Below are 57671 nucleotides of genomic sequence, written 5' to 3'. Positions count from 1 at the left end.
ATATATGGCCAATCCGAACACTATCGAACGGAAATGGTATGTTGTTGACGCTGAAGGTAAAACTTTAGGACGCCTTGCTGCCGAAGTAGCTAAAGTTCTTCGGGGCAAAAATAAACCAACTTTCACACCACATGTTGATACCGGTGACCACGTTATCGTAATCAACGCTGAGAAAGTTCGTTTCACAGGTAAAAAATTAGAACAGAAAACGTATTTCCGTCATTCCGGTTATCCGGGTGGTTCCACATTCGTTACCCTTGGTAACATGTTGGCAAAACACCCTGAACGCATTGTGGAAATGGCAGTTCGCGGGATGCTTCCTAAGAACAAATTAGGCGCTCAAATTTATCGTAAATTGAACGTTTATGCAGGTCCTGAACATCCACATGCAGCTCAGAAACCTGAAGTTTTGGAATTTGATATTCGGTAATTTCCGGGAGGAGGAACATACACATGGCAGTAGCTCAGTACTACGGTACAGGCCGTAGAAAATCTTCCGTTGCCAGAGTTCGTCTGGTACCGGGCACAGGTAAAATCACGATTAATAAACGTGAATTAAACGAATACTTCGGTCGTAAGACTTTGGAATTGATTGTAAAACAACCGCTTAACCTTACCGGTACGGTTGAACAATATGATGTAATCGCCAGCGTTGAAGGCGGCGGTCCATCCGGTCAAGCAGGTGCAATCCGTCACGGTATTTCCCGTGCATTGTTGGGCGTTGACGAAGAACTTCGTCAGTCCCTTAAAAAAGCCGGCTTCTTGACTCGTGACCCACGTATGAAAGAACGTAAAAAATACGGTCTCAAAAAAGCCCGTAAGGCATCCCAGTTCTCGAAACGTTAATTTTCGATTACAAACAGAAAACCCTACAAACCTCGGTTTGTGGGGTTTCTTTTTTTATCCGCGGAAATTATTGTTTTATCGTAATACTTTAACTTTACTCTTTAATCCTTTATTCATTCAAATCCTATTGATTTTATATCGAAAAAAATCTATAATGAAGTTATAAATATGATATTTATAGAATATTACGATTGATTAAGAAAAGAGGAGATATTATGAAAAAACGTGCATTATTATTAGCTGTTGTAGCAGCAACTGTGACATCCGCAGCTTTTGCTACACCACAAACTCAATGGCAAGAAGGTCAATGGCAGGTTGATTTGGGGGCTTGGAATACTGAAGCCAGTGCTGATGCCAATAAACTTGTCGGCGAAGGTGGTGATTTTACTACCGATAATAAATGGAACTTTACCGGCGTCGTAACTTACGGCTTGAATGATCGCTGGGCTGTTCAATACAATTACTATGGTTTGAAAACCGATGCGAAAGATGGTATCGGTACCGATGGTAATGCTCAGGAAGTGAATGCACTTTATTCCATTAATAAAAACTTTGCCGCCTATGCAGGTTATAATCGTATTAAAAACAAAGTAACTGCTGATGGCGACAATTTATCTCAAACTAATAATGTAGCTCAAATCGGTATTATCGGTAAAGCACCTATTACCGACAAATTGGATGTATACGGTAAAGCCGCTATCGGTACTCAGAATACGACAATTTGGGAAGCCGGTCTCGGTTACGGTATTACGCCTGACTTAGATGTAAATGTAGGTTATCGTTATGTAAACACTAAATTGACTGATAAATGTGATTTCGGTGCTCTTGATGATGCCAACATCAGCTACAAAGGTATCATTGCCGGTCTTTCTTATCGTTTTGGCGGTAGCAGTGAAGAAGCTCCTGCTCCGGCACCGGCAGCACCTGTTTATCGTCCACAGCCACAGCCTCAAGCTGCGCCTGTAGTACAACAAGCTCCGGTACAACGCAATGATTACTATTTAGAAAGCGTTCACTTCGGTTTTGACGAAGATCAACCACTTGGCACTGAACAATCTAAATTAGATCATTTTGTACAGGTAGCTAAAGCTAACCCAACCCATACTTTCAAATTGGTAGGTAACACTGACTCCCGCGGTACTGACGGTTACAACAATGCTCTTTCTCAACGCCGTGTTGACAATGTAGCAGCTTATGCACAGAGCCAAGGCGTACCGGCTTCTCAGTTGGTACTTAACTACAAAGGCGAAAATGATCCGGTAGCTTCCAATGACTCTGATCAAGGTCGTGCCGACAACCGTCGTGTAGATATTTGGGAAAACAAATAATAATCAGCGTCATAATATTTCACAATGCAGTTTAGGTGATACATGACTCGATTTTGCAGTTAACATGCAGTGCTGAGACATATAATGAGGATTCCATTAATGGAATCCTCATTTTTTAATACTATAGCTAAGATAACAGGCTTCTTACATTTAACGGTAAAAAGCTTTTTAATATATATAAAATAATTTACATAAAATAAAAGCTGAGTGAGATTTATAGTATACGCTTGGCCGGCTATTTATTATATTGCGAGAGAGGTGTTGCGTATGAATACATTTGTTATCGTGTTAGTTGCCTTTATGGCGGCTATCGGGCCGTTAAGTACGGATATTTATTTACCGGGCTTACCGACTATTGCCCGAGATTTAGGTACAACCGCATCGGGTGGCCAACTTAGTTTGACCACTTGTTTAATCGGTCTGGCTTTGGGGCAGGTTTTAATCGGGCCTTGGAGCGATGGTGTAGGCCGTCGTAAGCCTGTTATGGTGTCTTTTATCGGTTTTGCTATAGCTTCATTTTTGTGTGGCACGGCTGCAACATTGACAGAATTTCTCGTGTGGCGCTTTGTGCAGGGGGTTGCCGGAGCTGGTTGTATTGTGTTGAGTCGTTCTATTGCCAGTGATACGCATAAGGGCAATGAATTGACGCGTTTTATTGCCTTGTTGGTTTTAATTACATCCGTTGTACCTATTGCGGGACCGGTTATTGGCGGTCTAATTCTGCAATATTGGAATTGGGAAGCTATTTTCTTATTATTAACGGCTTGCGGTATCATTGGTGCTGTATGGTCTATGGCTGTGTTACCGGAAACTTTGCCGGTAGAGAGACGCTTGCAAGGCGGGCTGAAAGAATCTGTTCGTAATATGTCGGCTTTGTGGAATAATAGAAATTATCGCGGTTATTTCTTGGTACAAGGTTTTGCTTCCATGGGGCTTTTCGGCTATATCGGTGCGTCTCCGTTTATTATGGAAGGACTGTACGGTTTTACGCCTACCGAGTTCAGTATTTTCTTTGGCGTCGGATCCGGTTGCTTGGCTTTGGGGGCACAGATATTCGGGCGTATCAGTAAGAGTCTCGGGGAGCGCACTGTATTGTGGTGGGGCAATGTTGGCGGTGCCATATTAGGATTAATTCTCTTGGTAATCGCAGCCATAGAACCACAGAGTCCTTGGTTTATTATGATTGCTTTGGCGTTCGTAATTTTCAGTTGCGGTTGTACTTTACCACTCAGCTTTTCCAGTGGTATGAATGCCCATAAAGGGATGGCCGGCAGTGCTTCCGGTTGGTTAGGGGTTATTTCTTTCTTGGCCGGTGCTGTTGCCTCACCGCTGGTAGGTATCGGCGGTGGTCATAGTATGTGGCCTATAGCTGTCTTGGTAGTGGGTGAACATGTGGCCTCTTTATTGAGTATGAAAGCGTTTACGACCGAATCGGATTAGTTAATATTAAAGACCGGCAATTATGGAATTGTCGGTCTTTTTTTATTCATACTTTATTGAAAGGAATTCTTTAACAGGGTAAAATGTAATAAAGACACATACATGTTTTGTGTGTTTAATTTTTTTGTAAGTTAATCCTATTTAAAAAGAAGGATTTAAAAAATTTATAATTAAATGAGGAGAGAGATTATGATTAAAGATAAATCCATTGAAGAAGCCAGAGCAGAGATACATTTTACCCGTAAAATGAATGCCTGCCCAATTGATTTTTCACCATTCCAGTCCAGCAATCCGCGTGAAGATCGTACCCGTCAATTCCTGAATCGCTTTTTAGGCCAGCGGGAGGACTATGTAATATGAGTCAACCGACTGATGCTAAAACGGCCAATACGGTAGTTAAAGCGACCGCCACAGTAACTAAAACGGTGCCGGTGGGGATTACCTATCGCCAACTGACCAAGGACGACGGGGCGGCCTATTACAACGTGCTCATCGATGGCTATGCCAGTAATTTGGCAGTGGGCGTAGATTTTTCAGCCAGTCACATGACGGAAACGGAAGCCATTGCTTGGGGTGAAACGCATCCTACCTACGGCCTTTTTGTCGACGGTGAATTGGCCAGTTCCATTACTTTGCGTATGCCGTGGGGACCCAATCCGGGACCTCGTGAATTCCCTCATATCGGTCATTTTGTCACATCGCCCCGTTTTAAAAAACAGGGCTATGCCAAGAAAATGCTGGCGTGGATAGAAACGGCTATATTGCGTGATCAACTGAAATCGCCGCTCGTGACCTTGGGCACGGCCGATACCCATCCGTGGCTCAAAGATATGTACTTGAGCATGGGCTTTAATATCACTAAAGTGACTCAATTGCCGGGCAAAAAGCATCATACGATTTACTTTGAGAAGAAAATTGTATAATAAACTGTATTTAAAAATTCTATCCTGCTATGGCACGATAGAATTTTTTTATGCGTAATATTCAAAGTGAAGACTAGGTGTCCGCCGGATTTTATGGTATACTGCAGTGGGAGATAGTATTCTGTGGAAACTATACTCTATCTGACACACAATGCTTCATGTATGAAAACAGCCGTTTACGTATGGGCAATCGCCGCTTGTGGCAATGTCTAATACAGGGAAGGGCTTAGTTTGTCTGTTTTCGGTGTTCGATGGATACGTCTCCTCGAACGCCGTTTTTTTATTGTCTTATTTTGAGACAACAGTAAAGGAGATATACATGATACGTGAAGTATTAGCGGGTAAAATTCACCGCGCAACGGTGACTCAAGCCGCTTTAGATTATGTGGGCAGTATTACGGTAGATACGGAACTGCTCGAAGCTGCCGGTATTTTGGAATACCAGAAGGTAGATATTGTAAATGTAAATAACGGTGAACGTTTTCAGACGTACACGATTAGCGGCGAAGCCGGTAGCGGTGTGATTTGTCTGAACGGTGCCGCCGCTCGCTGCGCTTGTCCGGGCGATACGGTTATTATTATGGCCTATGGACAGTTAAGCGATGAAGAAGTTAAAACTCATAAACCGTCCGTGGTGTTTGTGGATGAAAAGAATGCCATTGTAAGGGTAACAAATTACGAAAAACATGGTTTGTTGGCCGATATGAAGTAATTGTGCTGTCAGAGCAGAGCTATCTTCACAAACATACTTGTGAAAGGACGTAAAATATATGAAAACAGTAACAACGATTAAAGAAGTACGCGACGCGGTTAAAGCATGGCGTCGTGCCGGTGAAACCGTAGGTTTGGTACCCACTATGGGATTCTTACATGAAGGTCATGCATCGCTTATTAAAAAAGCGGTAGCGGATAATGACCATGTGGTGGTATCTACGTTTGTTAATCCGACCCAATTCGGTCCTAACGAAGATCTTGATTCCTATCCGCGCGATGAAGCTCGTGATGCGGCTTTATGTGAAGAAATGGGTGCCGATTTGATGTTCCGTCCGGATCCTAAGGAAATGTATACGGATGCGAAAGTATCCGTTGTAGTTAAGGATATGAATGAGCATTTATGCGGTGTATCGCGTCCGGTTCATTTTCACGGCGTTTGCACGGTAGTCACCAAATTATTTAACATTGTTACACCGGATAAAGCCTATTTCGGTCAAAAAGATGCCCAGCAATTGGCTATTATCCGTAAGATGGTAGAAGATTTGAACAGTCCGGTTGAAATCGTAGGTTGTCCGATTGTCCGCGAAGCAGACGGCCTCGCAAAATCTTCGCGCAATACCTATTTATTACCGGAAGAACGCGAAGCGGCTCTTTGTCTGTCTCGTGCGATTTTTTATGGCCAAGACCATATTAAAGCAGGGATGCCGGCAGAAAAATTATTGTCGGTTATGACGGATATTGTAGCCGATGAACCGCTTGCCAAAATCGAATATATTAAAGCGGTCGATGTGTTGACCATGGAAGATGTAGATGTTATCGATCGTCCTGTGTTGGTTGCTATGGCCGTTTATATCGGTAGAACACGCTTGATTGATAATTTCAGTTTTAATCCGGCTGACAAGGCTATTTAAATAAGGCGGGTGATTTTATGAAACCGTTGCTTTCGACATTAAAAAGCCTGACCGGCTTTGTGACTAAGTATATCGGTGTGATTATCATTGCGTTTACGATTTGGGCGTGTATAACGCCGTCTGTGTTCAGTTGGACCGTAAGCTATACATCGGTCTTTTTGGGCGTCGCCATGTTCGGCATGGGGCTCTCCATTCGTGCTAAGGATTTTAAAATGGTGCTCGCCAATCCGAAAGAAGTAATTTTGGGCGGTGTATTGTTACAATATACGATTATGCCACTCACGGCCTACGTGCTGTGTAAGGCACTTAATTTGCCGACGGATATTGCTATCGGCGTCATTTTGGTAGGCTGTTGCCCCGGCGGCACGGCCAGCAATGTAATTACTTATATTGCCAAAGGTGATGTGGCTTTGTCTGTAGGCATGACCATTGCATCGACTTTATTGGCTCCTTTATTGACACCGTTTTTGATTTATTCGTTGGGCGGTACTTGGGTAGAGGTATCTTTTTTAGCCATGGTATTGTCCGTCGTTAAAGTTGTTCTGATTCCTGTGTTGGTGGGGATTGCCATTCATCATTTCTTCGGTAAAAAATTGGAAGCATTATTGGCTACTATGCCGCTGGTATCATCCGTTGCCATTGTTATGATTATTGCCGGAATTATTTCGGTGAATGTGACGAAGATTTTTACGGCCGGCCTGGTGGTCTTGGCGGTTGTAATCTTGCACAATCTTATCGGCATGACTTTAGGACTTACGGCGGCTAAAGTATTGCGTGTTTCTTATGCTAAAGAAACCGCTATTACTATCGAGGTAGGTATGCAAAACAGCGGGCTCGCCGTATCGCTGGCAACCCTCCATTTTGCTATGAATCCGTTGGCTACTTTACCGGGGGCGACTTTCAGCGTATGGCATAATATTTCCGGTGCTGTTTTTGCATCTATTCGTCAGAAACATGACGGCACGGAATCAATGATTTCGTCGAAGATAGTGAAGAGTGCCGAATAAGTTGATTGCAGAATTATGTAAGTTATAAAGGAGTAGCGTATGGATGAACAAGCATGGGAACGGTTGCTTAATATTAAGACGGCCGGTCGTGACGACAGTCAGTTTGACGGCGAACATCATCCGTATGAGCCGACTGATTATGCGGTGCTTGAACGTTTGATAAGTACGGGCTATATCGGCAAACATAATGTTCTTATTGATTATGGCAGCGGTAAAGGTCGGGTCAGTTTTTTCTTGGCTCATGAAACTCGCTGCCGTTGTATCGGCGTGGAATTTGATGAGCGTTTATGGGAACGGTCTTTGGCCAATCAAAAGACAGCCGTGGTCGGTAAGCGTGTAGAATTTATTCATGATGATGCGGTTACTTTCAAAGTACCGAAAGAAGCTGATTGTTGCTTTTTCTTTAATCCTTTTGCCTTACATACTTTGAAGCGGGTATTGGCGAATATATTCGACTCTGTTTATCAAGAAACGCGGCGCATGCGACTCTTTTTCTACTATTCGTATGAAGAAACCGAAGCATTTTTGCTTAATCATGTAAATCTTCAAGTGGAAGATGTGTTGGATTGTCGTGATTTATTTGACGCTGAAGATATACGTGAAAAAATATTAGTCCTAACTGTGGACGATACGATTTTTAGATAAAAAACTGCGACCTGAAGTCTATTTATAAGGACTTCAGGTCATTTTATTATTGAATATTATATTAAAAATTAATAAAGTTTTCTATACATTTAAATCATAGAATCAGTAAACACTTGATTCCTACTGAAATCATCGGGATAATCGTTTAGGCAATTTTTTGATAATCACATACTATAATGTAATATTAGGATTGCATTATTCATATTTGATAATTGACACTCCAATCAGACGCGTTACAATAAGGTCGTAGATATTTCTACTAGGGTGACAACATTGTCTGTGACGGACGTATTTCTTATCAGCTATTATTATTTATGATACGAACCTTCGCCTGCAATGTTGTTAAGACATTGGAGGTGTTTTTTGTGGAAATGAATGGGTTGTACATTGTAATCGCCTCGGCGTGCATCCTCGTTTTAGCTTACCGCTATTATGGGGCTTTCTTAGCCGCCAAGGTACTCGTGTTGGACCAGTTCCGTCCGACACCGGCCGTTGTTCATAACGACGGTCATGACTATGTGCCTACCAATAAGTGGGTAACATTCGGTCACCATTTTGCGGCCATTGCCGGTGCAGGTCCTTTGGTAGGTCCTGTTATTGCCGCACAGTTCGGGTATTTACCGGGTTTATTATGGATCTTGATCGGGTCGGTTGTAGCCGGTGCCGTTCATGACATGGTTATTCTGTTTGCGTCGGTTCGTTACGACGGCAAATCCATTGCCGATATTGCGAAGGAAGAAATTTCCAATTTGGCCAGTGTCGGTGCCATGCTTGCCACCTTGTTCCTTTTGATTATCACGTTGGCTGGTATGGCCGTAGTAGTAGCCAATGCGCTTCATAACTCCGCATGGGGCTTCTTCTCCGTAAGCATGACGATTCCAATCGCAATTTTTGTAGGTATTTATTTACGCTGGCTTCGTCCCGGCAAAATTCAGGAAGCTACGGTTATCGGTGTAGTACTTATCTTTGCAGCTATTATTTACGGTCCTCAAGTAGCCGCTTCTTCCTATGCAAGCTGGTTCCTTTATGACTTACAGACCATCGAAATTATGTTGGCTGTATACGGGTTCTTTGCGGCCGCATTACCTGTTTGGTTATTGCTCGCACCACGTGATTATTTATCCACGTACTTAAAAATCGGTACTATCGGTGCGTTGGCTTTAGGGATTATCATCGTAATGCCTATTATCCAAATGCCGGCCGTTACCCAGTTCATTCACGGCGGCGGTCCTGTACTTAAAGGTTCTGTATTCCCATTCATTTTCATTACCATCGCCTGCGGTGCTTTGTCCGGTTTCCATACAGTAATTGCTACCGGTACAACACCTAAGATGATTACTAACGAAAAAGAAATCTTACCTATTGGTTACGGTGCTATGCTTACCGAAGCATTCATTGCCATGATGGCTTTGATTGCCGCTACCGCTTTACATCCTGATGACTATTTTGCCATTAACTCCACGGCTGAATCTTTCAAAGCATTAGGACTTCAAGTCCATGAATTACCGGCCTTATCTCAGATGGTCGGCGAAGATTTAATGCACCGTCCGGGCGGCGCTGTTTCCTTGGCTGTCGGCATGGCGCACATCTTCTCCCGCTTGCCTAATATGGATCATCTCATGGGTTACTGGTACCATTTCTGCATCATGTTCGAAGCTTTATTTATTATGACTTTGATCGATGCCGGTACTCGTGTAGGTCGTTATTTGTTACAAGAATTGTTGGGTCGTTTCTACAAACCGCTTGAAAACGTTAACTGGGCACCGGGGGTATATGGTTGTGCTGCGTTAATTTGCCTCATGTGGGGTTACCTCGTATTACAAGGTAACATCGGTATCATTTGGCCTCTATTCGGTGTATCCAACCAGTTGCTCGGTACTATGACCTTAGCCGTAGGTACTACGGTAATTATGCGTCTCGGCCACAAACGTTACGCTTGGGTAACCGGTGTACCATGTTTCTTTATGGCTATCATCGCTATTGCCGCCGATTATGAAAACGTATTCTACAGTTACATTCCGGCCGGCAAATGGACCTTGGTTGCCTTCAGTGTTGTCATGTTCCTCATGATTGTTATCGTATTGGTAGAAGCCATTCGCAGCTGGATTCGTTTGGCAAAAATTCCGCAAAACTATAAGACACAAGCCGAAGAAGAAGCTGAAAGTCTTAAGAAATACGGTGCCGTTAAGGTTGAAGTTAAATAAAATTCTTAAAGCTGAGATATATAGCTTTAAACAGGTTCATGTGAACCTGTGCAGGCTGAACTTGGTTTGAATGACATTTATATAATAGCCGCCCCGGACTTGTTCGAGTTTGGGGCGGTTATTTGTATATACATAATATATTCAATCTTAATCGCGGAAAAGCCGTAAAAATTTTGTCAAATAATGGCCTCCCGATACCCATATATTGAAGTTCTTGCAGTTTTGTGCTAGAGTAAGCTTATGAATGATATTCTATAGTAATAGGAGATTACAAACAATGAGTGCACAACCAATGACAGTTTCGTACAACTATCGAGAACAGCTCTGTGTTGACTCGGCTCCGGGCCCCGGCACCATCGTCATTTTTGGTGCTTCCGGTGACTTGACTAAACGAAAATTGTTACCAGCTATATATGCTTTGTTTGAGCGTAAACTATTGCCTGAAAAATTTGCCGTAATCGGCGTGGCTCGCACGGAAATGACCAATGAAGCATTTCAAGAAGAAGTGCGTGAAGCTATGGCCGCTAATGGCGATACCGTAACGGATGAGTTCTTGGCAAAGTTCTCTTACGTAGCCGGCCAGTATACGGAATCGGCTACCTTTGAACAGCTTGAAACTGAGCTTAAACGTGTCAGTGAAGAACACGGTACCGAAGGCAATGCATTATTTTATCTGGCTATGCCGCCGACAATGTTTGAACCGATTGTAAAAGGTTTGGCGGAACAGGGCTTGCTCGAAGAGGAAGATGCTTGGTCCCGTGTTATTATTGAAAAACCGTTCGGACATGATTTGGAAAGTGCTGTAGCACTTGATAAATCCTTGAAACGTTATATTAAAGAATCACAGACTTACCGAATTGACCATTATTTGGGCAAAGAAACGGTACAGAATATTTTGATGCTTCGTTTTGCCAATGCAATTTTTGAACCGCTTTGGAACCACACCTATATTGAAAAAGTGGAAATTACGGTAGCGGAAGAATTAGGCGTTGAAAAACGTGCCGGTTATTATGATAAAGCCGGTGCTTTGCGTGATATGTTCCAGAACCACATGGTGCAGATGTTGTCCCTGATTGCCATGGAACCGCCGGCTATTTTTGAAGCTGATGCATATCGTGATGAAATTGCCAAATTGATTTCGTCCATTCGTCCGTTGGAAGGACAAGATCTCGGCAAAATCTCTGTTCGCGGTCAATATGTCGAAGCTGTTGACTCGGAACGTCCGGCCGTAGGTTATCGTAAAGAAGAAGGGGTAGCACCGAATTCTCAAACAGAAACTTATGTGGCGCTAAAACTCTTCGTCGATAATTGGCGTTGGCGCGGCGTGCCGTTCTATATGCGTACAGGCAAACGCTTACCTAAAAAATCCAGTGAAATCGCTATTACGTTTAAGCCGATTCCGCATTCGATTTTTAAACCGATTCGTCCGAAGGACTTTAACCAAAATGTGTTGTTATTGCGCATGCAACCGCATGAAGGCATGGGTTTATCTTTGGAAGTTAAATCACCGGGTTCCAAACTTTGCGTAAATACTTTGGAAATGGATTTCTCCTACAGTGATTTTATGCAGGGAGAAGATATTCCGGATGCTTATGAACGCTTGATTTTGGATGCTTTGCTGGGCGATCAGACTTTGTTTGTTCGCAATGATACGGTAGAAGCTTCCTGGCGTTTATTTATGCCGTTATTGCGGGCGTGGGAAGCCGATTTGGATAATGTGCCGCTTTGTTTCTATCCGGCTTACAGTGAAGGACCGAAAGAAACCAATGAAATCTTAGAAGGAGGTTCCTTACAATGGCGCAAGATTTAATTCGTTCATTTGAAACGGCTCAAGAAGTAGCGGAAGCGGTGGCGAAAGATTTTATCGCTTACACCAATCAGTGTATTGCCGAAACGGGGACTTGCGTGGTGGCTATTTCCGGCGGTACAACGCCGAATACTTTATTTGAGTTGCTTAATACCGACGAATATCGTAAGCAATTGGATTGGGAAAATATATTCTTCCTCTGGGTGGATGAACGTTTTGTACCGCAATCTAATCCGGATAATAATTTTTATCGTGCGAAAGAACGCCTTTTTGCCTCTATCGGCGGTTGTAGTCATTTCTATCCGGTGCCTACTAACAGCGGTACGGTGGAAGAAGCGGCTGACGCTTATGAAAAAGAAGTGGCAACGGTGCTCAGCGCGAATGAAAAAGAAGGCGTAGACTTGGCTTTGTTGGGCCTTGGTGATGACGGTCATACAGCTTCTTTGTTTGCCCGTTCAGAGGCTCTCAACGAAAAGAAACGAAATGTAATTCCTGTAACGGATGGCAAGGTTTGGCAGCGCGTGAGCATGTCATTCCCGTTTTTGGCCAAAGCGAAAAACGTATGGTTTACCGTAGTCGGTGAATCTAAGGCGGCAGCACTCGGCCGCGTGCTTCGTCAGCGTAAAGAGTATATGGATGACTCATGGGAGGATCGTATCGGTCATGTACTTCCTGGCGCTGTACTCTCACAGGACACCGTAACATGGTATGTAGATAAAGCCGCTAAAAATTAATACTTAAATTGACAATTCGCTATGACATTTTCTATAGCATTTTAGTGGAGTTTCATGTTACACTGTAAATAGAAATGATTGTTATTGTAGCTAAACGAGGTGAAAATTATGTTTAATTTCGGAACACAAGAATTAATTTTGGTGCTTGTTATTGCGCTTGTTGTGTTCGGACCGGGAAAGCTACCGGAAGTGGGCAAAGCCATTGGCAAAGGTATCAATGAATTCAAAGATGCCGTAAGCTCTGATAAGAAAAAAGAAAAAGAAGAAAAAGTATCTGATGTGGCTAAAGTGGAAACGATTGACGTGGAAGCGGGCGCCGTTAATGATAAAAAACATAAAGAAATAGAATAAATTGATAATAAGGCCTCCCTATGCCGTCAGGCCCGGGGAGGCTTTTGCGACTAAATCGTTATAAATTCTTAATTGTATTTACAGATTCACTTTGTGAATCGGAAGATTGGAGGAACACACTATGTGTAAAGATTGTGGTTGCGGCAGTACAGGTCATGCTCATCAGCAGGTATTCACTGTACCGGGAATGATGTGCAGTAATTGTGAAAATACAGTAAAAACAGCAGTACTCGGTTTACCGGGCGTTATGTCTGCTGATGTGGATTTGAAATCCAAAGATGTAACTATTTCCTATGACAGCAGCAAAGTAAATGTTGCTGCCATTAAAGAAGCCATTGATGCAACGGGCTTTGAAGTAGCTTCCGTTTCCGAAGCAACTCATGCTCATGAAAGCGGCGGGCTCATGGGCTCTTTAAAACGTATGTTTAAGTAAAATAGCGATGCGTCCGTTGCGAGGGTAACGGACGTTTTTTGCGTTAAGCGTATTGGCAGTCCTTAGCGTTGAGGAGTTAATCATGATTAAAAAGTTTGACAATGAAACCTTTAATTGGGAGGGTGTAGACACGTTAGTCTATAAACAGGACGGCAGTCCCTTTAAGGATGTGACTCGTCAGGTGCTGTTTGACGGCGCTTTCGACATTCCCTGCCAATTTCGTTATTTTGAAGTAAAACCGGGTGGTTATTCGACCTTAGAACACCATGAACATACTCACATGGTTATGATTTTCAGAGGGCATGGGCAATGTTTATTGGGTGAAAATGTGGTGGATGTAAAAGTAGGCGACTTTATTGAAATCCCAAGTCATACGATTCATCAGTTCCGCGCCAATAAGGGCGATTATGTAGGATTTTTATGTCTCGTTAATGTAGATCGGGATAAGGTGAAAATTCCGTCCCCGGAAGAAATTGAAGCCTTAAAAGACAATCCGACCGTCAAAGAGTTTTTAGAAAGTTGTTAAAAGGTGTAAGCTGTGTTATAATTAACTGTTATTTAATAGATTGACACTTTAAGCTATACCTTTAGATATAGTTAATATGTTTATAGCGAAACAGGAGGCATACATACATGATTCGCGAAGATATTCGTAATGTTGCAATTATTGCACACGTTGACCATGGTAAAACAACCTTGGTGGACGCCCTTTTAAAACAAAGCCATATTTTTAGAGAGAATGAAAAAGTGGCAGAGCGTGTTATGGACTCTAACGATCTTGAAAGAGAACGTGGTATTACGATTTTGTCTAAAAATACGGCTGTTATGCACAACGGCGTAAAAATCAACATCGTTGACACCCCGGGCCATGCTGACTTCGGCGGCGAAGTAGAACGCGTACTCAACATGGTTGACGGCGTATTGTTGTTGGTTGACGCTTTTGAAGGTCCGATGCCACAGACTAAATACGTACTTCGTAAAGCTTTGGAACAGAAATTAAAACCAATCGTAGTTATCAATAAAATCGACCGTCCGGACCAACGCGTTCATGAAGTAGAAGACGAAGTATTGGAACTCTTCATGGAACTCGAAGCCGATGACGATCAATTGGACTTCCCGGTTGTTTATGCATCTGCTCGTGACGGTATTGCCAAATTGTCTATGGAAGACGAAGGCAAAGATATGCAGCCTTTATTTGAAATATTGCTCAAAGAAATTCCGGCTCCGCAGGGTGACATTGACGGTCCGTTGCAGTTCATGGTTACAACTCTTGACTATGATGATTATGTTGGCAAAATCGCCGTTGGTCGTATCGTACGCGGTCGTATGAAAACTAACCAACCGGTTGTTATCATGAACGGTGAAAGCACTCGTAAAGCAAAAATCGGTCGTGTTTACACTTACAACGGTTTGAACCGTGTAGAAACCGATGAAACTGCTATGGGTGATATTACCGCTTTTGTTGGTATCGAAGACATTAACATCGGTGAAACCGTAGCTGATGCGGAACATCCTGAAGCATTACCGGCTATTACTATTGATGAACCTACTTTGGCCATGGTATTCTCCGTTAACAACTCTCCATTCGCCGGTCGCGAAGGGGATTATGTAACAAGCCGTCATTTACGTGATCGTTTGTTCAAAGAAGTAGAAACCAACGTATCTATGAAAGTAGAAGAAACCGAATCTCCGGACGCATTCAAAGTATCCGGTCGCGGCGAACTTCATTTGGCTGTTTTAATCGAAACTATGCGTCGTGAAGGGTATGAATTACAGGTAGGTAAACCTCGCGTAATTTACAAACGCATTAACGATCAGCTTTGCGAACCATTGGAATACTTAACTATCGACGTACCTCAGGAATTCATGGGTACCGTTATGGAAAACTTGGGCGCTCGTAAAGCCGAATTAATTAACATGACCGAATTGGCCGGCTACCTTCGCTTGGAATTCATCATTCCGGCACGTGGTCTTATCGGTTTCCGAGCTCAATTCTTAACCAGCACTAAAGGTAACGGTATCATGAACCATGTGTACCATGGCTATGCACCGTTCAAAGGCGATATTCCGGGTCGTACCCGCGGCGCTTTGGTAGCCTTCGAAGACGGCGAAACAACTCCTTACGGCTTGAACTCCGTACAGGATCGCGGTACTTTATTCGTAAGGCCTAATGAAGCGGTATATACCGGTCGCATTATCGGTGAAAACTCTCGTGAAACCGACATGGACGTTAACCCTTGTAAGAAAAAACATGTTACCAACATGCGTTCCAGCGCTTCTGACGAAGCTGTTCGTTTGACACCGCCTCGTATTTTCAGCTTGGAACAGGCTTTGGAATGGATTAACGATGATGAATTGGTAGAAGTTACACCGCACAGCATTCGCATGCGTAAAACTATTTTGGATCGTGCCGCTCGCGCTAAAGCAGCTAAAAACGGTCGCTAAGAATTATTATGAGTTGGTGGCAGCGACGGTCGTCGCGTAAAACACAGTCTAAGACATATGAATTACGAATAGCCGGTGAGCTTATACCGTATACGGTGACGTGGAAGGCCGTTAAAAACATGAACCTTCGCGTCATGCCGGACGGTACGGTCAAGGTTTCGGCACCGTGGCGTATGCCCGCTCAATCCGTTACCCAATTCGTGTCGGAGCATGAAAGCTTTATTGACAAAGCACGGCAACGCTTTAAGGACCATCGGGCCAATCAGGCGAAAGTTGTATCTTATCGCTATGAGACGGGTGAGCTTTTTCCTATATTGGGATATGAGGCTCGCTTGGAAGTGGCCGAGATAGAGGCGAATCATGCACCGTATGTTTCGTGGAGCGAATCGGAGCCGGCCGTCCTTTACATGTTTGTTAAACCGCATAGTACGGTAGCTGAACGGGCAGCCTTACTGGAGAAGTTCTGGGAGGGTTTGGTCGAGGATGTCGTAAAGAGTATGCGTGATCGTATTTATCATCGCTATATTGAAGCCGGTTATGATGTACCGTATCCGAAACTTCGAATTCGTGAAGTGAAAACACGTTGGGGGTCCTGTTCGCTAAGAACAGAACGAATTATGATTAATCAAAAATTATTAATCGGGCCCCATTTATTTCTGGAATATGTAATGATTCATGAGTTTGCCCATTTTATTCAACCTAATCACTCGTCACGATTTTGGCAAGTGGTGGCTGAATTTATGCCACAATGGCAGACGGTGCGACGTGAACTGACTTATTACTTCAGAGGTCGTTAACGAATATTCGTATCAATGTGCGATGAATTGAACAGAAAATTTCCAACTTATGCTATAATTAAATAAGGTACAGATACAGTAAAAGGACTGACCTCGGGGTCGGTCCTTTTTATATAATTCTTGATTGAGGAGGGAACCATGAAACCATTTGTTCATTTGCATAGCCACACTGAGTACAGTTTGCAGGATGGTATCAGCCGCCTGCCGCAAATGGTAGCCCGTGCCAAAGAACTCAATATGCCCGCTTTGGCAATTACGGACCATGGTAATATGTGTGGGGCCATCTATTTTTATAAAGAAGCTAAAAATGTGGGTATAAAACCTATTATCGGCTGTGAAGTATATGTGACGACGGGCAGTCGTTTTGATAAAGACAGCAATAAGCAGGAACGTTTAAAGCATCTTATTTTGTTGGCAGAAACCATGGAAGGGTATCAAAACCTGACTAAAATCGTATCACGCGGCTTTACGGAAGGTTTTTATCGCAAACCGCGCGTGGATCATGAATTACTAAAGGAACACAGTAAAGGTATTATAGCCCTTAGCGCTTGTATTCAAGGGGAAGTGCCGCAATGTTTGTTGCAGGATAATCCGGACGGCGCTAAACGGGCTGTAGAGACATATTTGGATATTTACGGGAAGGATAATTTCTTTTTGGAAATCCAAAATCACGGTTTGCCGGCGGAAGTAAGAGCCCAGGAAGGTCTTATAAAACTCGCGAAGGAATACGGTGTGGGACTGGTATGCTCCAATGATTTTCATTATGTTCTTAAAGAAGATGCGGATGCTCAGGATATTAAAGTGTGCATCGCTACCGGGGCCAAAGTGGCCGATACGGATCGCTTAAAATTCCCAAATGACGAATTTTATATGAAAAGCGGCGATGAAATGGCGGAACTTTTCGGACATATTCCAGGTGCTATGGAAAATACCTTAGCCATTGCGGAGCGCTGTAATGTAGAGTTCAATTTTGATGAACATCATTTGCCTCATTTTGATGTGCCGGATGGCGAAACGGCAACGACCTATTTACGCCATCTGTGCGAACGGGAGGTACCGCGCCTTTACGGGACGATGACGCCGGAACTCAAAGAGCGCCTTGACTATGAGTTGTCGGTTATTGCCCAGATGGGTTTTGACGACTACTTCCTTATCGTGTGGGACTATGTCCGTTATGCTCGTGAGCATGATATTTTGGTAGGCCCGGGCCGTGGCAGTGCGGCTGGTTCTGTAGTAGCTTACTTACTCGGCATTACCGGCCTTGATCCGCTGAAATATAATTTGCTCTTTGAACGTTTCTTGAATCCGGAACGTGTCAGCATGCCTGATATTGATATCGACTTTTGCTACGAAAAACGTGGCAAGGCGATTGAATATGTTACGGCGAAATACGGGCAGGCCCGTGTGGCTCAGATTATCACTTTCGGTACGGAGGCGGCTCGTGCCGTTATTCGTGATGTAGGGCGTGTACTCGATCATCCGCTCCCCGAAGTTAACCGTTTGGCTAAGATGATTCCCAATGAATTGGGTATTACGCTGGACAAAGCGTTAAAAGGTAAAGATTTAAAACAACTCTATGAAAATGACCCGAAGGTGCGTGAACTCTTCGATTACGGTCGTAAGTTGGAAGGTATTGTACGTAATGCGTCCACTCATGCGGCGGGGGTCGTAATTTCGGCGGCACCGTTGGAAGATCATGTGCCGATTCAAAATGCCAACGACAGTGGCTTTGTTACGCAATATGATAAAGATAATATTGAAGAATTGGGCCTTTTGAAAATGGACTTCTTAGGGCTCCGTACCTTAACCGTTATGGATGATGCCCTAAAACTCATCAAAGCCAACCGCGGTATCGATTTGGATCTTGATAACATTCCGCTCGATGATAAGGCGGCCTGTGATTTATTGACCAGAGGGGATACACCGGGTGTATTCCAACTTGAATCGGAAGGGATTACTAAACTCGTAATGGATCTTCGCCCCGAGCATTTTGAAGACCTCATCCCACTTGTTGCTTTATATCGTCCGGGACCTTTGGGGAGCGGCATGGTGGAAGACTTCATTAAACGTCGTCACGGGGAAATGGAAATTACCTATCTTCATCCGCTGTTGGAACCGATTTTAAAAGACACTTTCGGTGTTATTCTCTATCAGGAACAGGTTATGCAGATTGCGTCCGCTATGGGCGGCTTCTCACTGGGGCAAGCCGACCTTATGCGCCGTGCTATGGGTAAGAAAAAGGAATCCGTGCTTAAAGCACAACGGGAATCCTTCATTGTCGGCTCGGTTCAAAATAATATTCCGGAAGCCGTCGCCAATGAAGTATTCGATTTGCTCGTATACTTTGCAGGCTATGGCTTTAATAAATCGCACAGTGCGGCGTATGCCTATATTGCCTATCAGACGGCGTATTTGAAGGCTCACTATTTTCCTGAATTTATGGCGGCGACCATGACCAGTTTTATGACAAACGTGGATAAGCTGACTTACTATATTAATGATTGTAAAAAACACGGCGTTGAAGTACTGGGTCCGGATATAAATTACGGGGAACAGGCCTTTGCCGTACAGAACGGTGCCATTCGTTTCGGCCTAGGCGGTGTCAAGAGTGTAGGCGATAATGCGGTGGAACAGCTGCTCTTGGAACGCCGGCGTAACGGTTTATACAGTTCTATTTTTGATTTTTGTAAACGCGTTGATTCGCGTGTAGTGAATAAGCGTTTGTTGGAAAGCTTAATTCGTTGCGGCGCTATGGATAGTTTTAAAGAAAATCGCAATCAGCTCTTAGCTATGTATGAAGGGGCTCAAGGGTTGGGACAGCGGCTTCAAAAAGAAGAGGCTCGGGGCACCATGAGCCTCTTCGGCGATGAACCGTCCGTGGCGGAAACCATTGAGGTGCCGGAACTTGAAGACCTTTCCATGGATGAAAAATTACGCGATGAAAAAGAATATTCCGGTTTTTATATTTCCGGACATCCGCTTAATGCGTATGAAGCGGAATTAAAAGGCTTGTTTGAAATGGGAAAACTTAACGAAAATCCGGAACAGTATGATAAGCAGGAAGTCACCGTAGGCGGTCTTATTGTAGAAAAGACCGACCGAATTACCCGTCGCAATGATGTTATGTCTGTTTTGCGACTGGAAGATTACTCTGGGGCGGTCTCCGTCGTTGTGTTCCCACAGAAATTTCAGCAATATCAATCTATGCTGGCTGTCGATATGGCCGTGCGTATTTCGGGGCGTATTGATGCCGATGAAAAGGGAGTCCAGATTATCGCGGATACGATTAAACCGCTAAAAATTAATTATGATACGGCCAAGCGGGTTATTTTGCATATTCGGCCCGGTTTTGATACGGCCGAAGCCAGCAATGCATTGAAAAAAATATTGCTCAATGCAAGTGGGACGATACCTGTCACTTTTTATTTGCATCGTCAGCGAAAACGCATAGATGTAGCTAAGGAATATTACTTTGCCCCAGGGAGTGAAATATGCCGGGCCGTGGAAGAAATTTTAGGGCCCGATAGTGTAGAAATACTTTAGTTTATTAGTGTATAATGAGTACTATGAAGGGAAAACATAGGCTTTATTCCAATCCATTATGAGTGAGGTATTTACTATGAAAAAGACAAAAATTGTTTGTACTATCGGACCGAGCACTGATGCGCCCGGCGTATTGGAACAAATGCTGCAGGCGGGGATGAATGTAGCACGTTTTAATTTTTCACACGGTTCCTATGAAGAACATAGGAAACGTATGGAAGCTGTGCGAGCGGCCTCGAAGAAAACAGGTATTCCTGTAGCGCTTATGCTTGATACTAAAGGACCTGAAATTCGTTTGGGTCATTTTAAAGAAGGCAAAGTTATGCTTGAAGCAGGTAAGCCGTTCACATTGACTATGCGTGATATTGAAGGCGATGCCACCATTTGCTCGGTTAATCATAAAGGCTTGGTAGATGACGTTAAAGTAGGCTGTGAAATTTTATTATCCGACGGTTTAGTTACCTTGCAGGTAGAAAAAATCGAAGGTACGGAAATTTATACAACCATTAAAAATAACGGACCTATGAGTGACCGTAAACGTGTGGCCGTACCGGGTATTCCGCTCAGCTTGCCACCGGTTTCGGAAAGCGATATGGCCGATTTACGCTTTGGTTGTCAGATGGATGTGGACTATGTGGCCGCTTCCTTTATGCAACGCGGTACCGACGTAGTGGACATTCGTCGAATTTTGGAAGATGAAGGCAAAGATATTAAAATTATCTCTAAAATCGAAAATGAAGAAGGCATCAACAATTTAGACGATATTTTACGAATGTCCGACGGTCTCATGGTAGCCCGCGGTGATTTGGGCGTTGAAATTCCGGCTGAGGAAGTACCGGTTCTTCAAAAAATGATGATCACCAAATGTAATAAAGCCAGCAAACCTGTTATTACCGCCACTCAAATGTTGGAATCTATGACGAATAATCCGCGCCCGACTCGTGCTGAAGCCAGTGACGTGGCCAATGCCATCTTAGATGGCACGGATGCGGTTATGCTGTCCGGTGAAACCGCCGGCGGTAAATATCCGGTGGAAGCCGTACAAACAATGGCTCGTATTGCCGAAGTGACGGAACATTCTACTTTGTATTGCAATATTGATCATCCGTTTGTTGTGGATACGGTTCAAACCACCGATGCTATCAGTGTGGCTACCGTAACGGTGGCTAAGAACCTGGATGCGGCTGCTATCATAACCTGTACGGAAACGGGTAAAACGGCTATGAGTATTTCCCGTAATCGTCCGCGTGCCAAAATTTTGGCGGTTACACCGCATGAAGCGACCGTTCGACGCGTACAATTATATTGGGGCGTTGAAGCAGTACTCGGTGCCGGCCATGAAAATTCCGATGAAATGGTATACAGTGCCATCACATCTTCATTAGCCGAAAATCGTATCGAATCGGGCGACTTGGTTGTTATTACGGCCGGTGTACCATCCGGTAAGGCCGGTACTACCAATATGATTCGTGTACATGTAGTCGGCAAAGCTGTATTGAGCGGTGACGGTGTCGGTAAAGGGGCAGCTACCGGTCGTGTTTGCATTGCTTATGACGGAGCTATGGCTCAGCAAAACTTCCGCGACGGTGATATTTTGGTCGTTCGTACTTTAGAACCGGACTTAATGCCGTTTGCTAAACGAGCCGGTGCAATTATTGCAGCTGAAGACGGCTATACTTCGGCAGCAGCTATTGCCGGTATTAACTTCGGCATTCCGGTAATCTTGGGTGTAACCAATGCGGAAAATGTAATCAGTAATGGTGAAGTAGTAACGGTTGACGGTTCGCGCGGCAAGGTATTTGAAGGTATTGCCAACGCACGTTAATTATACGGCTCATATACATTAGATACAGTTTTACGAATATTTTGGTTGCGGTACGTATTGTGCCGCAACCAAAATTTCATATTGGCGAGGCAGATTCCGGGTGCCCGACAGTGTTTGAGTAAGGAGGTAATTATGAATTATTCAATGCCCGTAAATTCCGAACAATCGGTGATTTCTCAAATTGTAGCACATAAACTGCGCAATTCTATGCTCTGGATGGGCTGGGGGATTTTAACAACTTTTATTACCCTGATGGCAACAATCATTAATGATGATTGGTTGGAATTGGCTGAATCCAGTTACAATATTTTATTGCTTCTGGAATTAGGGGTTGTCTTTTTATTCAGTGCTCGCCAGTTGCGAGCAAGTTTGTCGGCATTGAAGGGCATGTTCTTTATTTATTCAATCTTGAATGGGCTTACGCTGGCTGCTTTGAGCATGGTGTACGGTACAACCGCCTTTTTCTACGCTTTCTTGGGCACACTTGCTTTCTTTGGTACTTTTGCGGTGCTCGGCGGTGTTGTTAAACGTGATTTGACTTCGTGGACCACCTATTTATTGGGAGCTGTTATTGCACTTATTATTGTTAGTCTGTTAAATATTTTCCTTTTCGACAGTGAATTTGTTGATTTGGTATTGGGGGCGTTTGGTGTTATTATCTTTACGATTTTTACGGCTGTAGACGTAAATCGTATTAAAGGTATTTTAACCGCTGTAGCGCTTGAAGATGACGATATATTGGAACGTGTTGAATTAATCGGTGCGTTAATGTTGTATTTGGATTTCATTAATATCTTCTTGTCTTTTTTGCGATTTTTCCGTAGAGACTGAGGAGGGATTTAATGGATGAACGAGAATGGCAAACCTTTGTAACGGTTGTTGAAGAAGGCAATATTACTAAGGCCGCTGAAAAGCTATTTTTATCCCAACCGGCGCTCAGTTATCGATTGCGCCATTTGGAAGAAGATTTGGGCAGTCCGCTACTTATAAGAACCAGTGAAGGCATTACGTTAACACCGCAGGGGGAAGTATTCCATACCTATTGCCGACGTATGTTGCAGGAAATGGAAAGTTTAAAACAGGCTCTCGGCGAAATGAGCGGAGAGATTCAAGGAACATTGAAAATCGGCTCGTCGATTAACTTTGCGGACTATCAACTGCCGCATTTGCTGGCGAAATTTACGAAACAGTATCCGAATATCCATATTCAAGTAAAAACCGGTCACAGTTCTCATGTTAATAAGATGTTTAATAGCGGCGAAGTAGCGGTAGCTATAGCACGCGGTAATTATAAAGAAGCAAGTAATAGTATTAAACTTTTTGAAGAACCTTATTGTTTGGTTTATAAGGATCCGGTTACCATTGAAGAGTTGGCAGACTTACCACTTATTCAATATCGTTCGGACGGTTCCATTACGAACGTTCTTGACACATGGTGCAATGAAAATCTGCCGAAGAGTCATGAAGCGGCTATGGAAATGGACTCTATGGTTACATGCCGTCACTTCGTGCGTGAAGGTCTCGGCTGGTCTATTTTACCGTATTTGGGACTTGGCTCTTGCAAGGATGAAGGTATCTATGTAGAGCCGATTTATCAGAAGAACGGTGAACCGTGGGTGCGTAGTACGTTTTTATACTTCAATGAAGTGAGTGATAAGCTTATTGCGGTTAAAACCTTTATAGATTATGTACAAGACTATTATAAAGATAATTCACCGGTAACGATAAAGTTTTAAAAACAATATAAAGACAATTGTTGAATTGAGTTGAACGAATCTAAGATTTTACTTTTTGTAAAGTCAAAATTTATATTTTCTTATATGAAAATTGCAAATACGGTGAGAATTTTTAAGAATCTTTTTGAGAAATGCAAAAAGATTCTTTTTTTATGCATGTTTAGAATATATTACTAAAAAGCATTTGTGGAATAAAAAAATGTGTATAAAAAATTTATGCAGTACATAACTGCTTTTTATTATCTTTTAACTAGGAAGGTCGATATAATGTTTTTAGAAGTAAGAGATAAAAAAATGTTTAAAATTCAATTCTAAAGTATTTAAACTTATATTGCTTTTCAGATATTTAAATGTTGATGTATTTCCTTAACTTTTATCGTAATTTATTTTTTAGTAATTTGAATCGTCAGGAAAGGATGCGAAGCTATGAACAAATTAGTAAAGGCAGCGACTGCCGGTTTTGACGAAAAGCAAGATTGTCTTGTAACAGTTGAACCGATTGCCGCCGGTATTGAAGTAGAATTAACTTCTAAAGTTCAACGCCAGTATGGTAAACACATTGAGGAATTAATCGTAAAAACGGTTAAAGAAGCCGGTTATGACGGTGTAAAAGTTATTGCCGACGATAAAGCTGCTTGGGATTATGCGATTAAAGCTCGTGTACTCGGTGCCTTAGAACGCGGTTCCGAACCAAAAGCGGCTGCAGCTCATGACGAAACTCGTCCGGTAGAAGTTAAAACTTTGCCTTTAAGTGAAGCAGCTAAAGCACGTATTTCCCGTAGCATGATGTTCGTACCGGGCAATACCCCCAAAATGATTAACAGCGCTGACATCCATGGTGCTGACAGCTTGATGTTTGATATTGAAGACTCCATTCCTGTAACGGAAAAGGATACGGCTCGTTTGATGACTGCTGAAGCGTTAAAAAGCATGACCTTCAGATCCGAAACAGTAGTACGTATTAACCATCCGACTCAGACGCCTTACGGCTATGATGACCTTGATGTAATCGTACCGGCTAAGCCAAACTTGATTCGTATTCCTAAAACGGAAGATGTTTCCGAAGTTGAAATCGTAGCCCGTAAGATTGAAGAAGTAGAAAAAGCTAACGGTTGGGAAGAAGGTACGATCAATATTATCGTAGCTATCGAATCCGTTAAAGGTCTTTATAATGTTCGTGAAATTTGCCACGCACCACGTGTTGTAGGTATCGCTTTAGGCGCTGAAGATTATCGTGCCGATCTTCGTACCGGTAAATCCAAACCGGCCGTTGAATTGACATTCGCTCGTCAATCCATCTTATTGGCTGCTCGTGAAGCCGGCATCCGTTGCGTTGATACCGTATTCTCCGATGTTAAAGATCCTGAAGGTTTTGTTGAAGAAGTACAGTACATTAAAGCTCTCGGGTTTGACGGTAAATCCTGTATTCACCCAAGCCAGATTAAATTAGCTCATAAAGTATTTACTCCGGATGAAAAAGAAATTGCTCATTCCGTAAAAGTATTGAACAGCTATGCTGATGCTTTGAAAAATAATAAAGGCGTAATCGCCGTAGACGGTAAAATGATCGATGGTCCTATCGTAGTACGTGCACAACGTATCGTGGACAAAGCACGTGCTGCCGGGATTAAAGTAGAAGTAGATGAAGGAGCTGAAATCAATGTTAAATAAAGCAAATCGCGAAATTCCAATGAATATTCCGGCTCTTGAAGGTCGTGAACTGTATCAAGGCGAGTTCGCTGTTGAGCCTAAAATGCACCGTGCCGGTCGTCCGGTTGCCAAATACAATCAAGGCGGTGCCGATAAAGTATTAGCTTCTATTGATGAAGCAATTGAAAAGACCGGCTTGAAAGACGGTATGACCGTATCGTTCCACCATCATTTCCGTAATGGTGACTATGTTATGAAAATGGTTATGGAACGCATCCAAGCTAAAGGTATTAAAGATATTACAGTTGCATCCAGCTCCTTGAGTCCTTGCCATGATTTCTTGATTGACATGATCAAAGACGGTACGGTAACTGCTATCGAAACATCCGGTTTACGTGATGCACTCGGTAAATTCTTAACGAAGAACCCAGGCGTATTAAAACGTCCGGTAGTGATTCGTTCTCACGGTGGTCGTGCTCGTGCCATCGTATCCGGCGAACTTCACATCGACGTAGCTTTCATGGGTGCACCTACTTGCGATCGTCGCGGTAACTTCACCGGCATGCAGGGTAAATCCGCTTGCGGTGCTCTCGGCTATGCCATGATTGACTCCCACTATGCTGATAAAACCGTAGCCATTACCGATAACTTGGTTGACTATGTATATCCATACTCCGTACCTCAAACTGATGTTGATTACATCGTTGAAGTAGAAGCTATCGGCGATCCTGCAGGTATTGCTTCCGGTGCCGTTGGTTTCACTAAAAACCCGGTACAGATTAAAATCGCTGAAATGGCGGCTGAATTCTTGGATCAGGCAGGCATCATCAAAGAAGGTTTCTCCTTCCAGTTAGGTGCCGGCGGAGCTCCATTGACAGTTGCTAAATTTATCGGTCAGAAATTAAAGGAACAGGGCGTTAAAGCCGGTTTCGGTATCGGTGGTGCTACCGGTATTTTGGCAGGTATGTTGGAAGACGGTTTAATTAACGCTATCTATGATACCCAAACATTCGATACTGATGCGGCCGCTTCTTTACATAGAAACCCAAATCATATTGAAATCAGTGCTTCCATGTATGCCGATCCTTGGACCGACAACATGACGAACTACCTCGACGTAGTATTCTTAGGTGCTACCGAAATCGATACGAACTTCAATGTTAACTGCATGACTGATTCCAACGGTATCCTCATGGGGGCTTCCGGCGGTCACAGTGATACAGCAGCCGGTGCTAAATGCACAGTTATTACTTGTCCGCTCGTTCGCGGCCGTTTACCGATGATTCTCGACAGCGTACAGACAGTAATTACACCGGGTGAATCCGTAGACGTTATCGTAACTGAACGCGGTATTGCTATTAACCCTCGTCGTACCGATCTTATCGAACGCTTCAAAGATTCTAATTTGCCAATCTACACAATTGAAGAATTACAGAAATTGGCATTTGACTTGGTAGGTAAACCTGAAGGTATTACCGTAAGCGATAAAGACGAAGATGTAGTAGCTATCGTTGAATATCGTGACGGTACCATCATCGACGTAGTTCGCAAACCTTTAGACTAATGTCATTAATGTCTGCTCCAATCGGCAGTAATGCTGACTGTGATTAGGAAGTCGACTTTAATAAAAAAACTCCTGTGAGTGAGGTTCTATTGAGGAATCTCACTCGGCAGCGAGTTGTCAAAAGCATTATATATTGTAATATGATAATTTTCTCATTTATTTTGTTACATGTGTAAAGGAGGATTTTCTCATGTTTTTAGGTTTTCTTGGCTTATTGATGATTGTTATCATCGTTTGGGCCTTAATCCAATCTAAAACAAATCCGGTGCCGATTTTCGTAATCGTACCGATTATTGCGGCAGTTATTGCCGGTTTCGGTCCTGAGGACATTTTTAAATTTATCCAAACCGGTGTTTCTAAAACCTGGTCTACAGCGGTATTATTTATTTTCTCTATCGTATACTTCTCTTTAATGAGTGACGTAGGTTTATTCGATCCGATGGTTAACTACTTGGCTAAAAAAGCCGGTAACAACATTATGTTGGTAACCATTGCTACGGCTATGATTGCCGTAATCGGTCACTTGGATGGCGCTTTGGCTTCCACATTGTTAATCACAATCCCTGCTATGTTGCCAATCTATAAGAAATTGCACATCCGTCCGGTTGTATTGGTTTGTATCATCGGTGCTGCTATGAGTATCATGAACTTGGTACCATGGGGTGGTCCGGTAGCTCGTACAGGCGTTGTATTGAACGCTGATGTTAATGCTTTGTGGCAGGACTTGATTCCATTGCAAGGCGTTGGTCTCGTAATCTTGTTGGTATTTGCCACTTACATGGGTATGGTTGAAAAACGCCGCGGTGCAGGTCTTAATCCTACCGGCGAAGCTGCTTTGCTTGATTCTTCCATCGTTCCGGCTGACAGCAATGCAACAACTGCTGATATCGAAGCTATGAAACGCCCTAAATTGTTATGGTTTAACGGTATTTTAACATTAATTGTTATTTTATTACTCTGCTTCACGAAGATTCCTTTGTACGGTGCCTTCATGTTCGGTTTGGCTATTGCCTTAATCGTTAACTTCCCAGGCGCTAAAGCTCAGGCTAAAGCTATTAAAATGCATGCCGATACAGCTTTGACAATGCCTATGATTTTGTTGGCTTCCGGTGTATTCCTCGGTGTATTGAGCGGTACTAAAATGATGGACAATATGGCCAGCATGTTGATCGCTCTTGTACCTGATTTCTTAGGACCACATTTGCAGACTGTATTCGGTATCTTCGGTGTACCTATCGGTATGTTACTCGGTACTGACTCCTACTTCTTCGGCTTGGTACCATTGGCTATCAGCGTAGGTCAGAAATTCGGTGTAAACCCTCAAGATATGGCTATGGCTATGTTGATTTCCAAAAACTACGGTGTATTGGTAACTCCACATGCGGCAACTACATTCTTAGCTTGCGGCTTGGCCGGTATTGAAATTAAAGATATGTTGAAATTCTGTGCTCCACGTCTTTTCGTAATGTCCTTAATTTCCTTGGCTTGCGGCGCGATGTTAGGTTTATTCCACATCTAAGCCGACGGTTTACGGTGAGGAATTATTAATAAAAACATAATATAATGCATATAAAAACGACGCCGCTCCTTCGGGAGCGGCGTCGTTTTAGTTTTATTATCGGCACTTAATCAGTGAGGTGTGAGTGATTAAGGCGTTTTGTCATTAAAAATGCTTTCGCCCGGTTGTAACGGGTTAGGGACATTTTGGGGATTGCTGTTAAAATCTTTAAGTGACGGTTTTTCGGGAGCAGCTTGCGGTACGGTGATTTCCGGATGAATCCACTCCAACTGCATGAGGCGCCATTGGAGATTATTGATTTCTTTGCGCAAGGTCCAAATATCTTTTTCTGCCTCTTTTAGTCGAGCTGCGTGAGCATTACTGATATGTTCCAGATTGGTGATGCGATAGTCGAAACTGTCCATATCACTCATATTATATTGACCGTATACCCGTGTGGCCAATTCATCGATTTGCGCCTGCTGATAGGCGATATAGCCGGCCATGGCAATAATGATAAGCCAAAGCCAAAAGGTTGTGCTTTTTACCAAACGGCGCAAATGATTACTGAGATTTTTCAATCGTTGGGGGCGAGGTCGTTCCTCACTCATGGCGCTTATTTCCCTTCGCTCACAACAGAACCGCTTGGTAACGGTAATTTAGCCGTTACAAAGTCAAGCCATAAGCGGGAAGCGTGAGACAAGTAGTGACCTTTTTTCCAAATTACATATAAGGTGTGAGTAATTTCCGGACGAACCAACGGACGTACCACTACGCTGGTGCCGACTTTTGTGTTTTCACCTTTGGTAGGGCAGAGGCGGCTAGGCAATAAAGCAATGGCCAAATGAGCACCTACAGTTTGTAACATGAGGTCGCGTTGGCTGGTTTCGAATACGATGTGCGGTTGGAAACCGGCATGTTTACAAGATTTAACAACTTCATCATGAAGATTGAAGTCGTCTTTATGAAGTACGAAGGATTCTTCGGATAACATATCAAGGGAAATTTCTTTTTCCTTAGCGAGCGGGTTATCGCGCGGTAAGATTACGCACAATGGATCGCTGGTGAGGTAGAAGGATTCAAATTCCTTAGGATTTGGTTTTGTACAAATGATACCGATGTCGATGAGGCCTTCTTGGACGCTGAGTTCGATTTTCTTGGAGCCGTGTTCATATAATTCCAATTCAATCTGCGGATAGGCGCGTTTGAATTCGCCTAAAAGCTGTGCAAAGATCGGTGCATCCGTAATTGGTGGTAAACCGATGAGGATAGAGCCTTGCTCTAAACGGAATTCGTTCTCAAAATCAACCTTTAAATGTTCAAACATGAAAACAACGCGTTTAGCATGGGTTAAGAAAATAGTACCGCCGTCAGTTAATTCTACGGACTTGGCATTACGCATGAAAAGAACAACGCCTAATTCGTCTTCTAAGGCCTTAATAGTACGGCTGATGGCGGATTGGGAAATATGCAGATTGCGAGCTGCCTTACTGAAACTTTTTTGATCAGCTACTTCTACAAAGTACTTTAAATGATGAAAATCCATAATACACCTCGACTAGTTAAATAATATATGAAAAACTCGAAACTGCTTTTCAAGAATGCGTTACGGTCATACCTTTCGTCTTAAAGGGACCAAAAGGGGATAAAAAAGTTCTTATTGAAAAGCATTCGCAATATTGAGAACCTATGAAAAAATATCAAGTCAACATCTCATAATTAGCAAACCGGATATGCCTGTTTGAGTTGCTATATACACTATATAATTGTATAATTGAAGCATGAGGCTATATCGATTTGTTATTTTAGGAATGAAATAAGTCCTCCAAATGCAAAAGAGTTTTAATAACTATTATATTATTACATTTTTGCAAGATAGGCAATGCTTTTACGAAAATTACAACAAAGAATGCATTAAATTTAACGTCCTTTGTTGCTTGCAATGTAGAAGCAATGCGATTTGAAAGCGATTTGCCAATATGTATGTCAAAAATTTATATGCGGTATAAAATCCTATAGTGTATTCAATATACTATAGGGTCTTCACGTGCTTATAAGGATAATATAGACATAGATATGCGCTAGGTGCGGGGGAATTTGTTCCTGAGATAATAAGGGTAAGCAAGTGTAAAACTCATTCTTAATGCTTAAGGAGGCTTTTTTAACATGCGTAAAATGAAAACTATGGACGGCAACCAGGCTGCGGCTCACGTTGCATACGGTTTTACTGAAGTAGCAGCGATTTACCCAATCACTCCGTCTTCTCCAATGCCGGAACACGTTGATGACTGGGCTGCAACAGGTCGTAAAAACATTTTCGGCCATACAGTACAGGTTGTAGAAATGCAATCTGAAGCCGGTGCTGCCGCTGCTGTACACGGTTCCTTACAAGCAGGTGCTTTAACAACTACATTCACTTCCTCTCAAGGTTTATTGTTAATGCTCCCTAACTTGTACAAAGTAGCCGGTGAATTATTACCTGGCGTATTCCATGTAGCAGCTCGTGCTCTTGCTGCACACGCATTGGCCATTTTTGGTGACCACCAGGACGTTATGGCGTCTCGTGCCGCAGGTTGTGCAATGCTTTCCGAAGCATCCGTACAGGAAGTTATGGACCTTTCTCCTGTAGCTCACTTGACAGCTATTAAAACTCGCGTACCATTCATCAACTTCTTCGATGGTTTCCGTACTTCTCATGAAATTCAGAAAATTGAAGTTCTTGACTATGACGAATTAAAACCATTAGTAGATATGGAAGCAGTTGAAGAATTCCGTAAACGCGCTTTAAATCCTGATGCTCCTGTAACTCGCGGTACTGCTGAAAACCCTGATATTTACTTCCAGCATCGCGAAGCTTCCAACCCATTCTACCTTGAAGTTCCAAACGTAGTAGAACATTACATGGCTGAAATCAACAAAATTACCGGCCGTAACTATCAGTTGTTCAACTACACCGGTGCTCCTGATGCTACCGACGTTATCGTAGCTATGGGTTCCAGCTGCCAGGTAGTAGAAGAAACTGTTGACTACTTGAACAAACAAGGTCGCAAAGTTGGTTTGGTAACAGTGCACTTGTTCCGTCCATTCGCTACCGATCGTTTCGTAGCTGCTTTGCCTAAGACAGTAGAACGCATTGCTGTATTAGACCGCACTAAAGAACCTGGTGCTTTGGCTGAACCTTTATTCCTCGACGTACAGGCTGCTTTAGTACAGAACGATATCAATGCTAAAGTATATGGCGGTCGTTATGGTTTGAGCTCCAAAGACGTTATCCCTGCAGATATCGTATCTGTATTCGATAACATGCTTGCTGATGCTCCTAAACGTTTCTTCACTTTGGGTATCGAAGATGACGTAACCAACTTGTCCTTGAAACGTGCTGAAGGCGTATCCATTACTGCAGAAGGTTTAACCGGTTGCAAATTCTGGGGCTTCGGTTCTGACGGTACTGTAGGTGCCAACAAATCCGCTATCAAAATCATCGGTGACTACACTGATATGTATGCTCAAGCATACTTCGATTATGACTCCAAAAAATCCGGTGGCGTAACGATGTCTCACCTTCGTTTCGGTAAGACTCCAATCAACAAACCTTACCTCGTAACAGAACCTGAATTCATCGCTTGTCATCGTCAGTCCTATGTTCATGAATATGACCTTCTTCGCGGTATCAAAAAAGGCGGTACATTCCTCTTGAACTGTACTTGGACTCCTGAAGAATTAGAAGAAAAATTACCTGCAAAACTTCGCCGTACCATTGCTGAAAAAGAATTAAACTTCTACATCATCAATGCTGCTGAAATTGCTCGTGAAATCGGCTTAGGCGGCCGTATCAACATGATTTGTCAGGCTGCATTCTTCAAATTGACAAACATCATCCCTGTAGATAAAGCAATTGAATACCTTAAAGACTCCGTAGAAAAAACTTACGGTAAAAAAGGTCAGAACGTTGTTGACATGAACAATGCCGCAATCGACAAAGGCGTTGGCGCTCTTGTTAAAATCGACGTTCCTGCATCTTGGAAAGACGCTGTTGACAACGGTGCTAAAGAAGTTAAACCTGGTTGCCAGTCTTGCCCAAGCTATGTAGAAAACATTGCTAACCCTGTAAATGCTCAAGCAGGTTATGATTTACCTGTAAGTACTTTCACCGGTTTCGAAGACGGTACTTTACCTGCAGGTACTGCTGCTTATGAAAAACGTGGTGCTGCTCTCTTTGTTCCACACTGGATCAAAGAAAACTGTATCCAATGTAACCAATGTGCGTTCGTATGTCCGCACGCAACTATCCGTCCTGTATTGGCAACAGCTGAAGAAGTAGCTGCCGGTCCCGACAACTTTGAAGCAATCCCTGCTTTAGGTGCTAAAGATCTTCAATTCCGTATTGCTGTATCTCCACTTGACTGCTTAGGTTGCTCCAACTGTGTAAATATCTGTCCTTCCCCTAAAGGCAAAGCTATTGAAATGCGTCCTATCGACGGCGAAATGGAATTTGCTGAAACTTGGGATTATGCAGTTAAATTACCTAAGAAAACTAACCCAATGAAGAAAGAAACTGTTAAAGGCAGCCAGTTCGAAACTCCACTTCTCGAGTTCTCCGGCGCTTGCGCAGGTTGTGGTGAAACTCCATATGCTCGTTTGATTACTCAATTGTTCGGTGACCGTATGGTTATTGCCAATGCAACCGGTTGTTCCTCTATCTGGGGTGCTTCCATGCCTGCATCTCCATACACTACTAACCAGGAAGGCTTCGGTCCTGCATGGGCTAACTCCTTGTTCGAAGACAACGCTGAATACGGCTATGGTATGTTAGTTGGTGCTAACAAAGTTCGCGCTCAGTTGGCTGAAACAGCTCAGGTTGTTGCTGAAAATGCAGCTCCAAGCTTGAAAGAAGCTATTGAAAACTGGGTAGCTGCTAAAGACCAGGGCGAAGGTTCCCGTGAACGCGTTGCCGCTTTAGTTAAAGAATTGGAAGCTGCTGAACAGACTCCTGAAGTTAAAGAAATGTTAGCTAAGAAACAATACTTAGTAAAACGTTCCCAATGGATCTTCGGTGGTGACGGTTGGGCATATGATATCGGTTTCGGTGGTCTTGACCATGTATTGGCATCCGGCGAAGATATCAACGTATTCGTATTCGATACCGAAGTTTACTCCAACACCGGCGGTCAGTCTTCTAAATCCACTCATACAGCAGCTGTAGCTCAGTTCGCTGCCAGCGGTAAACGTACTAAGAAGAAAGACCTTGGCATGATGGCTATGTCTTATGGCTATGTATATGTAGCTCAAGTATCCATGGGTGCTGATAAGAACCAGTTGATGAAAGCTATTACCGAAGCTGAAGCATATCCAGGTCCATCCTTGATCATTGCTTACGCTCCATGTATCAACCATGGTATTAAAGGCGGTATGGGTAACGCTCAGGAAGAACAGCGCCGTGCAGTTGCAGCAGGTTACTGGGATCTCTATCGTTACAACCCAGCTCTTAAAGAAGCAGGTAAAAACCCATTCAGCTTGGATTCCAAAGAACCAACTGAAAGCTTCCACGATTTCTTAATGAACGAAGTTCGTTATGCATCCTTGAAGAAAGCTGCTCCTGAAATGGCTGAAGAATTGTTCGCTAAAACTGAACGTGACGCTATCGAACGTCGTAAGAGCTATGTACGTCTTCAGAAAGGTTTTGACGAAGTACAATAATTCAAAACAGCATATAGGTATTGAGACTGTTACAACTACAATGTAGAGTGTAAAATTACCTTAACAGGTAATCAGTCTCGACCTATATTATAAAAAAAGGCCCTTCGGGGCCTTTTTTCTTATACCAATATAACAAGAATGCGGCTTGAAGATACCTAAGTGTCCTCAAGCCGCATTCTTGGTTTTAGGGGGATTTTGTTACAGCCCATTTTCTCCATATACTATACTTCATCATCAGTTACAGCTTTTGTTCCGCGTGTACCGGTTCGAATCCGCATAGAATCTTCCACATCATATACAAAAATCTTACCGTCGCCGACTTCACCGGTTTGCAAAGTATCACGAGCCGTATTCATAACAAGATCAACCGGTATATCACATACAACTGTTTCTACTTTTACCATAGGTACTAAATTTACAGCATATTCTTTCCCACGATATACTTCTGTATGTCCTTTTTGTTATCCGCATCCAAATACTTGAGAGACCGTCATACCTTGAACACCTATGCGATTTAAAGCTATTTTTAAATCTTCTAATTGTTCTGCTCGAGCAATTATATCTACTTTTTTCATCCGTTTCACGCTATCACATCCTTTGTATTTTAATCAACACTAATGTATAGGTTGTAAAATCTGTTTTCATTAAAACCCTTCTATACTAATGAATGGTGATTAGACGTTATAAAACGGCCACTGCTCTTAAATTCAGATTGATTATACGCTTCTTCACCATGCTCACTAATATCAACTCCTAAAGATTCAGCGCCAATGCTGACACGCATATCCATAAAGAGACTAATTACTTTAAAAATGACAACCGTGCCAATAACAGAAAAAATAACAGCTGCAGCGATAGAAATTAATTGAGGCAGCAATAAATTGCCACCATAGAATAAACCGTTGGCACCATCCGGATTCACCGTAACCGTAGCAAATGAACCGGTCGCAATAGCTCCCCGTATATCTCCTATGCCATGAATACCAAAAGCATCAAGGGAATCATCATAGCCAAGTTTATTCTTCAAAATGGCTACAGCCGCATAACAACAGACAGCGCCAATTAAGCCAACAAAAATAGCAGCTACAGGGGTTACAAAACCGGCTGCCGGTGTGATAGCAACAAGGCCGGATACACCACCGGATACAGTGCCCAATACAGTAGGTTTCCCACGATGATACCGTTCTGCCAATACCCAATCGACAATGCCTATAGCCGCCGAGATTTGAGTTGTTAACAGGGCATTCGCTGCTAATGAACCGGCTCCGAGAGCAGAGCCCGCATTAAAGCCGAACCAACCGAACCATAATATGGCACCGCCGAGGACTGTCATTGGTAAATGATGAGGTAGCATGGGCATGTGCCCATAACCGCGACGCCGACCTAATAATAAGCAAAGTACGAGACCGGATACACCGGATAATACATGAATAACAAGACCACCGGCAAAGTCGAGAGCCCCTAATTTTGCAAGGAAGCCACCGCCCCATACCCAATGGGCCATAGTGTTATAAATTAGTAAGGACCAAATAACGGCAAATATGACAAACGGTGCAAAACGCATTCGCCCTGTAATTGAACCACTCATAATAGCCGGCGTAATAATAGCAAACATACATTGGAATGCAATAAATGCCATTTCCGGAATATTCGCGCTTTCCATAACATTATTTTCAGTACCGGTAAGTCCTATTTTATTAAGATTGCCAATGATACCGTCAACATCGTTGCCAAAAATTAATGGGTATCCTATAAGCATAAACTCCACGGAAATCACACCAATTAAAAAGAAGCTCTGCATAATTGTATTAAGTACATTTTTACTTCGCTCCATACCTCCATAAAATAAGGCGAGTCCCGGCATCATAAAGAACACTAGGGTTGCCGACACGAGCACCCATGCCGTATTTCCTGTATCACTACTTATCATAATAGACTCCTTTCATAAACAAAAAGCGCCTAGTTTCAGAATCATCTGAAAACTAGACGCCGTTACCTGACTATTTTATTTGTAAGCTTACACGTACATACTATATCAAGTGTTAATATATGTCAATAGACTTTATAGAATATAAAGTTCTATTTGGCTGGCCTTTTTTGCCTTATAATTACGATGATGAGTGACAGCCGGAAATGGGGTGGGACTGTATTATAAGAGTGATAGCTTATATTGCTAATTTGAATGGCACGTCATATAATATGAGTAACTAACAAGTGAAGTGGGTAGTTGATGTTTGTTGGGAGGTAGTTTAATGAAAGTTTCGAAGCGAACAAAAACATGGATCGTAGCAGCCGTTTGTACATTCTGTTTAGGTTTTGGTTCGAGTCAAGCGACCATAACCGATACGGTAAATTATTTGCCGGCCACGGTAGTACTCAGTGATGAGGTTACCTACGTGAATGACGGCGGGCTTTGGCCGACTCTAAGAAATGACGGTGTAGCACGGGCAGACAGTGCCGTAAAAGGGGAAGATGCCAATGTAACCGTTAACCGGGCCCTTGCCATTGTGCAAACCAAGGAAGGGTATGGACTGCTCGACTCGAAAGGGGCGTATGTGGTGCAACCTGCTTATAAAACGGTGAACAGTGCGAACCGCGGCCATGAATTGGTATTCAGTAATCCGAAAGATAAAGATAAGGGTGTAGGCGTGAAATTAGATGCCCCTATGATTAAGCGTCAAGGCTATGCCTCCGATTTATATTTCCCGTTTAAGGATGAAAGTACCAAGCGATATGGCTTTAAAAATGTAAATGATCAAATCGTGATTGCACCAAAGTATAAAGATGTGGTGGTTTCATTCAGCGAAGATCGGGCGTTTGTTAAAACAGAAAAGGGCCAAATTGTCGGTATTGACGGTACGGGCAGTGAACTCTTTACGGTGGCAGCCGATTATGTATCACCATATAATGACGGTTTAGCGCAAATAGAACGTCAAGCATCCGGTTTTAATCTATTCGGAGGCTTCGGTGGTCTTGCCATTGGCGGTATTTTTGGCGGCGGTGACAGCGGACTTGGTATCGGCATCGGCGTTGGTCATGGCCACGGCGGTTATTTGGGCTGGGGCGATTATGACGATGGTTTTTACGGCTTTGGTGGCGTTGCAGTGGCCAGGGACAAAGTAAAGCGTGGTTATATCGATCGTGACGGCCGCACTGTAGTGGACAGTAAACTTGATTATGTGTATCCTATGATGCCATTCGGTACCATTATCGAAAACGACAATCAGTTGGCTGTGGTTGATAAAAAGGGGAATTTCCTTATTCCGTTTGGTGATTATACGTTTGAAGGCATTAATCTTTCCGATTCATACATTGCGCTTAAGAATAAATATACGGAAAAACGCGGTGTCCTTAATTATTTGACGAATAAGAATGTATTGCCGTTTATTTATGACGGTATCGATTTTATGAACGACAGCTATATTGTGGCTACGGCAGCTGACGGTAAGCACGTTTATAAAATGGAACCGACTCGTAAGGAAATGTTTAGTTTATCTAGAGGAGCTAAGCATACTTTTTACGGTTCCGAAGGCTTTGCCTGGGTTACCGGTGACTCCTTGTTAGGCGACGGTTTTACAGGGTATAAAATTATCGATAAAGACGGTAAAGTCGTATTTGAAGCCAAGGATATTAAGATTCAGGCGGTATCTAATTTTGCCGATGAATTTTCAGCCGTAAAAGTGGGCGGTAAATGGGGGATTATGAATGTAGAAGGTCAATGGCTCGTTGAACCGATCTACAAAGATATTCAGTTTATTGTTCCTACCGGCGAAAATATCATGATATTCCGTTAAATTTAAAAATCATTGTTAGCATAGATAAAGCGTAGATAAAATAAAAAAGCTGAGGCATTTGCCTCAGCTTTTTGCTGTTATTGAGTACCATAGTTTAATAAAGACTACAGATTTTATTTATTTTTATAAGATATGCATACGTTGTGCTTCGTCAAACTCATCGGTAATTTCTTTCGAAGGCGGATTATCTAAAAGACTTACCACATAAATGGCGATGAGGGAGAAGAGGAAGCCCGGTACGATTTCGTAAATACCGAACCAGCCGAATTGTTTCCAAATAAGCACTGTCAAGCCGCCCACAACGATACCGGCTACACAACCTTTTAAGGTCATACGGCGCCAGAAGAGGGAGAGCAAAATGGCAGGGCCGAAAGCGGCACCAAAACCGGCCCAAGCATAGGCTACCATGGTTAAAATGTAACTGTTCGGATCGAGGGCCAGCCATAAAGCAATGGCGGAAATAACGAGAACCGTAATACGGCTGATAAGTACCAATTCTTGATCGCTGGTGCGATGACCGACGATGTTTTTATACAAATCTTGGGAAACGGAAGACGCAGTTACCAATAATTGACCGGAAGCGGTACTCATGATGGCCGCCAATACGGCGGACCATACAAGGCCGGCTATAAATGGTGGGAAGAGTTTTTCGTTCATAACGAGGAATACTTTTTCCACATCGGCACCGGTGAGCGGAGTACTGAGGAATACTTTACCTACGAGCCCGACCATAACGGCGGCTACGAGGGAAATAACAACCCAAACCATGGCGATGTTGGTGGCCTTTTTTAGTTCACGGGCATCGGAGATAGCCATGAACCGCACCAAAATGTGCGGTTGTCCGAAATAGCCGAGCCCCCAAGCTACGGAAGAAATAATGCCGATAACCAAGGTATAGGTGTCGGCTTCGGGGCCCCAGATAGAAAGTCCTTGCGGAAATTCCGTGGCGATTAAATGAGCCGTATTGACCGGACCGTTCATAGTAAAAGCGGCTGCGGTAGGAATTAACAAAATTGCAAAGAACATCATGGTGCCCTGAATAAAGTCGGTCCAACTTACGGCTAAGAAACCACCGAGGAAGGTGTAGAAAATAACAACGCCCGCTGTAATGAGAAGGGATATATGATAATCAAGTCCGAAAATAGTGGTAAAGAGTTTACCGCCGGCCACAAATCCCGATGATGTGTATATTAAGAAGAAAATAATTATAAAAATAGCAGATACAATCGGTAAGATTCGTGATGTGTCGCGGAAACGATTTTTCAAATAGTCCGGAATGGTTAAACTGTTATTGGCCACTTCCGTATGGTTGCGTAAGCGCTTTGATACAAAGGCCCAGTTCAGCCCGGTACCGCCGGCGAGGCCGATGGCAATCCAGATAGCGGAAATCCCCGTGCTGTAGGCAAAACCCGGTAAGCCCATGAGCATCCAACCGCTCATATCGGAAGCCTCCGCACTCATGGAAGTGATCCACGGGCCGAGCTTACGACCTCCTAAAATATAATCACTCAGATTACGTGACTTTCGATAATAATAAATGCCGATGTACATCATCAAACCCAGATAGATGGCAAAGGCGAGAATAATCGAGAATTGATTGTGCATACTTGGATGCACCCCCCTTTCGTAATAATAGATTCTTTTATTTTAGCATAAAAATACAGTTTCTACTATATTAAAAACACCACTATAATCAAAGTTCTATAGAAATATTACCTGAAAAACTTGGCATACAATGGTGAAAAAGGGCAAGCGAACATTTGGAGAAATTCGGGCGGATGTTTTTTTACTAACAAGTGTGTATTTTTAGTAAAAAAGAAGCTATTTTTATCAAAATACGAAACCTCCGGGGGAGGTGTGTTTTTGCCAAAAAAATGGTAAAATAATATAATATGATAATTCGGATTGGAAAGGATGTGAACGGATATGGCTCATAAATCGGCGGAGACGGCATTGGCCCATTTCTTTGGCTATACTTCGTTCCGACCGGCCCAGGAAGTACCGGTAGCATCTCTGTTGGCCAATAAGGATGTGTTGGCCATTATGCCGACCGGTGCGGGCAAATCGATTTGTTTTCAAATCCCGGCTATTTTAAAACGCGGTTTGACCATCGTGTTTTCACCGTTAATATCCTTAATGCAGGATCAGGTAGATGGTCTGCGCATGCAGAAAATTCCGGCTGCTTATTTGAACAGTTCTCAAGATAAGGATGAGTCAATCAATGTAATGAGGGCTTTACGGGCCGGACGAGTTAAAATCTTATATTTGGCGCCGGAACGACTCGGTTCGGAATGGTTCCGTAATTTCCTTAAAGAACTGCCTATCGATCAAGTAATCATTGATGAAGCTCACTGCGTCTCACAATGGGGTCATGACTTCAGACCGTCGTATCAGCTCATAGCACCGTTCATTGCCGAGTTACCGCGAAGACCGGTTATCGGAGCTTTTACCGCCAGTGCCACGCGTGAAGTGGAAAACGATATGAAGCACTTGCTGGGACTTACGAATGCCACCGTTCATGTGACGGGTTTTGACCGGCCTAATTTATCCTTTGAAGTGGTGCAGCCTCAGAATAAATTGACTTATGTGTTACAGTTTGTAGCCGACCGTGATGCTGAAAACGGCATTATTTACTGTGCTACCCGCAAAGACGTGGAAATGGTATATGGGGAATTGGCCAAACGAGGTGTTGAAGTCGGTTATTATCACGCCGGTTTGAGTGACGATATACGAAAGATTCAGCAGGAACGCTATGCTTACGATAAAGTGCGCGTCATGGTGGCCACCAGTGCTTTCGGCATGGGGATTGATAAAAGTAATGTGCGTTATGTATTGCATTATCAGATGCCGCGCAATATGGAAAGCTACTACCAAGAGGCGGGGCGTGCGGGCCGTGACGGGGCCCCGTCAAAATGTGTGCTCCTCTATAGCGGTCGTGATGTGATGATCCACAAATATTTAATCAATGAATCGGTACATGAACCGGAGCGTCGCCGTATTGAAATGAGTAAATTGCAGCAGATGATTAACTACTGTTTTACGTCTGATTGTTTGCGAAAATATATGCTCAACTACTTCGGTGAAACCGTGACTTGGACATGCTGCGATAATTGCGGCTCCTGTCAACATAAAGGTTCGCTCCGTGATTTAACGGAGGAAGCAAAAGCGATTTTTAAGGCTGTCATCGATACGGAAGAACGATACGGGACGGCTATGATTACGGATATTGTGGCAGGGAATCGTACGGACCGCATTGTCCGTTACGGTTATGATCGGCTGCCTGTATTCGGTCGTTTGGAGGATATGGATGACCGAGAAATAAAAGGCCTCATTCGTCAATTTACTTCGCTCGGCTATTTGGACTGTGCTACCGGTAAATATCCGATTTTAAGCATTACGCCGGCCGGTGAAGCGGTGTTGGACGGCAGAGCCAAAGTGACGGAAGTACGACGTGAACTTGTTAAAGTTCGCCCCGATGGTCCGCGTCAGAGCAGTAATAAACAACGTTTTGGACACAATGGCGCCACTGCCGGAATGAAGCGAAGGGCTTCCAATAAACCTAATTTGTTTGAGGCTTTGCGTCAACATCGCAAAGAACTCAGTGAGCAAATGAAAGTGCCGCCGTATTTGATTTTTCCGGACACGGTACTTATTGATATGGCGTCCATGAGACCGCAAACATTAGCGGATTTATATAAAATTAAAGGCATCGGTGAAGCCAAATTGCAGCGCTTCGGTCTGTCTTTTTTGAAAGTAATCAGTTCTTTTAGAGACTAAGCTATAAAAACCTACATACTTATATTATTTGTTTGATATTATATATTCGTTTCTTATTATATATTTTTTTATGACGTTGCCTGTAAGGTGTATCATTAAAAACGCCATTAGACTATTAGGCTACTAGACTATTACACTATTACACTATTAGACTATACACAAAGGAGACTATCATGAGCTCAGCAGATACTCAATACTTAGCGATTGTGGAACGCATTTTGAAGGAAGGTTATTATGCTAATAACCGCACCGGCATTCCTACCTATAAATTGCCTCACCAAATGATGCAGTTCGATTTGAGTAAAGAATTTCCTATTTTGACTACTAAATTTGTGGCTTTCAAAACAGCGGTCAAAGAACTCTTATGGATTTGGCAAAAGCAGAGCAATGATGTGAAAGAATTGCAGGGCATGGGCGTTCACGTGTGGGATGAATGGATGCGTGAAGACGGCACCATCGGTAAAGCGTACGGCTATCAGTTGGCTAAATACAAACAGGTGGATAATTTACTCCGCATGATTAAAGAAGATCCGCAGAGTCGCCGCATGATTGTTACCTTGTGGAATATTGAAGATTTGCCGGATATGGCTTTGCAACCTTGTGCTTATGAAACTTTGTGGGATGTTGAGGGCGATAAGTTAAATTGCATGCTCGTACAGCGTAGTGGCGATATGGGGCTAGGCGTACCTTTCAATATGACTCAGTATGCGACCCTTGTTTATATGATTGCTCATGTGAGCGGTTTAAAACCTGGGCAGTTTACCCATATCATCAACAATGCTCATATTTATGAAAACCATGTGGAAGCTTTGAAGACGCAGCTTGCTCGTCTGGAAGAGGCGAAACCGGCTCCGTCTTTGTGGCTTAATGACAAGGTTCAGAATTTCTATGATTTCACGGCGGATGATGTGAAATTGGAAGGATACGAACATTTGGGTAAATTATCGATGGAGGTGGCCGTATAATGTTAGCGATGATTGTGGCAAAAGCTAAAAATAATGTGATTGGCAAAGATAATCAGCTGATTTGGCATGTGCCGAAAGATTTGCAGTATTTTAAAAAACTGACTACCGGTCATGTTATCATTATGGGACGCAAGACATTGGAGTCGTTGCCGTTCTTGTTGCCAAATCGTGAACATTGGGTAGTAACTCGTCAAGCGGATTATCAACCACCTTATGAAGGGGTGCGTGTATTTACGTCGCCGGCGGAAGCGGCCGAAGAAGCAGCCAAACTGGACGTTGCTTATTGTATCGGCGGAGCTCAGATGTACGAATCTTTTATGCCTTATGCAGACGTTCTCTATGTAACGGAAATCGATCATGAGTTTGAAGGCGATGCGTTTTTCCCGACTATTGATTTAAACCTGTTTGAAGTGGTAGAATCAATACCCGGTGAAGTGGACGAGAAGAATCCTTGGCCATTCAGTTTTGTTACGTATCGACGGAAGGAGTAACCCATGTTGGAAAAAATGTCTCAATATATTGCGGCTGAATTAGGCGTTAATGCCTGGCAGGTAAAGGTAGCCGTTGAATTATTGGATGAAGGGAACACAGTTCCGTTTATCGCTCGTTATCGTAAGGAAAAAACGGGAGAATTAAAGGATGAACAACTTCGTGAAATCGAAGAACGCATTAAATATTTGCGCAATTTGGAACAGCGTCGTGAAGAAATTGTTCGGTCCATTACGGAACAGGAAAAAATGACGCCCGAATTAGCCACGGCTATTGAAGGAGCCATGAAACTTCAAGAGCTGGAAGATTTATATTTACCGTATCGCCCTAAGAAACGTACCCGTGCGTCCATTGCCCGTGAACGCGGGCTTGAACCGTTGGCTCAATTGATGCTCGATGATAAAACTGAAGATACAGCGAGCACCGTGGAAAGCTTGACGGCACCATTTATTACGGAAGACGTGTCTGATGCTGAAGCGGCGTTGCAGGGGGCTATGGATATTGTGGCTGAAGATGTGAGTGATCGTGCTGATTTCCGTGCCTATTTGCGTGATGCCATCTGGCGTCAAGGTAAAGTAAAAACTGTTATGACCGGTGATGAAGAAACGGCTGAAACCGATGAAGTGCGTCAGCTTTTCCTTCATTATGCCGATTATGAAGAACCGATTCATCAGATGCCGTCGCACCGTATCTTGGCTATTAATCGCGGCGAAAAATTGGGTGCCCTCAAAGTATCGTTGACGGCACCGGATGAAACCTATATTGATTACATGGTAGCGGCCTTGCCTGAAACGGGCGTAGCTGCTTTAAAAGAATATAAAGCCATTGCCGTAGCGGATGCTTATAAGCGTCTTATTTTCCCGGCCATGGAACGTGAAATCCGTAAGACTTTAACGGAAAATGCCGATGAACAGGCTATTAAAGTATTCGGTACTAACCTTCGCAATCTCTTATTGCAACCGCCTTTGGCCGGTCATGTTATCATGGGGCTCGATCCGGGCTATCGCATGGGCTGTAAAATGGCGGTTATCGATGTACAGGGGAATGTGCTCGATCAGGGGATATACCATTTGACATCCGGTGAACGCGGCAAGGAAGCGGCTAAGAAGGATATGGTAGCATGCATTCGTAAATGGAAGGTTACCTTGTTATCCATCGGTAACGGCACGGCTTCATACGAAACGGAACAATTTGTTTCCCAGTTGATTGAAGATGAAAAACTGGATTGCCATTATATTATTACCAATGAAGCCGGGGCTTCGGTGTATTCCGCGTCTAAATTGGCTATCGAAGAATTGCCGGATTTGGACGTATCCATTCGAGGGGCTGTATCCATTGCCCGTCGTGTCCAGGATCCGTTGGCGGAATCGGTTAAAATTGATCCTAAATCAATCGGGGTCGGTCAATATCAGCATGATGTTAATCAGAAACAGCTCAGTGAAACCTTGGACCAAGTGGTGGAAACCGTGGTAAACCATGTAGGGGTAGAGCTCAATACGGCATCACCGGCTATTTTGGAACATGTGGCCGGGATATCCGCAGCGGTTGCCAATAATATCGTAACGTACCGTAAAGATAACGGTGCTTTTAACAACCGCAAGGAATTGTTAAAGGTTAAACGATTGGGGCCGGCGGCTTTTACACAATGTGCCGGGTTCTTGCGTATCAAAGACAGTCAGAACCCGCTCGATAATACACCGGTCCATCCGGAATCGTATGATTTGGCGGAAACCATCATTAAAAATTTAGGTTTTACTTTGGTTGAATTAAATGACAAAGCGAAACTGGCTGATTTTCATACCAAGCTGGCCTTGGTGAATGCGGAAGATGTGGCTAAAGAATTGGATGCCGGTGTACCGACGGTGCGCGACATTTTAGAGGCCTTGGCTAAACCGGGGCGCGATCCGCGTGAAGATTTACCGGCACCGATGACTCGTAAACACATTATGAGCCTTGAAGATGTAAAAGTCGGTACCGTAGTAAAAGGGACCGTACATAATGTTGTGGACTTTGGTGCCTTTGTTGATTTCGGCTTAAAGGTTAATGGTTTACTTCATCGCAGTGAGTTCTGCCGCCGTAATGAACACCCGTCAGATGTGTTGGCGGTAGGCGATATCATTGAAGCGGAAATAATTTCCGTTGAGCCGAAACGGAATCGTATCGGTTTATCTATGAAGGCACTGCGCGATAAAGAAAAAGCGGCAGCAGCTGTGGCAGCCGGTGATGATTCAGCGCAGCGTAATCACAATCGTCGTGACAGTCAAGGCGGTGAATGTCAAAATCGCGATAGTCAACGTGGTGATTCGCGGAATCGTGATAACCGTAACGGTAATCGCAACGGTAATCGCAATGACAATCGAAACTGTAATCGTAACGGCAATCGAAACCGTAATCGTAACGGCAATCGCCAAGACGGTGGCAATCAAAATCGGAACCGGAATCAGAATAATAATCGCCAAAAACGACATGAACCGGCACCATTTGAAAATAATAATATAATAATCGTATATAGTAAGAAAAAGTAAGATAGTTTTTCATAAAGATAGCTGAATTGGAAAAAATTGACATTCTAATTTGGCTATCTTCTTTTATCTGTGTTATAATATTAGAATACGCCGACGAATAATAGACGAAAATAAGATTGATTTACATAAGGAGGACTCATATAGTTCATGCTTGAAAAATTTGAAGAATTACAAATTAGCGAGCCCATTTTACGGGCTTTAAATGATATGGGGTTTGAAGAACCTACACCGATTCAGAAGGAAGCCATTCCGGTTGCCATGAGCGGCTTAGACATGATTGGCCAGGCTCAGACCGGTACCGGTAAAACCGCTGCTTTCGGTATCCCTGCTTTGGAACAGGTTGATGAACATCTTCGAGCCGTACAGGTTTTAATTTTATCGCCAACCCGTGAATTGGCTATTCAAGTAGCGGAAGAGCTCAACAAAATGGCACAGCACACCCATATTCAGGCCTTGCCTATCTACGGCGGTCAGGATATTCAGCGCCAATTCCGCAGCTTGCGCAAAAATCCTCAAATTATCGTCGCAACCCCGGGTCGTTTAATGGATCACATGGAACGCGGATCCATCAATTTTGATAATGTAAAAGTAATTGTCCTCGATGAAGCGGATGAAATGCTTAACATGGGCTTCATCGATGACATTAATAAAATTTTGGCAGCCGTACCGGAACAACGCCAGACATTGTTGTTCTCCGCTACCATGCCGCCGGCCATTCAGACATTGGCTGAAAATTACTTAAAAGAACCGCGTCTCATTCGCATGAAACCAACGCAGGTTACTATGGACTTAATCGAACAGTACTACATCGAAGTACAGGACCGTCAGAAGTTCGATTTACTTTGCCGTTTGCTCGATATGCAGGCACCTGAACTTGCTATCGTGTTCGGACGTACGAAACGCCGTGTCGATGAAGTAACCGAAGGTTTGAAAAAACGCGGTTATATGGCTGAAGGTATTCATGGTGATTTATCTCAGCAAAAACGCGACAGCGTAATTCGTCAGTTCCGCGAAGGTACCATCGATATTTTGGTAGCTACCGACGTAGCAGCCCGCGGTCTCGATATCAGTGGCGTAACTCATGTATATAACTATGACTTGCCGCAAGATCCGGAAAGTTATGTTCACCGCGTGGGCCGTACCGGTCGTGCCGGTAAAGCCGGGATGGCCAATACCTTTGTTATCCCTCGTGAAATGGAACATTTACACGCTATTGAACGTTTGACTAAACGTAAAATTGCCCGTCGTAAAGCACCGTCTTTGGGCGAAGTGTTGGAAGGCCAGCAGAAATTGGCTGTTCAAAGCTTAATTGATATGGCTGATGATACTGAAAATCTTAAAGAATATCGCGCCAGTGCGGAAGAATTATTAAATGATTTAGATTCCGTAACTTTAGTGGCTGCGGCTATTAAATTATTGACTAAAGAGCCGGATACTACGCCGGTTAATATTACTGAGGAAGCTCCGTTACGTGTTCGTAAAAAACGCTCCTTCGGTAAAGACGGCCGTCGTCGTGACGGTCAGCGCACTTCCCGCGGTTCCGATCGTCGTGGTGATCGCCGCAATGGTGAACGCAGTTTCCGCGATCGTAACGGTCTTGATGATTCCCGTCGTTCCGGCGGCAATCGTTCCAAACGCCGTAATCCGGAAGGCCAAGGTCGTCGTGGCGGCCAGGAAGCACATAAGAGCGGTGCCTTCAAACCGTATTTCAAAGACTAATCCTGCTGTATATAATTAGATTTGATAAGCGGTTATCTTGCCAAAGTATACTAAATTTGCTATAATTAATTAACCAATAATTGTTATTGGTTAGAGTTAAATTTTTAACTGAGCAACTTAGCTATAGGCAACGTGCAAAGTTGCACGAAACACTATTAAATCCGAGTGGAGAGAGGATTGATTGCTATGGATATTGCACAAAAATTGCGTTCCGAAGGTTACAAAGTAACCCCTCAACGTATTGCGATTTACCAAGTGCTTTATGGTCAAAATGAGCATCCGACGGCGGAAATGATTTATCAAAGTTTGCGCCAAGATCATCCTAGCATGAGTTTAGCAACCGTATATAAGACGATGGAAATTTTTGAAAAAATCGGTCTTGTAAAAGTTCTTGATATTGGCGATGATTCCAGCCGTTACGACTGGGATACTCATAACCACCCTCACATGCGTTGCAGCATATGTAATCGCATTGATGATTTACACGATATGAACATGGAAGATACCTTAGCGGAAGTGGAAGCTTTGAGTCACTACAAAGTGACCGGTCAGCAAATTACGTTCGAAGGTATTTGCCCGGATTGTCTGCGTAAAGGAACCCATTAAACAAAAAGAGCCGCAAGGCTCTTTTTTTGTTGCATAAATAGACTTTTGCAATAAGAGTTTGCTATGAACTTAGAATTTAGTCATGTAATTAGAAATTTGTTATATAATAAATGTATTAGTATAAAAATCATAGGTTAAGTTCCGATGTTTAACGGCGTAAAAAGCAGACCGGTGAATGGGGCTTGAATATTGTATATAGAGTCATTAATTAAAAAGGAGAGTTTTCATGTTAACTATCGGATGTCATTTATCAATCAGTAAGGGGTATTTGCATATGGGGAAAGAGGCACTGAGTTTAGGTGCCAATACGTTCCAATACTTTACGCGGAATCCTCGCGGCGGTAAAGCACGTACTTTTGACGAAGCTGATATGAAGGCATTGGAAACATTCATGGCGGAACATAATTTCGGTAAGATTTTGGGGCATGCACCGTATACGTTGAATGCTTGTGCAGCCGATCCGTCACTTCGTCAATTTGCCAAAAACATGATGCGTGAAGATTTGGAGCGTTTGGAATTTTTGCCGAATCAATTATATAATTTTCATCCCGGCAGCCATGTCAAGCAGGGTGTCGATCAAGGCATTGAATATATTGTAGAGGCACTTAATGAAGTGATGTTTGAAGGCATGCATACAACGGTATTGTTGGAAACCATGGCCGGCAAAGGCACCGAAGTGGGGCGTACGTTTGAAGAAATTGCGCGTATTATTGATGGCGTGAAATTGAAGGAGTATATCGGTGTCTGCATGGATACCTGTCATATCCATGAAGGAGATTATGATGTAATCGGTGATTTGGACGGAGTCATTGATTCATTTGACAAAATTGTAGGGCTGGACAGTTTGCATGCGATTCATTTGAATGATTCCAAGAATCCGCGTGGGGCTCACAAAGATCGTCATGAAAAAATCGGTGAAGGTCATATCGGTTTGGAAGCTATCACGAACATCATCAATCATCTGGCTTTGCGTAATTTACCGTTTTATCTGGAAACCCCGAATGAATTGGACGGATATGCGAAAGAAATTGCCTTGTTAAAAAGCGTGTATAAAGAAGGCTGATGCGTAATTTTTAGATGCGTAATCGGCGCGAAAATATTGTGCATATTTAGATGTGCATATATTTTATTTTTAGGTGTGGTCATACAGAGGGTTACTATGCGAATATTACATACCGGGGACTGGCATTTGGGGCGTATTTTCTATGCGCATCATTTAACAGATGACCAGGCATATGTGTTAGAAGAACAGTTTTTTAAATTATTGAAAGCGGCAAAGATTGATGTCGTTGTGATTGCCGGCGATGTGTTTGACCGGGCGGTACCGCCGGTGGAAGCCGTTGCGTTATGGGATATGGTGATTACAAAATTAGCCAAGGATTATAAAATTCCGGCATTGGTTATCGGCGGTAATCACGATAGTGCAGAGCGTCTTGATATGGGGCGTGATTTGTACTCAGACTCCGGTGTGCATGTATGGAGTCGTATGGATCGCAGTTTGCAGCCGCTCTATTTGGAGGACGGTTATGGCAAAATTGCTTTTTGTCCCATGCCTTTTGCGGAGCCACGTACGCTGCTGACTCATTTGTTGGAGACCATATCGGCTGAAGAACAGTTGGAAGAATGGCAGGATTTAGCTGTTGCGTTTGGCTCTACCTATGCAGCATGGGCCGATTATTTACGCCGTCAGGTGCCGGAAGGAATGCGCACGGTGGGGATTGCTCATGCCATGGTAGCGGGCAGTCTTACCAGTGAATCGGAGCGACCTCTTGTTATCGGCGGCAGTGCTAATGTGGGGACGGATGTATTTGCACCTTTTAATTACACAGCGTTGGGGCACATTCATCGGCCACAGCGTATGGGTGCCGAGCATATCCGTTACAGCGGCTCGCTCTTGAAATATTCTTTTGACGAAGCCAATCATAATAAATCTTTCACCATTGTTGACATGGATGCAGTCGGTGCTTGCCAAATTGAGCAGGTATCTGTTGAGGCAAAGCATGATGTAGTCGTTATTAAAGGGCTGTTCAATGATATTTTGGAAGATAAAAAACTTCATGAGGCGCACAAGAATAACTATGTACAGGTTGAATTGGCCGATACGTCGCCGGTGATTGACGGCATGGCGCGCTTGCGGGAGGTTTTTCCGTATGCCATGTCCTTGGAGCTTACGGGACGCATGAAGGCTGAAATGACGAGCTATAATGAGGTGAAATACAAAGAATTATCGGAGCATGAATTGTTCGAACAATTTGCAGCGACGGTGCGTAATGAGCCCTTGTCTGAAGAAGAGAAGGAATTTATGAACTCTCTTTGGCAGCGATTGATTAAGGAGGACTGACATGAGACCATTAACATTGACTATGACGGCATTCGGTCCTTATGCGGAAACGGTTCACTTGGATTTTGCCGATTTAAAAAATCAGAGTCTGTTCCTCATTACGGGACCCACCGGGGCGGGTAAAACAAGTATTTTAGATGCTATGGTATTCGCTTTATTCGGAGAATCCAGCGGCGGTTTACGTGAAGGTACGACCATGCGCAGTGATTATGCGTCGGAGGAGACGCTGACGGAAGTGTGCTTTACCTTTGCTGTCGGTGACAATTGTTATAAAATTACGCGGAGCCCTAAACAGAAGGTTAAGAAAAAGCGCGGCGAAGGGTATCGTGAACAAGCGGCGGTGGCTCAGCTCTCTGTTCTTGAAGATGGTAAATGGCGTGAATTCAGCAGTCGTTCCAATGAAATTAAGGAGAAAATCGATGAAATTATCGGTTTTCGATTGGACCAATTTTTACAAGTTGTTTTATTGCCGCAAGGGGAATTCCGTAAACTCTTGGTTGCCAAAACAGCAGAGCGTGAAGCCTTGATGCACACCTTGTTTAATACCGCTATTTATACCCGCTTGCAGGATTTATTAAAAGAAGAGTACGAAAAAGTATCCAAATCGTCTGAAGATGTGTTAAATCGCCAGCGATATTTGTTGAGCGGTGAAGATGTAGTAACCGAAACGGATTTATGCGAAAAAGCGGCGGCCGCCAAAGTGGCACAGACGGAAGCGACAGTCGTATTAATAGAGGCACATAAGACGCAACAGCGGATTGTAAACGATTATGAATTGGGCGAAAAACGTCGCTCTTTGACGGCTGTGATAGCTGAAAAACGGGCTGTGTTGACAGAATTCATGAAAGAATCGGCTGCGATTGAAGCAACTCGAAAAACATTAGCGCGTTTGGAACAGATTGCCCCTATATTGCAAAAAGAAATGCAACAGCAGCAATTGATCGCTAAAGTTAAACAAATCGACGCTGATTTACAAACGGCGTTTAAACTTAAAGATGATTTGGTGACAGAAGGTAAAACGTTGGCCGAACAAAAAGCTTCATTGGCCGAACGGAAACCTTTGAGTGAGACATATCGGTTAGATATTAATAAGGCTTCGGATATTCAAAAACATTTTGATGCTATAGCAAGCATTCAGCAAGACATAGCAAAACTGGCCGAGCAGGCAAAGGCAGCGAAAGCGGGCCTGCAGGCACAAAATGCACTGCTAACCGAAAAAACGGAAGAAGTTAATATCTTAGCACAGAGTTTAACGAGCCTTCAGACAGAAATAGCCGGTCAAAGTTCATTGATGAATGATTGGGAAGCTGTTATTGGTGCTGTTCAATTAGGGCAGCAGGCGGTAAAACTTTTAACCGATAGAGAAACAGCTAAACTCCGTGATTCCAATGCCCGTCATGCTTATGAGCAGGCAAAGCAAGCTGAAGAGTTGGCTTTGTCGGAACGAAATCATCGGGAGTATCTGCGTGAACAGTATGCTGCGGCCGGTTTGGCCGGAGCCTTAAAGGAACATACACCTTGTCCTGTTTGCGGCTCAAAAGAGCATCCTCATAAGGCAACCTGGCCTGAGGACTATAAGGAAGATGATGTGGCGAAGGCTGAAAAAGCTTATAATGATGCGATTAAGTTGACATCAAAGCAGGCGGAGCGTAAGGTAACCACGGCAACGCAATTAAAAGAAGCCGAGGAAGCGGTAATTAAGAGCTCTCAAGCGGTGACCGAATGGTTAGCCAATCATAGAGGTCTTGGCATACAAACGGCTGAGGCTAATGCGTTTTTAGGTGAAGCAGAAACGGCCAAAACAATTCTTGATAATCGACGTAAAACACTAGCCATCAAGGAAACTAAGGCCCAACAGCTGAATAAGGAAGTGACGGAAATTAACAAAGGCATGGAAATACTTCGTCACGCTTTACAACAAAAGGAAGAGCAACATCAGCAAACGTTGCACGCGTTGTCCGGCAAGCGATCTGCCTTAGAATTACACCAAGAAGCGGTTAAGGAAATTGACCGGGCAAGTTGGGAAAAAGAGCTGCAGCAAAAAATACAGTGGCTTACTTCGTATGACAATGAAAAGGCGGGCTTTGATGAGACAGAACGGGATTTCTTGCAGCGGCAAAGTTCAAATAGTACGAATATTATTAATTGGCAAAAGCAGGAGCGGGAAACCAATTCGGAGCTGGCTGATGTGGCGCAGTTCATTTCGGAAGAACTAACCAAGTGTCAATTGACGGACGAAGACGTAGCCGATTTGCGCCTTAAAGTTGCCGATAAGTCAAGCTTGTCAACACAGGTACATGATTTTGATACGGCCGTCAATAGGGAGAATACCCTGTTAAAGGCAGCGGATGAAGAATTGCAGGCTTTGGCTGAACCAACTGAAGCAGTGACGCTTGAGATGAAAGAAGCAGCTACGGCTGCTTATGAAGAGGCCGTGCGTCAAGAAACCTTGGCTTCGGAAGTCGTTCGGCATCTTGATGAAGTTTTAACGGAATATGCAAAACTGGTGGCTGACAATAAGGCAATTATGGAGCGGGTTGATTTTATTTTTAAGCTCCATGATTTGGCCAGCGGTGGCAATTCGGGGCAGAAGGGGGTCACTTTCGAACGGTATGTATTAGGCGCTATTTTGGAAGAAGTAGTGGTGGCCGCCAATGTGCGGTTGCGGCAGATGAGCCGCGGTCGCTATGAACTGCTGCGCGCCCGGGTTGAAAGCGTTAGTCGTGGTCATCGAGGCCTTGATTTGTCGGTGCTTGACACTTATACGGGCTATGAACGACCGGCCAATACTTTGTCCGGAGGGGAAACGTTCCTCGCGTCCTTGTCACTTGCCATGGGGCTTGCCGACATTATTCAGGCTTATGCCGGCGGCATTCATTTAGATACAATTTTCATTGATGAAGGCTTTGGGACTTTGGATCCCGATACACTGGATATTGCCATGGAGACTTTGGTGGAATTGCAGAAGTCGGGCCGTCTGGTGGGGATTATTTCTCATGTGCCTGAACTTAAAGGCCGTATTCAGGCTCATTTGGAAGTAGAGGCTACTAATCGGGGCAGTACAGCGCATTTTATGGTGCCATAATCATAATATTAGTTCGTCATATAGCAATATATCGAGATTTGTGATACTATTAAATAGCAGTATTAAATATTTGTAACAGAAAAATATAATTTAAAATTAGAAGTAATTTATTTGTGTGTGTAGACGCTGAGAGGAGTTAATCACATGAAATTTAAAATGGTACATAACAACTTTAATGTACGAGATTTAGAAAAAAGCATCAAATTCTATGAAGAAGCATTGGACTTAAAACCGGGTCGTCGTATTGAACCGGCTGACGGTGCCTTCAGAATTGTATATATGGAAGACGGCGTTAGCGGCCATCAGTTGGAACTGACTTGGTTGCGTGACTGGGATCGTCCTTATAATTTGGGTGATAATGAATTCCATTTGGCATTCGTAGTCGATGACTATGAAGCAGCTTATAAAAAACATAAAGAAATGGACTGTGTAGTATATGAAAACCCTAATATGGGTATTTATTTCATCGCTGATCCGGACGACTATTGGTTGGAAATTATTCCGGCTGTGCGCTAATCTGAAATAGTCGTTTGCTTTGATGTTTTTTGACAGTGAAAATATAACTGTCATTAGAATTAAATGTCGCTGCCGCGTCGAAGCGGCAGCTTGTAGCAGTCACTTTGGTGACAGTCAGTAAAAAGTGTATTATTGATTGGAGTTTTTAAATGGAACATATGTTAACCCGCTTGGAATGGCTGGTAGGAAAAGAAAAATTAGAAAATTTAGGCACCAAATCGGTAGCTTTATTCGGCTGCGGCGGTGTAGGCGGTTTTGCCATGGAAGCTTTGGTGCGTACCGGCGTGGGGCGCTTGGTATTAATTGACGGTGATAAAGTTACGGTGAGTAATTTAAATCGCCAGTTAATTGCAACGCAGGAAACTATCGGTCGCCGCAAGGTGGAAGTGGCTAAAGAGCGTGCTTTATCGATTTGTCCGGATATGCAGGTTGATACCTATGATATTGTCTATACCAAAGAAGCCTATCCTGATTTTATCAAGGACATTAAGGTGGATTTCGTTATCGATGCGATTGACATGGTAACCGCTAAATTGGCTATTATCGAGACTTGTCAGGAATTGGGGATACCTTGTGTATCGTCCATGGGAACCGGCAATAAGATGCATCCGGAATTGTTGCGCATTTCCGACATCAGTAAAACCCATACTTGTCCGCTTGCCAAAGTTATGCGTCGTGAATTGCGCAAACGTGGCATTAAGAAGCAGACGGTCGTGTTCTCCACGGAAAAACCGATGACGCCTAATCGTGATGATGATTCTCGCAGCCCCGGCTCTTGCGGTTTTGTTCCATCCGTAGCGGGTCTTATGTTATCGAGTTATGTACTCCGTACATTGTTGGAGGTAGAATAGAATGAAAAAAGCGATTATCCATATGGAAAAAGGCGATATTACGATTGAATTATTTGAAAAAGAAGCACCCGGTACGGTTGCCAATTTTGAAAAATTAATCAAAGAAGGTTTTTATGACGGCCTTACATTCCATCGTGTAATTCCGGGATTCGTAGCTCAAGGCGGTTGTCCTAACGGCAATGGCACAGGCGGTCCTGGCTACACTATTAAAGATGAATTAATCGGTAATCCGCATAAACATGAACGCGGTGCATTATCCATGGCCCATCGCGGTCCGAATACGGGTGGCAGTCAGTTCTTTATCGTATATGAACCACAGCCTCATTTGGATGGTGTTCATACCGTATTTGGCAAAGTAATTGAAGGCATGGATGTAGTAGATGGCATTCAGCAAGGTGACCGTATGGTTAAGGTTGAAGTTGTAGAAGACTAATTTAATCGTAGGTCTATGTATGGAAGGTCACTATTACAAATGATTTTAGATTTTTAATTTAAGTTGATGTAATAGAGGATTGAGAAATATATGGAGAGCTTGACACTCAAACATCTTGAATGGTTGCAGGTGAAAAAAGACGGCCGTTTTTCTTACGGTTATAATCAAGAATGGTATCGTGATGATTGGCAACGTTTATCCGGTTGCGGTCCTACGACGGCGACGCAGGTAATCAGCTATGTACAATTTCGCGACGGTTTATTGGATAGTGCTGCCAGTGCTGACGGGGAAGCAGCTTTGGAACGTATGGAGGAAGTATTCCAATATGTGCGCCCTCGTTTTGGCGGCGGGCTCTATAAGACGCAATGGTTCCATGAAGGTTTAAATGACTATTGTGAAAAGAAAGAATTGCCGTATACCGTTAAGATGATGGGAGTATATCCTTTTGCCGTTTGTCGCCAACCGTTACAGCAGGTAATGAATTTCATCAAACAGGGTCTTGGCAGTGATTCACCGGTAGCTTTTTTGAACCGTCATCGCGGCCATGAACAGGGACTTTCCACATGGCATTGGGTTCCTATTGTAAAATTGATGGAAAACAATGACGATGTACGTTGCGTTGTGTATGATGAAGAAATTGAACGCATTTTCTCGCTGAAAAAATGGTTGCAAGACACTATGTTGGGCGGCGGTTTTGCTTATGCGGTGCGTAAATAATTGCGTGCATTGTAAGTGATGCACTGTGAGTAAGTAATTACGCAATTTACAGGATGAGTTCTCAATTTGGCTACATTGATTAGGTATGGTTAGAGGGTATTAATCGGCTTAGGAGGTTACCAATGGCAGATTGGATTACAGAAAATCAGTCCGCTCATTTGAAATTGAGTGCAGAAATTGATAAGGTTTTATATTCCGGGCAGTCGGAATTTCAGAAGATTGAAGTGGTTCACAGCTTGGAATACGGCACTATGTTGTCTTTGGACGGTGTGTTCCAAACATCGGAACGAGAAGAGTTTATTTATCATGAAATGATGTCTCATGTACCGTTGTTCTTGCATCCTAATCCAAAACATGTATTGATCATCGGCGGCGGCGATGGCGGTGTAGCCAGAGAATGTGTACGTCATGATTGTGTAGAAACTGTTATGATGATTGAAATCGACGGCAAGGTAGTAGAATTGGCTAAAGAATATTTACCGACTATTGCTGACGCTATGATTCGTAAAGATCCTAAATTAACGGTTACTATCGGTGACGGTATCGGCTTTATGGCGCAAGCTGAAAATAAATACGATGTCATCATTGTTGACTGCTCCGATCCAATCGGTCCGGGCGAAGGTTTGTTTACCGATGAGTTCTATGCCAATACCTATAAAGCTTTGAAAGAAGACGGCCTTTTTGTACAGCAGACGGAATCGCCTATGATGCATCAGCCGTTAGTTGAAAAAGTATTCGGCTACGTATCCAATCATTTCCCGATTGCTCGTCTCTATACGGCTTTTATTCCTATTTATCCGACCGGCATGCATTGCTTCACCATGGGCTCAAAAAAATATGATCCATTGACTTGGGAAGCTAATCGTGAACAGACGTTTACAACTAAATACTATAATGCAGGGATACAGAAAGCGGCTTTTGCTTTGCCGAATTTTGTAAAAGACTATTTAATTAAAAAATAATAGTTTAATTAAAAATAATAGTTGACAGTATCCCTTGTAGAATGATACAATATCATTCGTTACGGGGGATACTTTCCTCTGTATGTTCCACAGTGGTGGGTATGGTGAAGCGGTTAACACGGCGGATTGTGGCTCCGTTACGCGTGGGTTCGATCCCCACTACTCACCCCACTTAGGGGCGTCGCCAAGTGGTAAGGCAATGGACTTTGACTCCATTATGCGCTGGTTCGATCCCAGCCGCCCCTGCCATTACATGACTCATTAGCTCAGCTGGCAGAGCACCTGACTTTTAATCAGGGTGTCCCGCGTTCGAATCGCGGATGAGTCACCATCTAAAAGCATCGTCATTGCGACGATGCTTTTTCTATACTTTACTTAGTACAACTGCTAATAAAACTTTAATATTTATCTGTGTTTGTGTATAGATGAAATTCACTGTAATTAAACTGTAAAGCCTGTATTTATGCGGTTTTGTAGGTGGTGGTGTAAAAATAGTAAAAAAGTTGTAAAAAAGTGGTTGACATAATCCTCTATCACTGATAGAATGATTAAGTCGTCAGGCGATACTGAATAAAAACCTGACACGCAGATCTTTGAAAACTGAACAATATAAGGTAATCATTTTTAACGAAATGAACATAGCCAGAGTGCGGGTTTCAACAACGTTGAAACCAACCAAATAAATTCTAGTCACTAACTTCGGTTAGAGACAACAACGAAAACGAGCTAGCAAATAGCTCCAAGATATCTTGGAGAGTTTGATCCTGGCTCAGGACGAACGCTGGCGGCGTGC

The 57671-nt window shown here is 43.3% G+C and carries 45 protein-coding genes, 3 tRNA genes and 1 pseudogene (1 of these 49 running past the window's edge); 44 read left to right on the top strand and 5 right to left on the bottom strand.

All coding sequences use genetic code 11. The annotated features are described in order from the left end of the window. The 25 genes from rplM to EO126_RS01585 all read left to right on the top strand — a co-directional run. Positions 1-430, top strand: the 3' portion of a protein-coding gene (rplM, locus tag EO126_RS01705) for a 50S ribosomal protein L13 (protein ID WP_006555776.1). Its footprint begins 11 nt before the window's first position; 430 of the gene's 441 nt are visible here — the last part of the coding sequence; its start codon lies off the left edge, out of view; its stop codon occupies positions 428-430. A gap of 23 nt (positions 431-453) precedes the next feature. After that, a complete protein-coding gene (gene rpsI, locus EO126_RS01700; protein WP_006555777.1) occupies positions 454-846 on the top strand; it encodes a 30S ribosomal protein S9 in 393 nt (130 codons plus the stop codon). Positions 847-1061: 215 nt separating this feature from the next. Further along, a complete protein-coding gene (locus EO126_RS01695; RefSeq protein ID WP_006555778.1) occupies positions 1062-2174 on the top strand; it encodes an OmpA family protein in 1113 nt (370 codons plus the stop codon). A 267-nt stretch (positions 2175-2441) separates the two neighbouring features. Continuing rightward, a complete protein-coding gene (locus EO126_RS01690) occupies positions 2442-3614 on the top strand; it encodes a multidrug effflux MFS transporter (protein WP_127007176.1) in 1173 nt (390 codons plus the stop codon). A 189-nt stretch (positions 3615-3803) separates the two neighbouring features. Beyond that, positions 3804-3974, top strand: coding sequence for a hypothetical protein (locus EO126_RS10790; RefSeq protein WP_206168753.1), 171 nt, complete (start codon positions 3804-3806; stop codon positions 3972-3974). Continuing rightward, positions 3971-4537 (top strand): GNAT family N-acetyltransferase, encoded by a 567-nt coding sequence (locus EO126_RS01680; protein WP_127007174.1) that lies wholly within the window; start codon positions 3971-3973, stop codon positions 4535-4537. Before EO126_RS10790 ends, EO126_RS01680 begins: the two co-directional genes overlap by 4 nt. A gap of 319 nt (positions 4538-4856) precedes the next feature. Beyond that, positions 4857-5249 (top strand): aspartate 1-decarboxylase, encoded by a 393-nt coding sequence (panD, locus tag EO126_RS01675; protein ID WP_006555782.1) that lies wholly within the window; start codon positions 4857-4859, stop codon positions 5247-5249. Between the two features lie 58 nt (positions 5250-5307). Further along, positions 5308-6162: a pantoate--beta-alanine ligase gene (gene panC, locus EO126_RS01670; protein WP_006555783.1), complete on the top strand. Its 855-nt coding sequence runs from the start codon at positions 5308-5310 to the stop codon at positions 6160-6162. 17 nt (positions 6163-6179) lie between these two features. After that, positions 6180-7169 carry a bile acid:sodium symporter family protein gene (locus EO126_RS01665; protein ID WP_006555784.1) on the top strand — a complete coding sequence of 330 codons (990 nt, stop codon included), beginning with the start codon at positions 6180-6182 and terminating at the stop codon, positions 7167-7169. A gap of 39 nt (positions 7170-7208) precedes the next feature. Continuing rightward, on the top strand, positions 7209-7814 hold the full coding sequence (locus EO126_RS01660) for a class I SAM-dependent methyltransferase (RefSeq protein WP_127007172.1): 606 nt from the start codon (positions 7209-7211) through the stop codon (positions 7812-7814). Positions 7815-8185: 371 nt separating this feature from the next. Continuing rightward, on the top strand, positions 8186-10018 hold the full coding sequence (locus EO126_RS01655) for a carbon starvation CstA family protein (protein ID WP_040771028.1): 1833 nt from the start codon (positions 8186-8188) through the stop codon (positions 10016-10018). Positions 10019-10295: 277 nt separating this feature from the next. Continuing rightward, positions 10296-11828 (top strand): glucose-6-phosphate dehydrogenase, encoded by a 1533-nt coding sequence (gene zwf / locus EO126_RS01650; RefSeq protein ID WP_127007170.1) that lies wholly within the window; start codon positions 10296-10298, stop codon positions 11826-11828. Then, a complete protein-coding gene (pgl, locus tag EO126_RS01645; RefSeq protein ID WP_127007168.1) occupies positions 11813-12559 on the top strand; it encodes a 6-phosphogluconolactonase in 747 nt (248 codons plus the stop codon). The genes zwf and pgl overlap by 16 nt, the downstream gene beginning before the upstream one ends. Positions 12560-12667: 108 nt before the next feature. After that, on the top strand, positions 12668-12910 hold the full coding sequence (gene tatA, locus EO126_RS01640; protein WP_006555789.1) for a twin-arginine translocase TatA/TatE family subunit: 243 nt from the start codon (positions 12668-12670) through the stop codon (positions 12908-12910). Positions 12911-13031: 121 nt separating this feature from the next. Then, positions 13032-13343 carry a heavy-metal-associated domain-containing protein gene (locus EO126_RS01635; protein ID WP_127007166.1) on the top strand — a complete coding sequence of 104 codons (312 nt, stop codon included), beginning with the start codon at positions 13032-13034 and terminating at the stop codon, positions 13341-13343. A gap of 82 nt (positions 13344-13425) precedes the next feature. Further along, positions 13426-13869, top strand: coding sequence for a cupin domain-containing protein (locus EO126_RS01630; RefSeq protein ID WP_006555791.1), 444 nt, complete (start codon positions 13426-13428; stop codon positions 13867-13869). Positions 13870-13976: 107 nt separating this feature from the next. Then, positions 13977-15788: a translational GTPase TypA gene (gene typA / locus EO126_RS01625; RefSeq protein ID WP_127007164.1), complete on the top strand. Its 1812-nt coding sequence runs from the start codon at positions 13977-13979 to the stop codon at positions 15786-15788. Between the two features lie 8 nt (positions 15789-15796). Beyond that, the gene (locus EO126_RS01620) at positions 15797-16585 is read left to right on the top strand and encodes a M48 family metallopeptidase (protein ID WP_127007162.1); all 789 of its coding nucleotides are present in this window, start codon (positions 15797-15799) and stop codon (positions 16583-16585) included. A gap of 138 nt (positions 16586-16723) precedes the next feature. Beyond that, positions 16724-20128: a DNA polymerase III subunit alpha gene (locus EO126_RS01615; RefSeq protein ID WP_127007161.1), complete on the top strand. Its 3405-nt coding sequence runs from the start codon at positions 16724-16726 to the stop codon at positions 20126-20128. Between the two features lie 76 nt (positions 20129-20204). Next, positions 20205-21953, top strand: coding sequence for a pyruvate kinase (gene pyk, locus EO126_RS01610; protein ID WP_127007159.1), 1749 nt, complete (start codon positions 20205-20207; stop codon positions 21951-21953). 132 nt (positions 21954-22085) lie between these two features. Continuing rightward, the gene (locus tag EO126_RS01605) at positions 22086-22784 is read left to right on the top strand and encodes a Bax inhibitor-1/YccA family protein (protein WP_127007157.1); all 699 of its coding nucleotides are present in this window, start codon (positions 22086-22088) and stop codon (positions 22782-22784) included. 11 nt (positions 22785-22795) lie between these two features. After that, positions 22796-23689 carry a LysR family transcriptional regulator gene (locus EO126_RS01600; protein WP_127007155.1) on the top strand — a complete coding sequence of 298 codons (894 nt, stop codon included), beginning with the start codon at positions 22796-22798 and terminating at the stop codon, positions 23687-23689. 426 nt (positions 23690-24115) lie between these two features. Continuing rightward, positions 24116-25360 carry a citrate lyase acyl carrier protein gene (gene citD, locus EO126_RS01595; RefSeq protein ID WP_127007153.1) on the top strand — a complete coding sequence of 415 codons (1245 nt, stop codon included), beginning with the start codon at positions 24116-24118 and terminating at the stop codon, positions 25358-25360. After that, positions 25350-26903 carry a citrate lyase subunit alpha gene (gene citF / locus EO126_RS01590; RefSeq protein ID WP_006555799.1) on the top strand — a complete coding sequence of 518 codons (1554 nt, stop codon included), beginning with the start codon at positions 25350-25352 and terminating at the stop codon, positions 26901-26903. The genes citD and citF overlap by 11 nt, the downstream gene beginning before the upstream one ends. 190 nt (positions 26904-27093) lie before the next feature. Continuing rightward, positions 27094-28422, top strand: coding sequence for a CitMHS family transporter (locus EO126_RS01585; protein WP_006555800.1), 1329 nt, complete (start codon positions 27094-27096; stop codon positions 28420-28422). Between the two features lie 128 nt (positions 28423-28550). Here EO126_RS01585 and EO126_RS01580 read toward each other — a convergent pair whose 3' ends face one another. Together EO126_RS01580 and EO126_RS01575 are read right to left on the bottom strand one after the other, a co-directional pair. Beyond that, positions 28551-29012 (bottom strand): hypothetical protein, encoded by a 462-nt coding sequence (locus EO126_RS01580; RefSeq protein ID WP_006555801.1) that lies wholly within the window; start codon positions 29010-29012, stop codon positions 28551-28553. A 5-nt stretch (positions 29013-29017) separates the two neighbouring features. Further along, positions 29018-29947, bottom strand: a complete 930-nt coding sequence (locus EO126_RS01575; protein ID WP_006555802.1) for a LysR family transcriptional regulator — start codon at positions 29945-29947, stop codon at positions 29018-29020. Positions 29948-30567: 620 nt separating this feature from the next. Here EO126_RS01575 and nifJ point away from each other — a divergent pair. Further along, positions 30568-34098 carry a pyruvate:ferredoxin (flavodoxin) oxidoreductase gene (nifJ, locus tag EO126_RS01570; protein ID WP_006555803.1) on the top strand — a complete coding sequence of 1177 codons (3531 nt, stop codon included), beginning with the start codon at positions 30568-30570 and terminating at the stop codon, positions 34096-34098. 221 nt (positions 34099-34319) lie between these two features. On the opposite strand, the pseudogene EO126_RS01565 reads toward nifJ, so the two are convergent. Continuing rightward, positions 34320-34673 (bottom strand): annotated as a pseudogene (locus EO126_RS01565) (P-II family nitrogen regulator). An 80-nt stretch (positions 34674-34753) separates the two neighbouring features. Continuing rightward, positions 34754-36028, bottom strand: a complete 1275-nt coding sequence (locus EO126_RS01560; RefSeq protein ID WP_006555805.1) for an ammonium transporter — start codon at positions 36026-36028, stop codon at positions 34754-34756. Positions 36029-36350: 322 nt separating this feature from the next. Here EO126_RS01560 and EO126_RS01555 point away from each other — a divergent pair, with 322 nt between their 5' ends. Further along, a complete protein-coding gene (locus EO126_RS01555; RefSeq protein ID WP_127007151.1) occupies positions 36351-37892 on the top strand; it encodes a WG repeat-containing protein in 1542 nt (513 codons plus the stop codon). 123 nt (positions 37893-38015) lie between these two features. Here EO126_RS01555 and putP read toward each other — a convergent pair whose 3' ends face one another. Further along, on the bottom strand, positions 38016-39497 hold the full coding sequence (gene putP / locus EO126_RS01550; protein WP_127007149.1) for a sodium/proline symporter PutP: 1482 nt from the start codon (positions 39495-39497) through the stop codon (positions 38016-38018). 321 nt (positions 39498-39818) lie between these two features. Between putP and recQ the strand changes: the two genes are divergently transcribed. The 17 genes from recQ to EO126_RS01465 all read left to right on the top strand — a co-directional run bounded on the left by recQ (position 39819) and on the right by EO126_RS01465 (position 57209). Next, the gene (gene recQ, locus EO126_RS01545; RefSeq protein WP_127007147.1) at positions 39819-41669 is read left to right on the top strand and encodes a DNA helicase RecQ; all 1851 of its coding nucleotides are present in this window, start codon (positions 39819-39821) and stop codon (positions 41667-41669) included. A 173-nt stretch (positions 41670-41842) separates the two neighbouring features. Then, positions 41843-42634 carry a thymidylate synthase gene (locus EO126_RS01540; RefSeq protein ID WP_006555864.1) on the top strand — a complete coding sequence of 264 codons (792 nt, stop codon included), beginning with the start codon at positions 41843-41845 and terminating at the stop codon, positions 42632-42634. Next, entirely contained in the window at positions 42634-43125 is a 492-nt protein-coding gene (locus EO126_RS01535) for a dihydrofolate reductase (RefSeq protein WP_006555865.1), read from the top strand. Before EO126_RS01540 ends, EO126_RS01535 begins: the two co-directional genes overlap by 1 nt. 3 nt (positions 43126-43128) lie before the next feature. Beyond that, positions 43129-45648, top strand: a complete 2520-nt coding sequence (locus EO126_RS01530) for a Tex family protein (protein ID WP_006555866.1) — start codon at positions 43129-43131, stop codon at positions 45646-45648. A gap of 147 nt (positions 45649-45795) precedes the next feature. Beyond that, positions 45796-47367 (top strand): degradosome RNA helicase CshA, encoded by a 1572-nt coding sequence (gene cshA / locus EO126_RS01525; RefSeq protein ID WP_006555867.1) that lies wholly within the window; start codon positions 45796-45798, stop codon positions 47365-47367. Between the two features lie 186 nt (positions 47368-47553). Further along, the gene (locus tag EO126_RS01520; protein WP_006555868.1) at positions 47554-47973 is read left to right on the top strand and encodes a Fur family transcriptional regulator; all 420 of its coding nucleotides are present in this window, start codon (positions 47554-47556) and stop codon (positions 47971-47973) included. Between the two features lie 226 nt (positions 47974-48199). Then, the gene (locus EO126_RS01515; protein WP_006555869.1) at positions 48200-49036 is read left to right on the top strand and encodes a deoxyribonuclease IV; all 837 of its coding nucleotides are present in this window, start codon (positions 48200-48202) and stop codon (positions 49034-49036) included. 96 nt (positions 49037-49132) lie between these two features. Then, on the top strand, positions 49133-50314 hold the full coding sequence (locus EO126_RS01510; RefSeq protein ID WP_006555870.1) for an exonuclease SbcCD subunit D: 1182 nt from the start codon (positions 49133-49135) through the stop codon (positions 50312-50314). 1 nt (position 50315) lies between these two features. Next, complete coding sequence (locus EO126_RS01505) at positions 50316-53399, top strand: AAA family ATPase (protein ID WP_006555871.1); 3084 nt, start codon at positions 50316-50318, stop codon at positions 53397-53399. A 144-nt stretch (positions 53400-53543) separates the two neighbouring features. Next, complete coding sequence (locus EO126_RS01500) at positions 53544-53915, top strand: VOC family protein (protein WP_006555872.1); 372 nt, start codon at positions 53544-53546, stop codon at positions 53913-53915. 149 nt (positions 53916-54064) lie between these two features. After that, positions 54065-54766, top strand: coding sequence for a tRNA threonylcarbamoyladenosine dehydratase (locus EO126_RS01495; RefSeq protein ID WP_006555873.1), 702 nt, complete (start codon positions 54065-54067; stop codon positions 54764-54766). A 1-nt stretch (position 54767) separates the two neighbouring features. Further along, on the top strand, positions 54768-55199 hold the full coding sequence (locus tag EO126_RS01490; RefSeq protein ID WP_006555874.1) for a peptidylprolyl isomerase: 432 nt from the start codon (positions 54768-54770) through the stop codon (positions 55197-55199). 90 nt (positions 55200-55289) lie between these two features. Beyond that, a complete protein-coding gene (locus tag EO126_RS01485; protein ID WP_127007145.1) occupies positions 55290-55916 on the top strand; it encodes a hypothetical protein in 627 nt (208 codons plus the stop codon). 122 nt (positions 55917-56038) lie between these two features. Then, complete coding sequence (speE, locus tag EO126_RS01480) at positions 56039-56878, top strand: polyamine aminopropyltransferase (protein WP_006555876.1); 840 nt, start codon at positions 56039-56041, stop codon at positions 56876-56878. A gap of 95 nt (positions 56879-56973) precedes the next feature. Then, positions 56974-57049: transfer RNA gene (locus EO126_RS01475), tRNA-His, on the top strand. A gap of 3 nt (positions 57050-57052) precedes the next feature. Beyond that, a tRNA-Gln gene (locus tag EO126_RS01470) sits at positions 57053-57127 on the top strand. A 6-nt stretch (positions 57128-57133) separates the two neighbouring features. Then, positions 57134-57209 (top strand) — tRNA-Lys (locus EO126_RS01465). The last annotated feature ends 462 nt before the right edge of the window (positions 57210-57671 follow it).

Origin of the sequence: Veillonella seminalis (assembly GCF_003992065.1) — a bacterium.
In the GTDB taxonomy this organism is placed as follows: Bacteria; Bacillota; Negativicutes; order Veillonellales; family Veillonellaceae; genus Veillonella_A; species Veillonella_A seminalis.
This window is presented reverse-complemented; position numbering and strand designations above follow the sequence as displayed.

What these genes read in the sequence shown, in the direction of transcription:
- rpsI (WP_006555777.1), top strand. Translation starts at nt 454, where the DNA reads ATGGCAGTAGCTCAGTACTACGGTACAGGCCGTAGAAAATCTTCCGTT.
- EO126_RS01695 (WP_006555778.1), top strand. Translation starts at nt 1,062, where the DNA reads ATGAAAAAACGTGCATTATTATTAGCTGTTGTAGCAGCAACTGTGACA.
- EO126_RS01690 (WP_127007176.1), top strand. Translation starts at nt 2,442, where the DNA reads ATGAATACATTTGTTATCGTGTTAGTTGCCTTTATGGCGGCTATCGGG.
- EO126_RS10790 (WP_206168753.1), top strand. Translation starts at nt 3,804, where the DNA reads ATGATTAAAGATAAATCCATTGAAGAAGCCAGAGCAGAGATACATTTT.
- EO126_RS01680 (WP_127007174.1), top strand. Translation starts at nt 3,971, where the DNA reads ATGAGTCAACCGACTGATGCTAAAACGGCCAATACGGTAGTTAAAGCG.
- panD (WP_006555782.1), top strand. Translation starts at nt 4,857, where the DNA reads ATGATACGTGAAGTATTAGCGGGTAAAATTCACCGCGCAACGGTGACT.
- panC (WP_006555783.1), top strand. Translation starts at nt 5,308, where the DNA reads ATGAAAACAGTAACAACGATTAAAGAAGTACGCGACGCGGTTAAAGCA.
- EO126_RS01665 (WP_006555784.1), top strand. Translation starts at nt 6,180, where the DNA reads ATGAAACCGTTGCTTTCGACATTAAAAAGCCTGACCGGCTTTGTGACT.
- EO126_RS01660 (WP_127007172.1), top strand. Translation starts at nt 7,209, where the DNA reads ATGGATGAACAAGCATGGGAACGGTTGCTTAATATTAAGACGGCCGGT.
- EO126_RS01655 (WP_040771028.1), top strand. Translation starts at nt 8,186, where the DNA reads ATGAATGGGTTGTACATTGTAATCGCCTCGGCGTGCATCCTCGTTTTA.
- zwf (WP_127007170.1), top strand. Translation starts at nt 10,296, where the DNA reads ATGAGTGCACAACCAATGACAGTTTCGTACAACTATCGAGAACAGCTC.
- pgl (WP_127007168.1), top strand. Translation starts at nt 11,813, where the DNA reads ATGGCGCAAGATTTAATTCGTTCATTTGAAACGGCTCAAGAAGTAGCG.
- tatA (WP_006555789.1), top strand. Translation starts at nt 12,668, where the DNA reads ATGTTTAATTTCGGAACACAAGAATTAATTTTGGTGCTTGTTATTGCG.
- EO126_RS01635 (WP_127007166.1), top strand. Translation starts at nt 13,032, where the DNA reads ATGTGTAAAGATTGTGGTTGCGGCAGTACAGGTCATGCTCATCAGCAG.
- EO126_RS01630 (WP_006555791.1), top strand. Translation starts at nt 13,426, where the DNA reads ATGATTAAAAAGTTTGACAATGAAACCTTTAATTGGGAGGGTGTAGAC.
- typA (WP_127007164.1), top strand. Translation starts at nt 13,977, where the DNA reads ATGATTCGCGAAGATATTCGTAATGTTGCAATTATTGCACACGTTGAC.
- EO126_RS01620 (WP_127007162.1), top strand. Translation starts at nt 15,797, where the DNA reads ATGAGTTGGTGGCAGCGACGGTCGTCGCGTAAAACACAGTCTAAGACA.
- EO126_RS01615 (WP_127007161.1), top strand. Translation starts at nt 16,724, where the DNA reads ATGAAACCATTTGTTCATTTGCATAGCCACACTGAGTACAGTTTGCAG.
- pyk (WP_127007159.1), top strand. Translation starts at nt 20,205, where the DNA reads ATGAAAAAGACAAAAATTGTTTGTACTATCGGACCGAGCACTGATGCG.
- EO126_RS01605 (WP_127007157.1), top strand. Translation starts at nt 22,086, where the DNA reads ATGAATTATTCAATGCCCGTAAATTCCGAACAATCGGTGATTTCTCAA.
- EO126_RS01600 (WP_127007155.1), top strand. Translation starts at nt 22,796, where the DNA reads ATGGATGAACGAGAATGGCAAACCTTTGTAACGGTTGTTGAAGAAGGC.
- citD (WP_127007153.1), top strand. Translation starts at nt 24,116, where the DNA reads ATGAACAAATTAGTAAAGGCAGCGACTGCCGGTTTTGACGAAAAGCAA.
- citF (WP_006555799.1), top strand. Translation starts at nt 25,350, where the DNA reads ATGTTAAATAAAGCAAATCGCGAAATTCCAATGAATATTCCGGCTCTT.
- EO126_RS01585 (WP_006555800.1), top strand. Translation starts at nt 27,094, where the DNA reads ATGTTTTTAGGTTTTCTTGGCTTATTGATGATTGTTATCATCGTTTGG.
- EO126_RS01580 (WP_006555801.1), bottom strand. Translation starts at nt 29,012, where the DNA reads ATGAGTGAGGAACGACCTCGCCCCCAACGATTGAAAAATCTCAGTAAT.
- EO126_RS01575 (WP_006555802.1), bottom strand. Translation starts at nt 29,947, where the DNA reads ATGGATTTTCATCATTTAAAGTACTTTGTAGAAGTAGCTGATCAAAAA.
- nifJ (WP_006555803.1), top strand. Translation starts at nt 30,568, where the DNA reads ATGCGTAAAATGAAAACTATGGACGGCAACCAGGCTGCGGCTCACGTT.
- EO126_RS01560 (WP_006555805.1), bottom strand. Translation starts at nt 36,028, where the DNA reads ATGATAAGTAGTGATACAGGAAATACGGCATGGGTGCTCGTGTCGGCA.
- EO126_RS01555 (WP_127007151.1), top strand. Translation starts at nt 36,351, where the DNA reads ATGAAAGTTTCGAAGCGAACAAAAACATGGATCGTAGCAGCCGTTTGT.
- putP (WP_127007149.1), bottom strand. Translation starts at nt 39,497, where the DNA reads ATGCACAATCAATTCTCGATTATTCTCGCCTTTGCCATCTATCTGGGT.
- recQ (WP_127007147.1), top strand. Translation starts at nt 39,819, where the DNA reads ATGGCTCATAAATCGGCGGAGACGGCATTGGCCCATTTCTTTGGCTAT.
- EO126_RS01540 (WP_006555864.1), top strand. Translation starts at nt 41,843, where the DNA reads ATGAGCTCAGCAGATACTCAATACTTAGCGATTGTGGAACGCATTTTG.
- EO126_RS01535 (WP_006555865.1), top strand. Translation starts at nt 42,634, where the DNA reads ATGTTAGCGATGATTGTGGCAAAAGCTAAAAATAATGTGATTGGCAAA.
- EO126_RS01530 (WP_006555866.1), top strand. Translation starts at nt 43,129, where the DNA reads ATGTTGGAAAAAATGTCTCAATATATTGCGGCTGAATTAGGCGTTAAT.
- cshA (WP_006555867.1), top strand. Translation starts at nt 45,796, where the DNA reads ATGCTTGAAAAATTTGAAGAATTACAAATTAGCGAGCCCATTTTACGG.
- EO126_RS01520 (WP_006555868.1), top strand. Translation starts at nt 47,554, where the DNA reads ATGGATATTGCACAAAAATTGCGTTCCGAAGGTTACAAAGTAACCCCT.
- EO126_RS01515 (WP_006555869.1), top strand. Translation starts at nt 48,200, where the DNA reads ATGTTAACTATCGGATGTCATTTATCAATCAGTAAGGGGTATTTGCAT.
- EO126_RS01510 (WP_006555870.1), top strand. Translation starts at nt 49,133, where the DNA reads ATGCGAATATTACATACCGGGGACTGGCATTTGGGGCGTATTTTCTAT.
- EO126_RS01505 (WP_006555871.1), top strand. Translation starts at nt 50,316, where the DNA reads ATGAGACCATTAACATTGACTATGACGGCATTCGGTCCTTATGCGGAA.
- EO126_RS01500 (WP_006555872.1), top strand. Translation starts at nt 53,544, where the DNA reads ATGAAATTTAAAATGGTACATAACAACTTTAATGTACGAGATTTAGAA.
- EO126_RS01495 (WP_006555873.1), top strand. Translation starts at nt 54,065, where the DNA reads ATGGAACATATGTTAACCCGCTTGGAATGGCTGGTAGGAAAAGAAAAA.
- EO126_RS01490 (WP_006555874.1), top strand. Translation starts at nt 54,768, where the DNA reads ATGAAAAAAGCGATTATCCATATGGAAAAAGGCGATATTACGATTGAA.
- EO126_RS01485 (WP_127007145.1), top strand. Translation starts at nt 55,290, where the DNA reads ATGGAGAGCTTGACACTCAAACATCTTGAATGGTTGCAGGTGAAAAAA.
- speE (WP_006555876.1), top strand. Translation starts at nt 56,039, where the DNA reads ATGGCAGATTGGATTACAGAAAATCAGTCCGCTCATTTGAAATTGAGT.